Genomic DNA, 57,671 nt, shown 5'->3' with positions numbered 1-57,671 from the left:
CAAAGACCTTGTTATTGTGAATAACAATGCAGGCAATGGTGACTATGGTCTTGCCAAACTCCTAAAAACAGGTGCAGTCCGTAAAATCATATGTTCTTTCCCTCGTCAATCTGATTCATGGGTGTTCGATGAACTTTACCATGCAGGCAAGATTGAATTAGAACTCGTGCCACAAGGCAATCTCGCTTGCCGTATCCAAGCCGCAGGTATGGGCTTAGGTGCTGTATTTACGCCGACAGGCTTTGGAACATTATTGGCAGAAGGCAAAGAAACCCGTCATATCGAGGGGAAAGACTATGTGCTTGAATACCCAATTAAGGCTGACTTTGCCTTGATCAAAGCCTACAAAGGCGATCGTTGGGGCAATCTGGTTTTCAATAAATCGGCACGTAACTTTGGACCTATTATGGCGATGGCTGCTGATGTCACGATTGCTCAAGTTTCTGAAGTGGTTGAACTCGGTCAGCTTGATCCTGAACACATTATTACCCCAGGGATTTTTGTTCAGCATGTGGTTGCTGTTGAAGCAGCATCACCTGTCACTGCGCAATAAGGAGAATAACAATGAGCTATCAAAAACTCAGCCGTGACCAAATTGCAGAACGTGTTGCACAAGATATTCCTGATGGTGCCTATGTCAATTTAGGCATTGGTTTACCCACCAAGATTTCGAACTACTTACCTGCGGATAAAGATGTCTTTCTACATTCTGAAAATGGTTTATTGGCATTTGGCCCAGCACCAGCCAAAGGTGAAGAAGACCCTGAACTGATTAATGCAGGTAAAGAATATGTGACCATGCTCACAGGTGGAAGCTTTTTCCATCACGGTGATTCCTTTGCCATGATGCGTGGTGGTCATTTAGATATTGCAGTTTTAGGCGCTTTCCAAGTCGCAGCCAACGGTGACCTTGCCAATTGGCATACAGGTGCTGCCGATGCGATTCCTGCTGTGGGTGGTGCAATGGATTTGGCCGTGGGTGCAAAGAAAGTCTTTATCACCACCGACCATGTCACCAAACAAGGCGAACCAAAGATTGTTGAAGCGCTTTCTTATCCAGCAACCGGTTTGAAATGTGTCGATCGTATCTATACCGATCTGTGTGTGATTGATGTGACCAAAGACGGTTTAACAGTGATTGAGAAAGTAGATGGTCTGAGTTTTGAAGAACTACAGGCGTTGACGGGTGCTCAATTGATTGATGCGACACAAGGATAATGAATCTCCCCTAACCCCTCTTTAAAAAGAGGGGAACTCCTCCCTTTATTAAAGGGAGGTTGGGAGGGATTTTAGATAAAGGGAAAAATATGAAAAACGCTTATATCATTGATGCGATTCGCACTCCATTCGGACGTTATGCAGGTGGTTTAGCCCCTGTACGTGCGGATGACCTTGGGGCAGTTCCGATTCAAGCCTTAATACAACGAAATCCAACCGTGGATTGGCAACAAGTGGATGATGTGATCTATGGTTGTGCCAATCAAGCAGGTGAAGACAATCGTAATGTCGGTCGTATGTCCGCTCTACTCGCAGGCTTGCCATATCAAGTCCCTGCAACCACAGTGAACCGTCTTTGTGGTTCATCCTTAGATGCGATTGCGATGGCAGCGCGTGCGATTAAAGCAGGTGAAGCAAATCTGATCATTGCAGGTGGTGTCGAGAGTATGAGCCGTGCGCCCTATGTCATGGGTAAGTCTGACAGTGCTTTTGGTCGTAGCCAAAAAATTGAAGACACCACCATGGGTTGGCGTTTTATCAATCCAAAGCTGAAAGAACTGTATGGTGTAGAGACCATGCCACAGACTGCGGAGAACGTGGCAGAGCAATTTAATATCAATCGTATTGATCAAGACCAGTTTGCCTTGGTGAGCCAACAACGGACAGCAGCAGCGCAAGCCAAAGGCTTTTTTAAACACGAAATCGTTGCTGTCAGCATTCCACAACATAAAGGTGACGCGATCGTTGTAGATACGGATGAACATCCACGTGCATCCACCACCATTGAAGCATTAACGAAACTCAAAGGTGTTGTGAAGGCAGAAGGTACGGTCACAGCAGGCAATGCCTCAGGCATTAACGATGGTGCGGCAGCGCTATTGATCGCTTCAGATGAAGCAGTTGCTCAATACCAACTGAAGCCACGTGCCAAAATTATTGCGGCAACCACGGTGGGTGTTGAACCACGCATTATGGGTTTTGCACCTGCGCCTGCAATCAAAAAGTTACTGAAACAAGCCAATCTGACATTAGAACAAATGGATGTGATTGAGTTAAATGAAGCCTTTGCAGCTCAAGCTTTAGCGGTAACCCGTGATTTAGGTTTAGCGGATGATGATGCACGTATCAATCCAAATGGCGGTGCGATTGCTTTGGGTCATCCACTCGGTGCCTCAGGTGCAAGACTGGTCACTACTGCTTTGAATCAACTTGAACAGATTCAAGGGCAATATGCTTTGTGTTCGATGTGTATTGGTGTGGGGCAAGGCATCGCTCTCATTATTCAACGGGTGGGGTGAGGTCTATCATGAGCCAGTTATACGCCAGCTTATTTTATCAGCCTGATGTCACTGCCATTTTTAGTGATCGTGCTTTATTGGGTTATATGATCCAAGCCGAAGTTGCTTTGGCTAAAGCTCAAGGAAAAATAAATGTCATTCCTAGATCTGCTGCTACGATCATCGAACAGATTGGGCAGAATGCCTTAGCAGAAATTGATTTTGATGGTTTGGCTGTTGCAACTGGTTTCGCAGGAAATATCGCAATTCCATTTGTAAAACAGTTTACTGCCATTGTGCAGCAGCAAGATGAGGAGGCATCTCGATATGTACATTGGGGTGCAACTAGTCAAGATGTCATTGATACGGCAATGATTTTGCAGTGTCGTGATGCTTTGGGATTGATTGAACAGCAACTTCAATCTGCATATCAAATTTCACTGAAACAAGCTGAATGTTACCGTAACCAAGTGATGATTGGGCGAACATGGTTACAGCAGGCTTTGCCGATTACCTTAGGGCATAAATTTGCACGTTATGCAGCTGCATTGAAGCGTGATCTTGATCGTTTGCAAGCCATGAAAACACGTGTTTTGACTGCCCAACTCGGTGGTGCAGTGGGTTCATTGGCTTCTTTGCAAAATCAAGGTTCTGCTGTTGTTCAGGCTTTTGCAATTGAATTAAAACTGACTACACCTGAATGTACATGGCATGGAGAACGGGATCGTATTGTTGAGATTGCGAGTGTACTTGCAATTATTGTTGGCAACTTAGGCAAGATCGCACGTGATTGGTCATTGTTAATGCAAACAGAGATTGCTGAAGTTTTTGAGCCAACGGCAAAAGGTCGGGGTGGTTCATCGACCATGCCACATAAGCGAAATCCAGTGGCAGCTGCTTCAATTCTTGCAGCAGCAAATCGTGTACCTGCACTGATGGCAAGTGTCTATCAAAGCATGGTGCAAGAACATGAACGTGCTTTAGGTGCTTGGCATGCGGAATGGTTGGTGATTCCTGAGATTTTCCAGTTATGTGCAGGTGCATTAGAACGTGCAAATGATGTGCTAGAAAATATGCAAGTCAATCCTGAAGCAATGCAGCGCAATCTTGAAAGTACAGATGGTTTGATTATGGCTGAAGCGGTGATGATGGCGCTTGCAAGCAAAATTGGGCGCTTAAATGCACACCATGTGGTTGAGCAAGCGTGTCAGCAAGCAGTCGAACAACAAACTCATTTAAAAAATATTTTATCTCCATTAGATGAAGTGAAAAATCACTTTACCCCATCTGATTTAGATGCACTTTTTAAACCTGAATCCTATCTTGGTAATATCCAAGCGCAAATTGATGCAGTTTTGCAAGCAGCTCAAGGAGAGTCGAAATGATGATCAATATTCATAATCGTCAAGGACATCAACTTGCTGTGCAAGTGCAAGGTCTGAAAGATGCACCTGTCATTGTGTTTTCCAACTCACTTGGTACTGATCATGAGATGTGGCAAGCGCAAGTTGCAGCATTTACAGCACAGTATCAAGTTGTGACTTACGATACACGAGGTCATGGTGCAAGTGCTGTGATTGCAGCTACAACATTGGCAAACCTTGCTGAAGATGTGGTGGATGTTTTAGATGCCCTTAATATTGAAAAAGCCCATTTTTGCGGGATTTCAATGGGTGGGATCACAGGATTGTATCTTGCGATTCATCATGCAGACCGTTTTTTGAGTGTCACCATAGCAAACGCTGCTGCAAAAATTGGTACAGCTGAGGCGTGGAATAGTCGAGCGGAGAGTGTAGCGCAACAGGGTTTAGCAGAGCTTGTTAAAACCACTCATACACGTTGGTTTAGTGAGTATTTTGACTATGCCCATGATGTATTGGCGCAAAAAACGATTCAAAGTTTAGCTTTAACACCATCACAAGGTTATGCCAATGCTTGTCGAGCTTTGGCAGATGCCGATCTACGTGATCAACTGAATCAAATTCAAATTCCCACTTTAATTATCGCAGGTCAATTTGACCCTGTAACCACGGTTCAAGATGCAGAATTCATGCATCAGTCTATCGAAAACAGTCAGCTTGAAGTCTTGGCAGCTTCGCACTTATCGAATATTGAACAACCGCAAGTGTTCAACCAAACATTGTCCAAGTTTATTCAAAAGATATAACCGCACAGGGTTAGAAAGGAATTCGCCTACAAGGAGGCAACTATGGCACAGGAATTTGCTGCCCCAAAAAGCAGTATGGATGCTCAGGCACTCATTAATGATGCACCGATTAGTAAATATCAATGGATGATCGCAATTGTTTGTTTCCTGATTGTGTTTGTCGATGGGATTGATACGGCAGCAATGGGCTTTATTGCACCTGCGTTGGCACAAGATTGGGGCTTGGATCGTTCTCAACTTGGACCTGTGATGAGTGCTGCACTTGGCGGCATGATTATTGGTGCATTGGTATCAGGCCCTACAGCAGATCGTTTCGGACGGAAAATTGTTTTAACCATTTCGATGCTGGTTTTTGGTGGTTTCACTTTGGCATCTGCTTATGCAACTAACTTAGACAGTTTGGTTGTATTACGCTTTTTAACGGGCATTGGACTCGGTGCGGCAATGCCAAATGCCACCACGTTATTCTCTGAATATTGCCCAAATCGGATTCGTTCGCTACTAATCACTTGTATGTTTTGTGGCTATAACTTGGGTATGGCAACAGGTGGTTTTATTAGTAGTTGGTTGATCCCAACATTTGGATGGCACAGCTTGTTTTTATTAGGCGGTTGGTCACCACTCATTTTAATGCTTTTAGTGATTTTTTGCTTACCTGAGTCATATCGGTTTTTGATCGTAAAAGGTAAAAACCCAGAAAAGGTTCGCAAAATCCTCAGCCATATTGCACCTGAAAAAGTACACGGCATAACCGAGTTTCATATTCCAGAAGAACAATCGGCTGTGGCTGAAAAGAAAAATGTGTTTGGTATGTTGTTCTCAAAACAGTATGCAAAAGGCACGATTTTATTGTGGTCGACCTATTTCATGGGTTTGGTGGTGATTTATCTCTTGACCAGTTGGTTGCCAACCTTAATGCGTGAGACTGGCGCAACCATGGAGCGTGCAGCATTTATTGGTGGATTATTCCAATTTGGTGGTGTACTCAGCGCGTTATTTATTGGCTGGGCAATGGATCGTTTCAATCCAAATCGCATTATTTCAGCTTTCTATTTTGTTGCAGGTCTATTTGCAGTCGCCGTTGGTCAAAGCCTCAATAATCCAACCTTATTGGCATTGCTTGTGCTATGCGCAGGTATTGCCATCAACGGTGCTCAGTCTTCAATGCCAGCCTTAAGTGCTCGTTTTTATCCAACGCAATGTCGTGCAACAGGTATTTCTTGGATGACAGGAATTGGTCGATTTGGTGCAGTGTTTGGTGCATGGATTGGTGCAGTTTTATTGGGCAATGATTGGTCTTTCACGGCGATTCTCAGCTTACTGATGATTCCAGCAACGGCTGCTGCGATCGCAATTTTTGTTAAATCTTTAGTTGCGCACACAGATGCAACTTAACTTTCATAATCAGGGACAACGTCAATGAATGATGATCAACGTTATCAACAAGGGCTAAAAGTTCGGACTGAAGTGCTTGGTGAAAAACATGTCGGACGTTCTTTAGAGAACCTGAATGACTTTAACCAAGATTTTCAGAACTTTATCAGTCGATTTGCTTGGGGTGAAGTGTGGTCACGTGAAGGTTTACCACGTCATACCCGAAGCCTAGTCACGATTGCCATTTTATTGGCGTTGGGGCGAGAAGATGAACTCAGAATGCATTTACGTGCTTGTTTTAACAACGGCGTGACTAAAGAAGAATTGAAAGAGCTGATTTTACATAGCTCGTTGTATGCAGGTTTACCTGCTGCAAATGCCGCAATGCACATGGCAGAAGAGGTATTTAAAGAACTTGGAATAGATGTGCAACCCGTTTCGGCACAGGTACAGGATTAAGGAGACAGGCATGTTAATTCATACATTGGGTGCATATGCACAACGTAATACGGATGATCATCCGCCAGCATATACACCAGGCTATAAAACCAGTGTATTACGCTCGCCAAAAAATGCATTGATTTCGATCAACGAGACTTTAACGGAAGTAACTTCACCTCATTTCTCGCCCAATCTTTTTGGTGCAAAAGACAATGATTTGATTCTGAACTATGCCAAAGAGGGTTTACCTGTTGGTGAGCGAATCATTGTGCATGGTTATGTGCGTGATCAGTTTGGCCGTCCTGTTAAAAATGCACTATTAGAAGTATGGCAAGCCAATGCATCAGGGCGTTATCGTCATCCAAATGATAAGTTTATCGGTGCGATGGATCCTAACTTTGGTGGTTGTGGTCGTACGCTCACTGATGAAAATGGTTTCTTTATTTTCCGTACCATTAAACCGGGTCCATATCCGTGGCGTAACCGTATCAATGAATGGCGTCCAGCACATGTCCATTTTTCTTTGATCGCCGATGGTTGGGCACAGCGTTTGATTTCGCAGTTCTATTTTGAAGGCGATACCTTAATTGATTCTTGCCCAATTATAAAAACCATTCCATCTGAAGAGCAACGTCGTGCTTTGATTGCATTGGAAGATAAAAATAACTTCATTGAATCAGATAGCCGTTGTTACCGCTTTGATATTCATCTTCGTGGTCGTCGTGCGACTTATTTTGAAAATGATTTGACTTAAGGAACTCACACAATGAACGCATGGAATTTTCAGGAATTGAAAGAAACACCATCACAAACAGGTGGCCCTTATGTACATATTGGTTTGTTACCTCAGCAAGCCAATATTGAAGTATTTGAACACAATTTTAACAATCAGTTGGTTAGTGAAAAAACGCAAGGTCAACGTATTCGCCTTGAAGGACAAGTATTTGATGGTCTTGGTTTGCCATTAAGAGATGTGTTGTTAGAAATCTGGCAAGCCGATACCAACGGTGTTTACCCAAGCCATGCGGATAGTCAAGGCAAGAGCGTAGATCCAAGCTTCTGTGGTTGGGGGCGTACAGGCGCGAACTTTGAAACAGGTTTTTGGAGTTTCGATACGATAAAACCAGGTGCTGTTGCTGGACGTAAAGGCTCTACTCAAGCACCGCATATTGCAGTCGTACTTTTTGCTCGTGGGATCAACATCGGTTTAAACACGCGTATCTACTTTGATGATGAAATTGAAGCCAATGCTAATGATCCTGTTCTAAACAGTATTGAATGGGCGACACGTCGTCAAACCTTAATTGCCAAACGCACAGAAGTGGATGGTGAGGTGGTCTATCGCTTTGATATTCGCATTCAAGGTGAAGATGAAACAGTGTTTTTTGATATTTAAATTTTAAGTGCATAACGAATGATTGCTTGCTCTTGGGAAAGACAGGCAATCCATTAAGGAAGATGATGATGAAAATGAAAACACTGGCAGCATTGATGTTGCTTGTTAGCCCTTTATTTACGGTTCAAATGGTACACGCTCAAGAAAATGTTCAAAAACAGGTTGAACTTTCGGCACTGGCACAAATACCTGTTAAAACAATTGTACCGATTACTGCAAAAACTAAAGAGCAAGCGATCGCTCAAGCCAAAGTGATTGCAGCTAATCAAGATGCAGATTTAGCAGAGTTTCGGATTGATTTATTGGAGTTTGCTGCTGATAGCAAACAAGTGATTGCTTTAGGACATGAATTAAAAAAAGTTCTAGGCACTAAACCCATGATTGCAACCATACGCACTCACAACGAAGGTGGCAAACTCACCATCAGTGATGCGGATTATGGCAAGACCTATCAAGCGTATTTGAAACAACCTTTTATGGGTATGCTCGATGTGGAAATGTTCCGAGATCAGCAGGTGGTAAAAAATACAGTCAAATTGGCGCATGACAAAAAAGTGCTGATTGTCATGTCGAACCATGACTTTAAGCAAACGCCAAGTGAAGATGAAATCGTGAAGCGTCTACTCAAACAAGATGAGCTTGGTGCGGATATTTTAAAAATCGCAGTGATGCCACAAAGCAAACAAGATGTTTTCACTTTGATGAATGCAACGCTGAAAGTTAGTCAACAATCTAAAAAGCCACTGTTGACAATGTCGATGGGCAAACTGGGCACAATTTCGCGTATTGCAACAGCAAACATGGGCGGTAGTTTTAGCTTCGGCATGATTGGTGAAGCATCAGCACCGGGTCAAATTGATGTGACCCAACTCAAACAGTTCCTAAAAACAGTTCAACCAACACAATAATTGAAAAGGATTTTAAAAATGAATGTTATTTCTTTACGTTTAAGCGCGCTTGCAATCGGTTTAGCAGTATCAGGTTTGGCAGCAGCCGAGACTTATGTGGTTGATCGTTATCAGGATGATGCTGAAAAAGGTTCTCTTCGTTGGGCGATTGAACAAGCCAATACCAAACCAACGGAAGCTAGTGAAATTTTGATTCAAGCGGTTGGTCAAGCACCGTATGCGATTAAGGTGAATAGCCCACTTCCTGAAATTAAAGCACCTGTCAAAATCATCGGTACACAATGGGCAAAAACAGGTGAATTTATTGCAGTAGATGGTTCAAATTATATTAAAGGTACAGGAGTTGAAGCTTGTCCGGGAGCAGTAGAGGGACAATTTGGAACCAACGTGCGTACTACAACTTTACCAGGTATCGTGTTACGTGACATTAATGGTGTCACGATTCAGGGTCTAGAAATTCGTCATTTTTGTATCGGTATCTTGATGAATCGTGCAAGCAATAACTTGATTCAGCATAACCGCATTATGCACAACTATGGTGGCGCGGGTGTGATGTTGACGGGTGACGATGGCAAAGGTAATCCAACCGCAACGACCACCAATAACAACAAGGTTTTAGACAATTATTTCCAAGACAATGGCGATGGTTTGGAATTAACACGTGGTGCTGCATTTAATCTCGTTGCCAACAACCATTTTATTTCAACTTCCGCAAATCCAGAACCATCACAAGGCATTGAAATCCTATGGGGGAATGACAATGCCGTGGTTGGTAACAAATTTGAAAATTATTCAGATGGTTTACAGATCAACTGGGGCAAACGCAACTATATCGCTTATAACGAACTAACCAATAACTCGAATGGTTTTAACTTGACGGGTGATGGCAATATCTTGGATAGCAACAAAGTGCATGGCAATCGAGTAGGAATCGCCATTCGTTCTGAAAAAGATGCCAATGCACACATCACATTGACCAAAAACCAAATTTGGAATAACGGCAAAGACATTAAACGTTGTGAAGCAGGTGGCAGTTGTGTTCCAAATCAACGTGTAGGTGCGATTATTTTTGATATCCCAGGTTTGGAACACGCACATTTTGTGGGTTCTCGTGGACACGGTGTCAAGATTGATCCAGTCAAACTACAAAAAACTTGCCAACAACCGAATGAGCAAGGCTGTAATGCACAACCGAATCAGGGAGTACAAGCACCAAAATTAACTTTATCTAAAGGACACGTTGTCGCGCAAATTAAAGGGCAACCGAATCAACGCTATCAGATTGAATTGTTTGGAAACTCATCAGCAAATTCAAATGAAGCTGAATTGTATTTAGGTTCGGTTGTTGCTGTGACCAATGCAGAGGGCATTGCGATTGCATCATGGAAGCCAACAACAAAAGTGGCGGTGGTGACTGCGAATGTTACTGATCATTTAGGTGCGACCTCTGAACTCAGTTCAGCCGTAAAATTTAAATAAAAGCATGGAGGCTTTGACATGAATTCAAGTTCTTTATTGGTCAAAATGAGTTGTTTGGCAATTGCCATTTGTACAGCACAAAGCAGTTTTGCCGATCAGCCTTGGTCGCAAGATCGTCAATGGCTACTCGGAGATTGGAACGGGCAACGTCAACAACTGGAAAAAGACGGTTATAAATTTACCGCAGCCATTATGAGTCAATCAGCAACCAATTTGGATGGTGGTTATAACGACAATAATAGTTTTGAAAATGCAGCTCAACTGGCTCTAGGCGCAAATTTTGATTTAGGCAAAATTGCAGGTTGGGAAAATACTACAGCCAATATTTTAATTACCAAGCGCGATGGTAATTCTTTAACACTAGAGCGAATTAAAGATCCACGCTCTAGTGCTTTCGGCAACACGCAAGAGATTTATGGGCGAGGCAAAATTTGGCGTTTAACACAGGCATGGGTCAAAAAGGGTTCTGCTGACAATACGGTGCAATTCAAAATTGGTCGTATGGGCATGTCGGATGACTTTAATAGCTCACAATGTGAGTTTCAGAACTTATTGTTATGCGGTGGGCAGCTTGGAAAATCGATTGGTTCAATTTGGTATAACTTACCTGTAGGTCTGTGGGGCACCAATCTTAAATATCAATTTGCACCAGAATGGACATTGGGTGTCGGTGTCTACGAGGTGAATCCAGATAACGTTAAAACTGGGAAAAGTGATGGTTTTAACTTGGATATGGACAATGTCAAAGGGGCAACTATTCCCGTGGAACTGGCTTGGCGACCTAAGTTGGCAGCGTTCAATGGATTAGCAGGTGAATATAAGCTAGGTGCCTTGTACTCGACTGCTGAAGCGAATGATATCGCCACTGTCGGTAAAGTTCATGATAGCAAACATAGTTTTTGGTTGAATGCACAGCAACAACTCACCCAAAAAGGAGACAATCCGAAGCAGGGTTTATTTGTCAGCTTCAACGCAGTCGTAAATGATAAAGCCACCACAGCCGTACAAAGCACACAACAACTCGCACTTTGGTACAAAGGACCATTTGATAGTCGTCCAAACGATTCAATTGGTTTTGGTGTTGCAAACTATCTAGTCAATGATCGTTATACCGATCGTCAGATTGCAATCAATAACAGCCGTGGTTATGACGAATATGATGCGCTTGCGGCGGATTATGTTCCTGTACAACGTGATGAGCTCAATGTCGAGTTGAACTATACCTATCAATGGTCACCTGCGGTCATGTTAAGACCAAACCTACAATATATTCATCAGCCTGCGGGTGTAAAAGAAGTCGATGATGCGTGGGTTGCAGGTTTAAGTATGCGCGTGAATTTCTAATATAGGAGTATGACGTATGTCTGAATCTACAAACTCACATATCATACTGAAAATATGGTGTTTTATTTTAGGCTTGGCTTTGTTGCTGACAGGTTTATTTTTTACTGTCGGTGGAGCAAAGCTAGTCACGCTAGGGGGATCATGGTATTTTGTGATCTCTGGTTTATTAACATTGGTGTCTGCACTTTATATTTTTAAGAAAAAGGTATTGGGTGTTTGGTTATTTAGTCTTGTTTTTGCAGGAACGGTGCTTTGGGCATTGGTTGATGCTGGCTGGGAATTTTGGCCACTATTTTCAAGACTCATGTTTCCAGCAGGCTTATTTGCAGCCTTGATGTTTAGCTTGCCATCAATTCGCCGTTATCAATATCAACCGACGGCTGCTTTGCCTGCTTATGCTGTGGGTGGGTTAACCGTATTGGGTATGATCATTGGTTTCTATCAAATGTTTATTCCACATCCGACCGTTGCCGCTTCAGGTGAGCGTTTGCCATTGGTTCCAGTTAAAACAGACATGAAACAAACCAATTGGCAACATTACGGTCAAGATTCGGGAGGCAGTCGTTTTGCTGCATTAGACCAAATTACCCGTGATAATGTACATCAATTGAAAGAGGCTTGGCGCTTCCGTACAGGTGATTTCACCACAGGTACTGGCAATGGTGCAGAAGATCAAATGACCCCATTACAAGTCGGTAATAAACTGTTCTTATGTACACCCCATAATAATATTTTAGCTTTAGAGGCAGATTCAGGTAAACAACTCTGGAAAGCTGAAGTCAATTCTAAAGCGGATGCATGGGAGCGTTGCCGTGGTGTTGCATACTTTGATTCAACTCAGGTATTGCAACAACCCACCTTAGTCGGCGCAACTCCAGTCAAAGCTGTTGCAAATAACACCTCTTGTTTACGCCGTGTTTATACCAATACCCCTGATGGTCGTCTAATTGCAGTGAATGCGGATACGGGTGAGCGTTGTAAAGATTTTGGTGTGGATGGCACAGTTAATTTATTAAAAGGATTAGGTGAGGGAACTAAAGCTCCACGTTTTGAAGTGACTTCTGCACCAACGATAGCAGGTTCAGTGCTTGTGGTGGGTAGCCGTATTGCCGATAACTTCGCTGCGGATATGCCAGGTGGTGTGATTCGTGCATACGATGTCATTACAGGTGAATTGCGTTGGGCATTTGATCCACGTAATTCAAATCCAAACTATGTACTTAAAGACGGTGAAACCTATAAGCGTAGTTCAGCGAATTCATGGGCAGCCATGTCTTATGATCCGCAAATGAACACTGTATTTTTACCGATGGGAAGTTCATCTGTCGATGTTTGGGGCGGTAATCGTCAGCCACTCGATCACAAGTACAACTCATCCGTTTTGGCTTTAGATGCAACAACAGGTAAAGAAAAGTGGGCGTATCAAACTGTTCATAATGATTTATGGGATTTCGATTTACCAATGCAACCGAGCTTGGTTAATTTCCCAATGCAGGATGGAACAAATAAGCCTGCGGTGGTGATTGGAACGAAATCAGGTCAATTCTTTGTCTTAGATCGTTTGACGGGACAGCCACTGACAAAAGTGATTGAGCAACCTGTAAAACCTGCCGATATCAAAGGCGAACAATACAGTCCGACACAACCACGTTCAGTTGAAATGCCGCAAATTGGCAACCAAACCTTGACTGAATCAGATATGTGGGGTGCAACACCATTTGATCAATTGATGTGTCGCATTAACTTCAAATCAATGCGTTACGAAGGTTTATTTACTGCACCAGGTAAGGATGTTTCACTCAGTTTTCCTGGCTCTTTGGGTGGGATGAATTGGGGCAGTATTGCGTTTGATCCGAGTCATCAATACATGTTTGTCAATGATATGCGTTTGGGTTTATGGATTCAGTTGGTTGAGCAAACACCAGAAGATCTTGCACGAGAAGCAAATGGCGGCGAAAAGGTGAATACGGGTATGGGGGCTGTGCCAATGAAAGGCACGCCATATAAAGTAGATAAAAACCGTTTCTGGTCGAAATTGAATATTCCATGCCAAAAACCACCTTATGGCACAATGACAGCGATTGACATGAAAACACGTCAAATTGCATGGCAAGTGCCGATGGGAACAGTAGAAGATACTGGCCCAATGGGCATCAAAATGGGATTGAAAGCACCGATTGGTATGCCTACGATTGGTGGACCAATGGCGACGCAAGGTGGTTTAGTCTTCTTTGCCGCAACACAAGACTATTATTTACGTGCATTAGATTCTTCAACGGGTAAAGAGTTGTGGAAATCACGTTTACCTGTTGGTAGTCAAGCAACGCCGATCAGTTATGTTTCACCTAAAACAGGCAAACAGTATGTGATGATTACGGCAGGTGGCGCTCGTCAATCACCTGATCATGGTGACTACGTCATTGCATATAGTTTGCAATAACATAAATTGCTGTCATTCAAAAAACTGCAATCAAATGATTGCAGTTTTTTTTATTTGAGTTGAATTCTAAACAGCTGCAGTCAAAATAGGCATTTTGATTGCGTCGGAGATGACAACGAATTGTGGTTTTGCATTTTCTTGAAGTTGGTAATCTGAAAAATTGACTTGCCAAAAACCTAAACTGGCTGTGGTTGCGATATAAAAAACTTGATTTTCATGATCGCGTACAATTTCCCATTGAGTATAGTCTCCTTTCGGATTACCACTCTGGTCAATACACTGTCCACGTGTTACATAAATACCTTTAATGACATTCATGGTGTGGGCAATCGCAGCATTGTTGCTCGGTTTAGGATTTTGATTTAACCATAGCATTGAATAGTTCAATGTCATTGTAGTGCGTAGAAAACGGTCTGCGGGTAATGCTGATGAAGATAAACCAATGGAACCACCACCATTTCCGGCTTTATTAACATTCAAACCAATGATGGTTTTATTATCTGTTTCGACGTTTGTGACGCCTAAATAGTTTTCCAAATTTGTTCGATGCCAATCAATAAACGGATTATTTGTCATCACACCAATATCACTATTATCAGTAATCGATAAAGCACCATCACGGAATTCAAGAACTAAACTTGCTCCTGTTTTATCGTGGAATTGGAAATGAATAGGAATTAAATTTTTTACTTCATTACTTTGATTGAGTTCCGTATGTTCAGAAAATTGTAATGGGTCCCAGAAATATAGAATTTCACCTAAAGATGTAGTTTGACCCTGTTGAATAGCATATAAATCGTTTTTTAATGTTTCAACTGAAGAATAATTAGAAACAGCCCAACCACAAATATCAAGTGCAGAAATGAGCTTTGCATGTTGTGGAGCATCAGCTTTTTTAGGATAAATCGATGGTGGAAGCCACAGTGCTGCTGCTGAGAATCCTTCAGTATTCATAGCATCAGAAACTTTGGTATCCAATAGATTGAAAGGTAATTTAATACCAATACCCATAAATCCATATTTTGCTTGCCATTTATATGCAGGAGTATTGGGATTCAGACTATCAATCGCTTTTAAGCTGGTTGCAACGGGTATGGCAGCCAATTGCCAAGTAAATGTAGCTGCAAAATCCATTGTACGACCTGAAATTCGATAACCTGTTGATTTTGGTAAAATAAATTCAGTAAACATGTATTATTTTCTCTTTTGATTATTAATAAATATAATTATGTTTTTTAAGTTGTAATTTATTTTTAAGGTTATTATCTATACCATAAAAATAAATAAGCCTAGAAACTATCAGATGATATTTTTAAAGTCAATTTATCGAATTAAAATAATAGCTTTATATAAATAAATTAATTTTTCTTATGAGTTATTTAAATAATATTTGTTAGTTTTATATTTTCACGCGACTTATAAAATATAATTGATATTGTATAATGCTTTATTTGTATATGCTTGTATATACAAATTGTGTGGCTTTCATATACAATGACTTAGATTATTTTTGTATGAGTTTTAGTCAATGTCAAGAATGACAAAGCAAAACGATCTGGACTTATCTTTAGGTGAAGATAGTCCCGTTCCCTTGTATTTACGTGTAAAACAAATGATTTCACAAAAAATTTATGAAGGAACATGGTCTGTAAATAAAAAGATTCCTTCTGAAAGTGAATTAGTTAACTTACTGGGTTGTAGCCGTATGACGGTCAATCGTGCTTTACGCGAGTTGACGAGTGAAGGTTTATTAGTTCGTATACAAGGTGTCGGTTCTTTTGTTGCCGAAGGACAAGGGCGAACAGCTTTATTTCATGTCAATAACATTGCTGAAGAAATCATTGCCCGAAATCATAAACATCATGCAGAAGTATTGGTATTAGAACAAATTCAAGCCAATACAGAGCAAAGTGTACTTATGCAAATTCGAGAGGGACAAAAGTTATTCCACTCAATCATTGTGCATTATGAAAATGATGTACCTGTGCAGATTGAAGACCGTTTAGTTGATCCTGCTTTGATTCCAGATTATTTGGCACAGGATTTTAAATCAATTACGCCGAATGCTTATTTAATGTCTAAAGCTCCTGTAACCGAAGGTGAGCATGTCGTAACAGCAATTCTAGCTTCAGCGCAAGAGTGTAAATGGCTGAAAATTAATAAGACGGAACCATGTTTATTGATTCGCCGTCGAACTTGGTCGAATAAACAATTGATTTCTAGTGCTCGATTGATTTATCCGGGTAGTCGTTATTATTTGGAAGGTAAATTTACTCAATGATTGAGCTGTTAAAAGCTGTTAATTATAAGAAAATGCGCTGGAAAAATGGTGCTGGCTATACGGTTGAACTTGCGCGTAGTGAGGGTGATAGCCTAAAGCTGTTTGATTGGCGCATTTCAATGGCTGATGTCAAAACATCGGGTGATTTTTCTAAGTTTAATGGCATGCAGCGCATTCTGACGGTATTGGAAGGTCAAAGTATTCTGCTCAAGATTGATGATCACAATCAGTTTTTAAAAACCTTAGAATCTGCCCAATTCAGTGGTGACAGTAATACCAGTTGTGAGCTGATCGATGGATCTATTCGGGATTTTAACCTGATTTATGATCCACAAAAATATCACGCACGGTACCAGTGGATTGTTGAGCCCACAGCCTCAGCAATATTGAGTTCAGCCAATTTGATTTTTATTTTTAATCAAAGCCTTGAATCTTTAGAAATTGAAATTGATCAACAAATTTTTTATTTGGATCATCAAGATAGTCTCAAAATTGAGAACGAAAAGTTGTTGAAAAATATTGTTTTATCTAAACAGGTTTTAACGAAAACTTGTCTAATTGAGCTTGTAAAAGGCTAGTTTTATTTTCTTTATTTAAACCCATACGATTTGTAGTTGTATGGGTTTTTTATTGTCTTTTAAAAAATAAATCTTTTTATTTCATTTGTTTGTAATTTATTTTCATAAAAGAATTGAAATGCATCTTTTCAAGATAAAAGATTTGTGTAGTATATGGATGTATATACAAGTTAATACATTGCTATACAGTAAAAGCGATTTAATTTGCAGATTAAAACTCAATGGAAGGAGTCCGATTGTGACAACAACGACAACAAAATTTCGTGATGTAGAAATTCGCGCACCACGTGGTACAACGCTCAATGCAAAAAGCTGGTTAACAGAAGCGCCTTTACGCATGCTGATGAACAATCTTGACCCTGATGTTGCAGAAAATCCAAAAGAGCTTGTTGTTTACGGTGGCATCGGTCGTGCTGCACGTAACTGGGAATGTTTTGACAAGATCGTCGAAACGCTTAAAAACTTAGAAACTGATGAAACTCTGTTGGTTCAATCTGGTAAGCCAGTGGGTGTATTTAAAACGCATAAAGATGCGCCACGTGTCTTGATTGCGAACTCAAATCTAGTACCACATTGGGCGAATTGGGAGCATTTCAATGAATTGGATGCCAAAGGTCTCGCAATGTATGGGCAGATGACTGCTGGTTCTTGGATTTATATTGGTAGCCAAGGCATTGTACAAGGCACTTACGAAACGTTTGTAGAAGCAGGTCGCCAACACTATAACGGTAATTTAAAAGGTCGTTGGGTCTTGACCGCTGGTTTAGGCGGTATGGGCGGTGCACAACCTTTAGCTGCAACACTTGCAGGTGCATGTTCACTCAATATCGAATGCCAACAAACCAGTATCGATTTCCGTTTACGTACCCGTTATGTCGATGAACAAGCAACTGATTTAGATGATGCTTTGGCACGTATTGAAAAATATACCAAAGAAGGTAAAGCGGTTTCGATTGCACTACATGGCAATGCAGCAGAAATTTTACCTGAATTAGTTCGTCGCGGTGTACATCCAGATATGGTGACTGACCAAACCAGCGCACATGATCCATTGAATGGTTATTTGCCAATTGGCTGGACATGGGAAGAGTATCGTCAGCGCGCTAAAACTGAGCCAGAAGTTGTTGTTAAAGCAGCGAAACAATCGATGGCACAGCATGTTCAAGCGATGTTGGATTTCCAAAAAATGGGTGTTCCAACTTTTGACTACGGCAACAATATTCGTCAAATGGCACAAGATGAAGGCGTAGCAAATGCCTTTGATTTCCCAGGCTTTGTTCCTGCCTATATCCGTCCATTGTTCTGTCGTGGTATTGGTCCATTCCGTTGGGTAGCACTTTCGGGTGATCCAGAAGATATCTACAAAACAGATGCCAAAGTAAAAAAGTTAATCCCAGATGATGAACATTTACATCGTTGGTTAGATATGGCGCGTGAACGGATTAGCTTCCAAGGTTTACCAGCACGTATTTGCTGGGTGGGCTTAGGTTTACGTGCAAAACTCGGTTTGGCATTTAATGAAATGGTTCGTAGTGGTGAACTTTCAGCACCAATTGTGATTGGTCGTGATCACCTAGATTCAGGTTCAGTGTCTAGTCCAAACCGTGAAACAGAATCAATGCAAGATGGCTCTGATGCTGTATCTGACTGGCCATTACTCAATGCCTTGCTCAATACTGCAGGCGGTGCGACTTGGGTGTCATTACATCACGGTGGTGGTGTAGGTATGGGCTTCTCTCAACACTCAGGTGTGGTGATCGTGTGTGATGGTACAGATGAAGCAGCAGCACGTATTGCACGTGTACTGACCAATGACCCTGCAACAGGGGTGATGCGTCATGCTGATGCAGGTTATGACATCGCGATTGATTGTGCTAAAGAGCAAGGTTTGAACTTGCCGATGATCACGCAATAAACAGACAAGGAGATTACGATGCTTTTTGCAATTGTGTAAGCAGCATCGTAAGCGAACAATAGAGTGCAAAACAGGACGCCAATAATGGAACTTCTAATTCAACCGGGCAAACTTAGCTTAGCAGATCTGCGCCACGCTTATTTAAATCCAATTAAAGTGAAACTTGATGACAGCGCATCAGAAGCAATCAATGCGAGTGTTGCTTGTGTCGAACAAATCGTCAATGAAGGCCGTACCGCATACGGGATCAATACGGGTTTTGGTTTACTCGCTTCAACTAAAATTGCACCAGAAGACTTAGAACAATTACAACGTTCGTTGGTGTTGTCACACGCCGCTGGCGTGGGTGAGCCGCTTGATGATGCGATGGTGCGTCTGATTATGTTGCTGAAAGCAAATAGTTTAGCACGTGGTTTTTCTGGGATTCGCCGTAAAGTTATCGATGCCATTTTGGCGTTGATCAATGCAGAAGTTTATCCGCATATTCCATTAAAAGGCTCTGTTGGTGCTTCGGGTGACTTGGCACCATTAGCACATATGTCTTTGGTGTTATTGGGAGAAAGCAAAGCACGTTATAAAGGTGAATGGTTACCTGCGGTTGAAGCACTTAAAATTGCGGGTCTAGAGCCAATTTCTTTGGCTGCAAAAGAAGGTTTAGCACTTTTAAACGGGACACAAGTTTCTACAGCATATGCTTTACGTGGTTTGTTTGAAGCAGAAGATTTATTTGCTGCTGCAACCGTATGTGGTGGTTTAAGTGTTGAGGCAATGTTGGGTTCACGTGCACCATTCGATGCGCGTATTCATGAAGTTCGTGGTCAACGTGGTCAAATTGATGTTGCTGCTGCATATCGTGACTTATTAACTGAATCGAGTGAAATTTCACATTCACATGAAGACTGTAGCAAGGTTCAAGATCCATACTCACTTCGTTGCCAACCTCAGGTGATGGGTGCTTGCTTGACTCAAATTCGTCAAGCCGCAGAAGTACTGGAAATTGAATCAAATGCAGTGTCGGATAACCCATTGGTGTTTGCAGCAGAAGGTGATGTGATTTCAGGTGGTAACTTCCACGCTGAACCTGTGGCGATGGCTGCGGATAATCTTGCATTGGCGATTGCAGAAATTGGTTCACTGTCAGAACGTCGTATTTCGATGATGATGGATCGCCACATGTCACAGTTGCCGCCATTCTTGGTTGCCAATGGTGGGGTCAATTCAGGCTTCATGATTGCTCAAGTCACAGCCGCTGCGTTAGCAAGTGACAATAAAGCACTTGCACATCCTGCCAGTGTTGATAGTTTACCGACTTCTGCAAATCAGGAAGACCATGTTTCCATGGCACCGAATGCGGGTAAACGTTTGTGGTATATGGCTGACAACGTTCGCGGCATTCTTGCAGTTGAGTGGTTAGGGGCATGTCAGGGTCTTGATTTCCGTGAAGGTTTGAAGAGTTCTCCAAAACTTGAGCGTGCGCGTAAAATACTGCGTGACCAAGTACCTTATTACAGTGAAGATCGTTTCTTTGCGCCAGATATTGAGCAAGCGAGTGAATTGCTTGCAAGTGGTTGCTTAAACGAATTACTGATTCCAAAACTATTACCAAGCTTGTCTAACGTGTGATCAATAAAACGGCCACATGGAGTGGCCGAATCTAACTAAATTTCCTCAAGGATTGGAGATTATAATGTCACAACACTCCACACTACAGCGGGGGTTAAATGCCCGCCATATCCGATTTTTAGCACTTGGTTCTGCGATTGGAACTGGATTATTTTATGGTTCGGCTTCTGCGATTAAACTCGCAGGTCCATCAGTGTTATTGGCTTATATGATTGCTGGTATCGCGATTTATATCGTGATGCGTGCTTTAGGCGAAATGGCGGTACATAATCCTGTATCGGGTTCTTTTAGTCATTATGCATCTCATTATATTGGCCCATTAGCAGGTTTTGCGACAGGCTGGACTTACGTTTTTGAAATGGTCATTGTTGCCATTGCCGATGTCACCGCTTTCGGGATTTACATGGGCTTTTGGTATCCTGATGTCCCACGATGGATCTGGATTTTATCCGTAGTTTCATTCTTGGGCGCGATTAACCTGATTCACGTCAAAGTCTTTGGTGAATTAGAGTTCTTGTTCTCTCTGATTAAAGTTGTTGCCATTGTTGCTATGATTTTGGGTGGTTTTGGTTTACTTCTTTATGGTTTCCATGGCGATCATGGCAGTGTTGCTAGCATTCAAAACCTTTGGATTCACGATGGCTTTATGCCAAATGGGATTGCAGGTTTGGTTGCGTGTTTCTCTGTGGTGGTGTTTGCTTTTGGTGGTATTGAAATTATTGGTATCACTGCGGGCGAATCAGAAAATCCAAAAACGACGATTCCACGCGCAATTAATGCTGTTCCAGTACGGATTTTATTATTCTATATCTTAACGATTTTTGTTTTGATGGCAATTTTCCCATGGAACCAAATTGGTAGCCAAGGTAGTCCATTTGTACAAATTTTTGAAAATCTAGGTATTAAATCAGCTGCAACTGTATTGAACATTGTTGTAATTACTGCTGCGATCTCTGCGATCAATAGTGATGTATTTGGTGCTGGTCGTATGTTGTATGGTATGGCCAAAGAAGGTCAGGCACCAAAAGCATTTACCAAACTTTCTCGTAATGGCGTGCCATATATGACAGTGATGGTCATGGCCGGTGTTTTATTGGTTGGTGTGGTTTTAAACTACCTGATTCCAGAAAACGTTTTCATGATTATTGCATCAATTGCAACCTTTGCCACGGTTTGGGTTTGGTTGATGATTTTACTTTCTCAAGTTGCGATGCGTCGTAAGTTATCTAAGGCTGAAATTAAAGCCCTTGATTTTCCAGTGATTGGCTGGCCAATCGCACCTGCTTTTGCAATTGCATTCATGGTATTTATCTTTGGTGTGATCGCATATTTTCCTGACTCACGACCTGCAATTTATGTTGGCGCAACGTGGTTATTTTTACTTTGGATTGCTTATACCATTTGGGTGAAACCTAAACAAAACACAGTGAAAGAAAACTCGACGTTAAGACAAAATATTGAAATGGAAAGCTAATAATCAAGCTGCTCAGGTGTTGATCACACCTGAGCAGTAAGAGGAAATCCGAATGAAAAAGCTTTGGAAAAATTGTCATATTGCCACGATGCAAGATGGGCAATATTCTAGTATTGAACACGCTGCAATGGTTACTTCAGGGCAGCATATCCATTGGGTTGGCGCATTAAAAGACCTTCCTGCTGATGATTATTCCGAAATTACTGATTTGAATGGCGCTTGGGTGACACCGGGTTTGATTGATTGCCATACCCATAGTGTGTTTGGTGGCAACCGTAGCGTCGAGTTTGAAAAACGCTTGCAAGGTGTCAGTTATGCTGAAATCGCAGCCAGCGGTGGAGGGATTGCCAGCACGGTTAGAGCGACCCGTGAAGCCAGTGAAGAACAATTACTCGCATCGGCGTTAAAACGAATTCGTTGTTTGCTTAAAGATGGTGTAACGACCATTGAAATAAAGTCAGGTTATGGTCTGGATTATACGAATGAACGGAAAATGCTCCGTGTGATTCGGAAAATTGCAGATACATTACCAATGACAGTACGTGCTACTTGCTTGGCTGCGCATGCTTTACCACCTGAATATCAAGATCAAAGTGATGCTTATATTGAGCATATCTGCAATGAAATGCTGCCAAAACTCAATCAAGAAGGTTTGGTCGATGCAGTCGATGCTTTTTGTGAATATTTGGCATTTTCGCCTACTCAAGTCGAACGTCTATTTAAAACAGCCCAGTCTTTAAATCTCCCAATTAAACTTCATGCAGAACAACTGTCGTCACTGGGTGGCTCAAGTTTGGCGGCACGTTATCATGCCTTATCTGCTGATCATTTAGAGTTTATGAGCGAGGATGATGTCAAGGCGATGGCTGCTGCGGGCACAGTTGCCGTGTTATTGCCCGGTGCATTCTATTTCTTGAGAGAAACCAAATATCCACCATTAGACAGTTTGCATCAACATGGTGTACGTATCGCATTATCTAGTGATTTAAATCCGGGAACATCGCCAGCTCTATCTTTGCGTTTAATGATGAATATGGGGAGTACTTTATTTCGTTTAACGCCTGAACAAACATTGGCAGCGGTAACGATTCATGCAGCACATGCATTGGGTTTGCAAAGTACGCACGGTAGTTTAGAGCAAGGCAAAGTTGCTGATTTTATTGCGTGGGATATTGAACATCCATCCGAAATTGTCTACTGGTTAGGCGGCGATTTGCCAAAACGTATCATTCAGCACGGCACCGAAATTTCGATTTAGGCTCAAAACTAATTTTTAACGAGTTGTATTCATGATGAACCATTCATTTAAATGGCAAGGGCGACAAGATGGTGAAGGTGAACAACATCTTCGTATCCATCAGGTGGTCAATACCAGCCAACATGCTGATTTTGCTTTAATCGGTTTTAGTTCGGATGAAGGCGTGAAGCGTAATAAAGGCCGATTAGGAGCTGCGGATGCACCCGATATGATTCGTGCTCAATTGGCAAATTTACCTGTTCATCAACCGATTTCGATTGCTGATTTGGGTACAGTGGTTTGTGATCATGGAAAATTAGAACATGCTCAGGCTGAACTGGCAGAGCAGGTTGAACGCAGCTTAAAACAAGGCATGAAACCGATTGTTTTAGGTGGCGGGCATGAAGTCGCATTTGGTAGTTTTTCTGGGTTATTTCAATATATCCAAAACAGTGAGCCAAACCTTAAAATTGGCATCATTAATTTTGATGCGCATTTTGATCTTCGTGAAGCTGAACAGGTGACTTCAGGAACACCTTTTTTAAATGCAGCAAACTTGTCAGAACAGCATGATCAAGAATTTAATTATCTCTGTATCGGTGTTGCGAAGCATTCAAATACTAAAGTTTTGTTTGAAACAGCGGATCGTTTGAATTGTAGCTATATCTACGACCATGAATTACAACTGACCAATCTTGTAAATTTAATTTCGAAAATTAACGGTTTTATTGAAAAAGTTGACGACTTATACATCACAGTTGATTTGGATGTATTTAGCGCCAGCATCGCACCCGGTGTCAGTGCACCAGCAGTCAAAGGCATTGATTTATCCGTCTTTGACCCATTATTAGACGCCATTAAGAAAACTGGAAAAATTAAGGTTTTTGATGTGGCTGAATGCAATCCACGGTTCGATTTGGATAACAGAACTGCCAAATTAGCCGCTTATATCATTTTTAATTACCTATTTGATTGATGATTCAAACGAACGCATCAAGAGGATAAAACATGTCTAATTTATCTTATGTCTCTCAAAATGACGGTCCATGGGCAACTTATCTTAAACAGATCGAGCGTGTTGCTCCATATCTAGATGGTTTAGAAGACTATGTGGACACATTAAAGCGCCCAAAACGTGCTTTGATTGTCGACGTGCCAATTGTGATGGACGATGGCACAATTCGTCATTTTGAAGGTTATCGTGTACAACACAACTTGTCACGTGGTCCGGGTAAAGGCGGTATTCGCTATCACCCAGATGTAGATTTAAATGAAGTAATGGCACTTTCAGCATGGATGACCATTAAAACTGCGGTGGTAAATTTACCATTTGGTGGTGCAAAAGGGGGTATCCGTGTTGACCCGCGTCAACTTTCACCACGTGAATTAGAACGCTTAACTCGTCGTTACACCAGTGAGATCAGTCATATCATTGGCCCACAAAAAGATATCCCTGCACCAGACGTGGGTACCAATCCAAACGTGATGGGCTGGATCATGGATACTTACTCATCGGGTCAAGGTCATACTGTGACGGGTGTTGTCACGGGTAAACCTGTCCATCTCGGTGGTTCGCTTGGTCGTATCAAAGCGACAGGCCGTGGCGTATTTATCACAGGCCAACAAGTTGCTGAAAAAATCAAATTACCTTTAGATGGCGCAAAAATCGCAGTTCAAGGGTTTGGTAACGTAGGTAGCGAAGCTGCATATTTGTTTGCTGATTCGAAATCGATCATTGTGACGATTCAAGATCACACTGGTACGATTTTCAATCCAGAAGGGATTGATCTTGCTGCATTAAAAACACACATGGCAACTCACCAAGGTGTGGGTGGCTTTGCTGGTGCGCAAGTGATCAGTGATGAAGAGTTCTGGAATGTAGAGATGGATATTTTGATCCCTGCTGCATTGGAAAGCCAAATCACAGTTGAACGTGCTCAAAAGTTAACTGCGAAGTTAGTGCTTGAAGGTGCAAACGGACCAACTTTGCCAGAAGCGGATGATGTATTGGTTCAACGTGGTATTACGGTTGTGCCTGATGTCATCTGTAACGCTGGCGGTGTAACCGTATCTTACTTTGAATGGGTTCAAGATATGTCGAGCTACTTCTGGTCTGAAGAAGAAATTAACGAAAGACTGGATAAGTTGATGATTCAAGCTATCAATGATGTATGGCATAAATCAAGCGAGAAAGAATGTACTTTACGTACAGCAGCCTTCATTTTAGGTTGTGAGCGTATCTTAAAAGCACGTAAAGAGCGCGGTATTTTCCCGGGTTAATTTTCTTTGCTTTTGAAACGACCTTAATATCTATGTTTTAAGGTCGTTTTTTATGGTTGAATCAATCCAAAAAGAAATCTTTCTGTAAATTGGTATTTCCAGTGACACATGCATATTGAGAAAAGTCAGTGATACCGACTCTTACTAGAGCTTGCTGATCGGTTAGGCTTTGTCCCGTTAGTTCACCACGATTGGTCGTATAAATTGCATAAGCTGCATCTGCCATAATTTCAGGTTTACGACTGACCTGTAAGGTGCTTTCCTCACCTAAATTCTTAGACACGGCTGCGGTTGCGATATAGGTTTCAGGCCACAAGGTATTACATGAAATGCCATATTGGCGAAATTCTTCCGCCATGCCCAAAGTCAAAATCGTCATACCATATTTAGATAAAGCATAAGGTGAAAGCATCCCGAGCCATTTCGGTGACATATTTACAGGTGGCGATAAGCTTAAAATATGCGGATTTTCAGATTGCTTTAAAAAGGGCAATGCAGCTTGTGCGCAGATAAAAGTGGCACGATGGTTAATGGTTTGGATCAGGTCATATTGTTTTAATGAGGTGGATTCCACACCCATCAATGCGATTGCACCTGCGTTATTAATCAGCACATCAATTCCACCAAAGGCTTTGGCTGCCTGTTGAATAGCTGTATGGATTTGCTGCTCATCCCTCACATCAAGCAGTAAAGGCAGTGCTTTGCCGCCAGCAGCTTCAATTTCTTCAGCCACACTATAAATCGTACCTGTTAATTTAGTTGTCTCAACTTCAGTTTTTGCTGCAATCACGACATTAGCACCTGCCTGAGCTGCTTTTAAGGCAATGGCTCTGCCAATACCTCGACTGCCACCCGTAATAAAAACAGTTATTCCTTGCATATTATTCATTGAGATGTCCTAGATTTGAGTTGTTGTAAACGTTGAATTAGATCATGAAAGGGTGAGCAAATTTTTCAGGATCATAGAGTTGGCGTTGCTTGGCAATCTCTACAATTCGATGGCGGAGCTGACGTTTGATCACGGCATAGGTCATACGGTGCTTTTGTGCCATATCTTCCGCAAATTTAAACACTTCAAAGTTTAATGCTTCGATTGGTTCAATTTGGTGAACGAGTTGGGATTGTAGACATTCAGTGCCTGTCATGGTTTTGCCTGTCAAAGACATTTCCCAGATCGCATGTTGATTGGGAAGTAGTTGTACAATTTCAGCAATGGTATCTGTAAAAGGAATGCCCAGATGGACTTCTGGAAAGCAAAAATGTCCTCGATCCGATCGCATAAATCGGAAGTCACAAGCAGATGCGAGAATTGCACCGCCTGCATAAGCATTACCACCTATTTCAGCAATTACAGGTAAGTTGAGTAGTGCCAAACGGAGTAACATATTTTCAAGTTGCAGGGTAAAGGCTTTTTTATCTTCCAACGATTGTTGCATTAACCAAGCAAGGTCTAAGCCATTACAGAAGGTTTTAGGATGCTCACTTCGAATAATTAAACAGGCATTATTTTTATCACTTTCAATTTCATCAAAAATAGCAAAATATTCTTCTAATACCGCTTTATTTAAAGCATTTTCCTGATTGCCATTTGTTAAATTCAGCACATAGGTCGATTGCTTTTTATCGAGTGTCATGGTTGCCATTTCAGCAATTCCTCATTGTTTTAGTCATCAATCTTGAGGTTATTATTTCGAAGAAAATGCTCGCTCAATAGGGGAGACTATGCCATATTAATAATCATTTTAGGACATAGGATGTGTCATGCGAGATCCTTTTGGATTGTTTCAAGAAACCATCTCTGTTTCTTATGCTCATGTATTATTAGAAATCGTCTATGAATATGGTATTGATGCACACGTCGTTTTGCATGGAACAGGTCTGATCTTGACTGAAATGAAACAAGCCGATGCCAAGATGAGTGCGCATCAATGGTCAAAATTGGTGGTGAATGCGTTACGACTGACGAGGAATCCGCGTCTCGGGATTGAATATGGGTTTAGGTTACGTCCAACTTCGCATGGGGCTTTAGGGTTTGCATTTTTAAGTTGTGCGGATGTTGAAACGGCGTTAAGCCTTTGTCAGCAGTATTTTTGTACCCGAATCCAAAATTTTACCCCTGAATGGCATATTGATGAAACGTTTATCTATGTTTATCTAGATGATGTTCACCCAGTGAAATTAGGTGATGCAGAACAATCTGACCAGTTAAGACATTTTTTGATCGAGAGCTTATTATTTGGAGCGATCCATTTTCTCACGTTGTTTTCTGACAAAATTGCAGAAAGTTGTGAGGTTTTTGTGGATTGGGCAGATGCTCAGAATTATGAAAAAATTGATTTATCCCAGATAAAGATTCATTTTAATCAACCACGTAATGGTTTTCGATTTTCTAAAAAATATTTACATTCTAAGAATTTGAATGCAGATCAAGTCGCGTTCCAGCAGGCTATTTTGTATTGTGAAAATGACAAGCTTAAACTCGTAAAAGAAAGTACACGGGACTTACAAAAAAGTATTCGTTCCGAGTTGTTATATCATTCTAGTCATGGTTATCCGTCACTTCCATTGATTGCACAACGTTTAAATATGTCAGAACGAACGATTAAGCGGCATTTACAAGCACAGGGCACTACATTTTTGCAAATCTTGGCTGAGGTTCGTTTTAATCAAGCCAAGAAATTACTGCAACAACAGCAATATAGTATTCAGGATATTGCTGGCTTGGTAGGGTATGAAGAAGCCACCAATTTTATTCGTGCCTTTAAAAAGACGTTTGGGGAAACACCGAGTCAGTATCGCAAGAATAATCTGTCCAAGCTGAATTAATTGGGTATTTGACGTTGAATCGTCGTGATGAATAACTCTAGCGAATGCTGAATTTGTTCTGTCGATTCAAAAGAACAATTCATACGAATAAAATGTTGATGTGAGGGCAACACATTAAACAAGGGACTTGGCGCAACGCCCACCTGTTGTTGAATCAGCTGTTCATAGACTTGCATACTGCTGACTTTGTCTGGAAGTTGAATCCATAGAAAATAACCACTTGGATAGTTATATACCTTACAGTCTTTCGGTAGATGTTGTTTGAGATATTGAAAGAATTGTTTTTTATTCTTTTCTAAGGCGCGCCGTAGAGTTCTTAAATGCTTTTCATAATGATGATGGGAGAGGAATTCCACCAGTGCATTTTGAATCAGTGCGTTGGCAGAGATGGTACTCATCAATTGTAAATGTTGAATATGTTCAGAGAATTTACCTGCATAGACCCAGCCCATGCGGAAACTTGAACCTAATGTTTTAGAAAAAGAAGAGCAGTGTAATACTAGATTCTGTTGGTCAAAATATTTCATCGGTAATGGTTTTTGGCTGCCATAAAACATTTCTTCATAAACATCATCTTCGATTAAATGAATTTGATGTTCATGTAACAATTTAGCGATTTTATATTTGATGTCATCGCTGACAGTAAATCCAATTGGATTATGTGCATTTAGCATAAACCAACAGACTTTAATTGGATAATTTTTGATAACTTGTTCAAAAGCCTCGATATCAAAGCCATGCTGTGGATGTTCTGGGATGGTGATGACTTTTAAACCCAAACGTTCAGCAGCTTGCCAAGCACCATAAAAAATCGTTTGTTGTAATAAAATATAATCGCCAGGTTGCGTAATGGCTTGTAGTGAAAGATTTAATGCTTCTAGCCCACCTGATGTAATGACAATGTCATCCGCATCGGTTGGAATGCCTTGCATACAATAGCGTTGCGCAATCAGTTTTCGTAACGCTAAATTGCCGGGAGGTAAATTTGAAGTTTGGTCATAACTATGGCGATTGCGGGAAAGTTGTCCCATGATCTGAATCAGTTTTGGGGGATACAGCAACTGACTGTCTGGAAAGGCAGAACCTAAGGGGCTGACTTTGGGAGATTGAATTGATTTGAGATATTTAAAAACGAGTGAGTTAATTTCAATTTTCGGATTTAAAGATACCACTGAATAGGCTTGTGGAATCTGAATATGATTTTGCTCAGCCACAAAATAACCTGACTTTTCTTTTGAATAAATCAGCCCTTGTGCTTCCAGTTCTTGGTAAGCATTCATCACGGTAATAAGACTGAAACCTGATCGTTGTACTTGCTCACGTAAAGAGGGTAACTTGGTGTGTGGCTGCCAAGAACCATTTTCAATAAGCAGTTTCAAGTTATGTGCTAATTGTTCTGATTTATACATAAAATAAAGTAAATCCGTATTGATGGAATAGCCCTCATCTAAAAGCTATTCCACCCATTTTTTAATAAGCAAACATCAAGAGTAATCTAAATAGACCTGCAATGATGGCGAGTGCAAAAAATCCGACTAACCATAAGATTATAAACCATTGGGTTTGATTTAAATGCAGCGATTTTATTTTCATGTCAAGCTCCTAGTGATAACCTGCATCACCAATACGCACCTTATCTCTAAACACCCAATACGAGAGGATGGTGTAGGCAATAATCACAGGAATTAAAATTACAGCACCAATAAGGGCAAACTTTTGACTTGAGTAGGGTGCAGCTGCTTCCCAAATGGTAACGGAGGGTGGAATGATATTTGGCCAAAGGCTGATCACAAAACCTGTAAAAGCTAAAAACACTAAAGCTAAAGTATAGATAAAGGGTTTGAAATCTTGGCGTTGTTTACATGCCTTTAAAATAAGGAATGTAAATAATAAGACCAAGATGGGTACAGGACTAAAATAAAGCAGATTTGGCAAAGCAAACCAACGTGTTGCAATTTCAGGATGAGTGAGCGGCGTGTATAAACTGACACCCGTAAAGACCACAAATAAAACAATGATCAATTTAGGCATCAGCCCATACATTTGATCTCGTAGTTCATTATCTGTTTTCATAATCAACCAACCACAGCCGAGTGCTGCATACATCACAACTACGCCTAAACCTGTAAAAAGTGCGAAAGGTGTAAACCAATCCAAACCTGAACCTGAGAAAATACCATGAGTGGTTTGGATACCCTGAATATAAGCACCTAAAATCACGCCTTGCAGGAAGCTGGATAGAATTGAGCCCCAGATAAAGGCTTGATCCCATAGGTATTTGGTACGATTCGCCTTAAAACGAAATTCAAAGGCAACCCCACGGAAAATCAAGGCAATCACCATCAGGGTAATGGGCATATATAACGCAGACAGTACGGTTGAATAAACTAAAGGAAAGGCAGCAAATAACCCTGCGCCGCCCAATACCATCCATGTTTCATTACCATCCCAGACAGGTGCGACGGTATTCATCATCACATCACGTTCTTCGCTGTTTTTAATGAAGGGAAATAGAATCCCAATTCCCAAATCAAAGCCATCCAAAATGACATAGATCAATACACCGAGGCCAATAATGCCCACCCAAATCAGAGATAAATCAATCATGGTGCTTCTCCTTGTTTGCGGCTTGTTGATCAATGCTTTCATCGACTGCACTTAAAGGACGCATTGGGGTTTTGAAATGCCCATGACCTGCGGGCTCAAGATCAATCGCTTCAATAAATTCAGGGCCTTTTTTCAAGAGCTTCAACATATAGTAAATGCCGCTACCAAACACGATGGTATAGACCAGTACGAAGATAATTAAGCTGATTCCGACCTGATCGGCTGTCACTGCATGGGATAAACCATCTTTAGTCCGCATCACTCCATAAATTACCCACGGTTGACGACCGACTTCAGTCGTGACCCAACCCGCAAGTAAGGCGATATAGCCTGTAGGTCCCATGACAAAAGCGAATTTATGAAACCAAGATGAACCATAAAGCTTGCCTTTTTTACGCAGCCATAAAGCAAAGAAAGAGAGCAACACCATTAACATGCCAAGCCCAACCATGACACGGAAACTCCAAAACACAATGCTGGCATTTGGGCGATCTTCAGGCGCGAAATCTTTTAAGCCTGTCACTTTGCCATTCAGTGAATGAGTCAGAATCAAACTGCCAAGATGAGGAATTCCGACTTCATAGAGATTTTCTTCTTTATCCATGTTCGGAATGGCGAACAGCAGGAGTGGCATTGCTTCATTGTGATTGGTTTCCCAGTGACCTTCGATCGCTGCTAATTTTGCAGGTTGATGTTTCAAGGTATTCAAACCATGATGATCGCCAATCACCACTTGTAAACATGAAGTGGCGAGTACCATCCAAAGCCCCATCGAAAATGATTTTTTGATCAGTTCATCACGGCGACCTTGAATCAGATGCCACGCCGCAGTACCCACCACCAATAAGGATGAGACTAAAAATGCGGCAACCGCCATATGCGCAAAGCGATAAGGGAAAGAGGGATTAAACACGATCGCCCACCAATCGGTTGGGATGATAATGCCATTTTCTATGCTAAAGCCTTGCGGTGTTTGCATCCAACTGTTCGAAGATAGAATCCAGAACATGGAAATACAGGTGCCGATTGCAACCATGAGGGTAGCAAAAAAATGCGCTTTGGGGCTGACCCGTCCCCAACCAAAGAGCATGATGCCGAGGAAACCCGCTTCTAAAAAGAATGCACTTAAAACTTCATAGGTGAGTAATGGGCCTGTAACACTTCCTGCAACGCGGGAAAATTCGCTCCAGTTCGTGCCAAACTGGTAACTCATCACCACGCCAGACACGATACCCATTCCAAAGGCAACCGCAAAGATTTTGATCCAGAATTTGAACAGATCTTTATAAATGGGATTTTGAGAACGCAGCCATTTCCATTCTAGCAGAGCGAGGAAACAGGCTAAGCCGATTGAGGTGGCAGGAAAGATAATGTGAAATGAAACAGTAAATGCAAACTGTATTCGAGCTAATTCTAAAGCAGTGAGACCGAGATCCATAGATCCTCTCCTATAACAGACCAGCAAAAGCAGTCGCTAGGAAAATGTGAAAGAATGGACTTAAATATTTGAAAATAAAAAGAGTGGCATGGATTGCTCAATCCTTATTTAAAATCTATTTAAGTTTTATTTATCATCCAATCTTCTGTTGTATATAAGTAGGTACAATTTCTTCTTGTTTTTTTATAACAGATGAATGGGAATGAAATAATCTGTTATATTTTTTTAACTAAACTCTGTAGCTATGCAGTTCTATATGCTTCATCCAAAATGACAACATGAACTCAGCAGCCTATGCAATTTCAATAAGGCTTGTAGATTGTTCGAAACATAATGATTTTGACTGGATGGCATATGACAATGTTTGTGACCAAAGAACTTAATGCGATGACGCATCTGTTTCAATACAGAGAGCCATCGCAATCGGTACAGGAACAACTACGTCTTGAGTATGTCAATCTGGAAGCGACTTTATTAAGAGGCAAGGTTTTAAGAGATTTTTCCAAAGATCGTGTTGCTTATATTGCACAGTCTTCGATTGGTGAAAATGATAATAATCTGGGATATTTATTTGCACCATTTATTATTGCCAATTTAAATCAGTCGGTGATTTATACAACGCCTGTCGTGCCGTCAGTATTGTCGATTTTGAATCCCTATTTTCAGGCAGAAAAAAGTGTCAATTTCAAAATTGAACAGGTGCTGCATAGTCTAAAGCTGTATGTTGATCTCGTAGACTATCCGAAAAGTGAAGAGGATTTTCTTTTTCGGAGTCTTGTTAAAGCACTCTGTCGTACAGATGTTACCCATCTGTTTTTGATTACGCATTTGTCGATAAATCCAGAACAACTGCAAATTTTGCAAGATTATTTTGAAATTAAAATTGATGTGATTCATGCCGACACAGCACCGCAAATGGTTGATGATAAATTGCTGAATACTAAAAAATTGTTATTTAAAAACAAAGATGAATTACATAAAACGATCTGTACTTTGTTTTCGGATCTCAATGCCAAACTTATTGCACAAATTGGTCAATTTAGCCAAGCGCAAGCGGCGCATCTAATTGAAGATATGTTTTATTCAGAACATATTTTTGAGAAGTTATCGGTCTATGCCGAATACATGCAAACTCGCCTTCAAAATGGCGCGAGCTATAAGGTTTTGTCCACAATGTGATTGTATCGAATTGAATTTTAATATTTGAATAGGAGTGGATCTATGTCTCAGCAACAATCAAAATTCCCATACCTTGCAGTAGGAATCAGTATTTTATTAGGCTGCTTATTTTTAGGTTTCTTCTTCCTTGCTGTATCTCATCAGCCTGATTATATGCCATCACAACAGAAGCAAAATACAACTCAAATACCACAATCCATTCAGCTTAATCAGTCGTCTGAATAGTTAATTTAAGCACTAGGTTTTAGCTCTCTTACTGGCCATTTGAGCAATTGCCAGTAAGTTTTTTAATTTTAATCATTAGAATTAGACAAATCAAAAATAGAAAAGAATAAAAATTCATGTTAATTGTATCTTAGATTGAAACTTAAATAGCGCAATGATGTAGGCGATTAAATGGATAATTCAGAGCAAAGCAAATTTAAACAAGAAAATACAGGTTATGCCAGAATCGAGCCTTATACCCAACCCGCAGGAGGGTGGGGAGCATTACTGAGTGTTGCACGAAATCTCAAGCGCCAAGATATCTTAAAAAAAGGTTCAATTACTTTACTGAATATTAATCAACCGACAGGTTTTGACTGCCCAGGCTGTGCATGGCCTGAGAAAAAAGATACACATGCCTTTAACTTTTGTGAAAATGGTGCCAAAGCGGTGGCATTTGAAGCAACCAGTAAAACCGTAACACCTGAATTTTTTGCACAACATACGGTGAGCTGGTTGTCGGAACAGAGTGATTTTTATCTAGAAGATTTAGGGCGTTTAACTGACCCGATGCGATATGACCCTATTTCAGATAAATATGTACCGATTTCTTGGGATGAAGCCTTTCAACTGATTGCTAAACATTTACAAGCACTCGATCATCCAGATCAAGCTGCATTCTATACCTCAGGTCGTGCCAGCAATGAGGCGGCGTTTCTCTACCAACTTTTTGTCCGAAGTTTTGGAACCAACAATTTCCCAGATTGTTCCAATATGTGCCATGAAACCACGAGTGTTGGTTTAAAAGATGCGATTGGTTTGGGCAAAGGAACTGTTATTTTAGAGGATTTTGATCAAGCGGATGCCATTTTTAGCTTTGGGCATAATCCAGGGACCAATCATCCACGTATGTTGGCGACGCTCAGAGAAGTCTCTCGACGAGGAGGCAATATTGTTGCGATAAATCCAATTAAAGAACGTGGCTTAGAGCGTTTCCAAGACCCACAAGCAGCATTGGAAATGATGACCAATAGTAGTACGCCAATTAGTCGTTATTACTTCCAACCTAAAATTGGTGGGGATTATGCTTTACTGTTCGGTGTGTTAAAGCATTTATCAGAATGGGATAAAAAGGCACTCGCGAAAGGAAAACCAAGCGTTTTTGATCGTAGCTTCATTGAAATGAATACGATTGGTTTCGAGGAAATGTTATCTGAAATTGATCGAACAGATTGGGCTGAAATTCATCAATATACGGGGCTGTCAGCCGAACATTTAGAATCAATTGCGCAAATGTTCCTTGATGCCAAAAAGGCAATTTTCTGTTGGGGCATGGGCATTACCCAACATCGTCATGGGACTGCCAATATTCATATGTTGGCTAACTTGATGCTATCACGTGGGCATATTGGTCGTCCGGGTGCAGGTCTATGTCCAGTACGTGGTCATAGTAATGTACAAGGCGACCGAACTATGGGTATTAATGAACACCCAAGTGATAAACTACTGGATAGTATTGATCGGGTATTTGGGATTAAATCACCACGTAAACATGGATTTGGTGTGGTCGATACCATTAAAGCCATGTATGAACGAGAGGTAAAAGTTTTTATTGGTCTAGGAGGAAATTTTGCAGTCGCAACGCCTGATACTCCATATACCCAAGAAGGGTTACGCCGTTGTGATTTAACGGTACATATTACCACGAAATTGAATCGTAGCCATTTGGTCTGTGGTCAAGATGCTTTGATGCTACCTTGTTTGGGGCGCACTGAAGTTGATATGCAGATGCATGGTGCGCAAGCGATTTCAGTTGAAGATTCGATGAGTAATGTTCATCTTTCAGCAGGGCGTAATCCACCCATTTCAGACAATATTTTGTCCGAACCTGATATTGTCGCTCGTATGGCAGCAGCAGCTTTGCCAGAGAGCCAAGTGAAATGGCATTGGTATATCGAAAACTATGATCGTATCCGTGACTCAATTGCTGATGTCTTTGATGAATTTCATGATTTTAATCAACGTGTTTATCAATCAGGTGGTTTCCATCTAGAGCATCCAGCCAATCAACATGTGTGGAATACGCCAAGTGGCAAAGCTCAGTTTTTGATTACACCGTTGGCAGAGGTCTACCAAGATAAAGAAAATCAATACGCAGCAGCATATACTGAGCAGCAGGTGTATACCTTGATGACTACACGCTCGCATGACCAATACAACACCACTTTATATGGTTTAGATGATCGCTACCGTGGTGTATTCGGGCAACGCCGTGTCCTGTTTATGAACCAAACAGATATTGATGAGGCAGGGTTTGAAGTGGATCAATGGGTTGATATTGAAAGTGTGTTCTCGGATGGGGTTAAACGGGTTGTACACAGTTTCCGTATTGTCCCTTATAACATTCCGAAAGGCAGTTTGGCAGCTTATTATCCTGAAACCAATCCATTGGTTGCCTTAGGTAGTCATGACAAATATGCCAAAATCCCAGCATCAAAAAGTGTTCCTGTGATTCTGCATGCAGGGCAAGCACCTGAACATTTTAATCTTGCGGTTGCAGTCGATCCTGAACATGCCAATGAAAGGGTGAGTAGTACATAGCCTTTCGAAATTCAATTTTCGATTAGGCAATGTGAACGAGGTAAAGTGTGGATACAAAAATTCGAGGCTATGAAACGGTGCAAGTGCATCGTTTCCATCGGGATATTTCAGAAAATGAGATGGACTATATTGTGCAGGAATATCCTGTTGCACTGATTTATAATGGGATTTCACATGCAGTTATGATGGCAACGCCTTCAGATCTCGAAGTATTTGCCAAAGGTTTTAGTCTGTCTGAGGGGATTTTACATAGCTTAAATGAATTGTATTCGCTAGACATTAGTCAAACTGAACTCGGTATTCAAGTGGATATGACGGTCTCATCTCGTGCATTTATGGCGTTAAAAGAGCATCGGCGAATAATGGTTGGGCGAACAGGCTGTGGTTTATGTGGAGTTGAAAGCCTAAAACAACTCTATGCGAATTTACCTGTCGTAAATACAACCGTCTCTTCGATCTGGCTAAATCAAATTCCGAATGCGATTGCCCAACTCAAAGTTAGGCAAAAAATCAGTGAGTTAACAGGTGGTGCGCATGCTGCGGCATGGGTGGTGAAAGGGAAAATCGTGGCTTTGTTTGAGGATGTTGGACGTCATAATGCCTTGGATAAATTATTGGGCTATTTGGCTGAACAAAAATTGAATGTTGCTGATGGTTTTGTGGTGATGACCAGTCGAGCAAGTTATGAACTGATTCGTAAATGTGCGCAATACAATATTGGTCTACTGGCAACGATCTCTGCGCCGACCACTATGGCGATTGAAATGGCAAAGCAATTAAATTTAACCTTAGCCAGCTTTTGTCGTGGTGATAGCTTTGTTTTATATACAGAATAATCGTAAAAATTTATGATTTGGTTATTTGCACGCCATTACCAAAGACATGCTCGAAAATATATTCCTCAGCAAAGAAAATAAAAAGATAGATCAATAACTTGATTTTAGTATCGTCGTTTTAGGTCATTTATGCTTTGGCTAACCTCTAATTCTCTCGAAAATTTGACTGAGTAAATCTAAGCAACTGCAAATAAAGACGTCATTTGCGGTTGCTAGAATATTGAGCTTATTGAGCAACCAAGTACTGCTGTAACTGTACGCGGAATTGATCTGGAATCGAGCTTGATTTTTGTGTGCTGAAATCGAAATATACTTGAACCGCTTTGCCACGCGCAACACAGTGGTCATTTTGCCAAGCTTCATGTGCAACAACAAATGATGAATTTCCAATGCGTTCAATCCATGTTTTGATTTCAATCGTTGCACCGTAATAGATTTGGGCAACAAAGTCGACTTCAACGCGAGCGAGAATTAAAGGGAGATTTTTAATTTCCATATTTGGATTAAAGATACGGAAAATAGGCTCACGTGCAGTCTCAAACCAGCCTGTGATTACAGTATTGTTGATATGCCCAAAGGCATCAGTTTCGTAAAATCTTGGGGTAATCGAGAGTGTGAACATAGATAGATCAACTGTTATTTTCTCATTGAAAGTTTAATACTATAAATGTTGGTGCTTAAATAAGTCAGCCCTAATCTGAGACTTAGGCGACTAATCTATAGACTTTACTTTTTAAGTTTCAATACTTAAAAATTGGATACCGATTTCTAGTTAAAGCAATGTTTGCATTTCAGGTAAAGCGCAAGCAAGTGACTTCAACTAAAAACCGAGTTCTAAAATAAGTTAAAAGCTAAGAGATCGGTTTAGATAATCCACCGCCTAAAGCTTTATATAATTCGATTTGATTATTCAATTTAGTGTGTTCGAGCATCAGTAAGCTTTGCTGAGCAGCATAAGCAGAACGTTGTGCATCCAATACGGTTAAATAACTTTCTATGCCAGTTATAAAGCGAGCCGTGGATAATTTATAAGTGGTATCGGTCGCAGAAACCAAACGGCGTTGCGCATTTAAACGATCTTCAATATGGGCATGCGTAGCCAAAGCATCATTGACTTCACGGAAGGCGGATTGAATGGCTTTTTCATAATCTGCCAGTGCAATCTGTTGTTCAGTTTCAGCAATCTTAATGTTGGCTTTACGCGTCCCCCAATCGAAAATAGGTAGATCAATACTTGGGCCAACTGACCAAGAAAAGCCACCAGATTTAAATAAATCTTTTAGTTCAGTTGAGGCATAACCTGTAGAACCTGTCAGGCTAATGTTTGGATACATACGTGCTTTTGCTGCGCCAATATTTGCGCCTGCTGCTTTAAGTTGGTATTCAGCCGCTTTGAGATCGGGACGATGATTAAGTAAATCACTACTTAAACCTGTCGCAAAGCTGGTCTCAGAGCTAATGTTCTTAATCATATGATTGGGTAGCAGTTGCTGTGGAATATTTTGTCCAGCTAACAGATTCAGTAAATTCTGCGCTTGCGACATTTGGGTTTTATAAGCTGCGACATCATTTCGTGCCGTTTCTACGGAAATCTGTGCCTGACCTAAGGGAATTTCACTATCAATACCCACATCAAAACGTTTTTTGTTCAGATTGTATGCATCAAGTTGTGTCTTTAAGGTTTGTTGAGCGAACTCAAGATTTTCCTGAGCAAAGGCATAATCCAACCATGCTTGCGAAACTTGGCTGACTAAACTGATCTGCATGGCTTCTTGTGCGCTTTGCGTGGCAAAGTAATTATTCAACGCCACATCTTTTAAGCTTTTGACACGTCCCCAAAAATCCAGTTCATAGGCTGTCACACCAAGACCCACTTGAAAGGTCGAATAAGGATTGTTTGGGTTGACAGATGGATTGGCTTGTCGAACAGCACTGCCATTCGCACCAATGCTAGGTAACTGAGCATTTTTACTGATCTGATATTGCTGTTGTGCGCGTTGAATATTCAAGGTGGCTGTACGTAAATCACGATTGTTATTTAAACTGATCTCAATCACTTGTAATAATTGAGTATCGACAAAGAATTGTTTATAGCCCTGATGTGCAATCGAAATTCCTGTGTTTGTCTGTGCAAAATTCTGTGGAATATCTGACTTGATCATCGGCTGTGGTGCTTGCATATTCATACATGCCATCATCGTCATTGAAAGCGTAGAGATGAGTAGCCCACGAGATAAGACAGTCACTTTAGACATGGTCTTCTCCAAATAATATAAGGATAAATACAGAGGAGGAGTCAGAGGAAATCAGTTGATTCCCTCTGCTCAATGTCATTTAAGATGAATTTTTTTGTTTAGAAGAAAACAGCTTTTCAACTGCACCCAAAACAAAGATAAAGAAGACAGGTACAAAGAAAATCGCCAGAATGGTGGCGGAAATCATACCGCCAAATACACCTGTGCCTAAGACATGTTGGGTTTCTGAACTTGCACCAGAAGCAACCACCAATGGAATCACACCACAGGTAAAGGCAAGGGAAGTCATTAGAATCGGGCGTAACCGGAGTTTGGCAGCAGCAACAGTGGCTTCAATTAAGCTCATACCTTCTTCTTTCAACATCTTGGCAAATTCGACAATCAGAATCGCATTCTTAGCGGATAAGCCGATGATGGTAATCAGTCCAATTTTAAAGAATACATCGTTCATTATGCCTCTGGACATAATCGCCACAATCGCACCGAAAATACCTAATGGCACAACGAGCATCACTGACAGTGGAATCGCCCAACTTTCATAAAGTGCAGCCAATACGAGGAAAACCACCAACATTGATAAACCGAGTAAGAATGCCATTTGTGATTCAGACTGTTTTTCTTGTAGGGAAATTCCTGTCCATTCATAACCAATGCCTTTTGGTAATTTGGCAATCAACTGCTCCATTTCAAGCATGGCATCGCCTGATGAAGTATCGAAGTTTGGAATCCCTGCAATACTCAAGGATGGACGACCGTTATAGCGATTATATTGTTGTGGTGCTTTGCTCCATTGTGGGGTGACCACTTCAGAAAGAGAAACCAGTTGTCCGCTTGAACCCGCTACTTTGAGATTTAAAATGTCTTTTAATTGCATCCGTGATTTGGCATCAACCTGAACAATCACTTGTTGCATACGACCCTGATTCGGAAAGTCGTTGATATACATAGATCCCATTGAGGTCGAGATGATGTCAGAGACATCAGAGAACTTCACCCCTAAAACATTAAGTTTTTCACGATCAATTTTCAGAGAAATACTGTCGCCTTGAGGCAGTCCCTCATTATATACCATATAGAATTTTTTATTTTTGGTGGCCATCGCCATTAACTGATCTTGAGCAGCCAATAGTGCAGGCATACCCAAGTTGGCACGGTCTTGTAAACGTAAACTGAAACCAGAAAAAGTGCCCAATTCATCAATGGCAGGCGGAAGTACCGCCATGGTTGCACCTTCTTTACTGTTCGCCATAGTTGCATTGACGGCATTGGTCATTTCGGTTGCTGTCGATGTGCGGTCTTTAAAATCTGCAAGCGTCGTAAATGCGACCGCCACGTTTTGTCCCGAACCACTAAAACCCCAACCCAGAATAGTAGTGTTACTTTTCACATTTGGATTGCCTTTTAAGCTTTCTTCAAACTCATTCACTACATTTCGGGTGCGTTCGGTCGTTGCATCAGAAGGGAGTTGGAAGGAGGTCAGAAACCAGCCTTGATCTTCTTCTGGCATAAACGCCGTTGCCCAATACTTCATGCCTGCAAAGGTAATGCCTGTAATCACCACAAAGATCACCATCATCGGAATGCTATGTTTGATGACTTTAAGTAGTATTAATTCATATTTTTTGGTGACTTTGTCAAAGCTACGATCAAACCATGCAAAAAAGCCTTTCTTTTGATGATGAGCATCAATCGGTTTCAGAATGGTGGCACATAGTGCAGGGGTTAAAATCAGGGCGAGCAGGGCTGAGAATAAAATCGACACCGACATGGTCAGGGTAAATTGTTGATAGATAATACCGACTGAACCACTAGCAAAGGCCATCGGTAAAAACACCGCAGCCAGTACCAGTGTAATCCCGATAATTGGACTGGTAATCTCTTTCATAGCTTTAGAGGTCGCTTCTTTAGGAGACAAACCTTCTGTCGCCATGATTCGTTCAACATTTTCGACGACTACGATCGCATCATCGACAATGATCCCGATGGCCAGCACCATACCAAACATAGTCAGCACGTTAATGGAAAAGCCTGCCAATAGCATGACCGCAAAAGTACCTAGCAATGCAATCGGTGCGACAATTGCAGGAATTAGGGTATAACGGACATTATGTAAGAATAAATACATCACAATGAAAACCAAAATCATGGCTTCGAGTAAGGTATGAATCACTTTTTCAATCGAAATTTTAACAAAAGGTGCAGTGTCATAAGGAACACTGATTTGCATCCCTTCGGGTAAATTGAGCTTTAATTCTTCGATCTTGGCTTTAACGCCCTCCGCCGTTTTCACGGCATTCGCGCCTGGACTGAGTTGTATTGCAGCAGCTGTGGCAGGTTTACCATCTTCCAAAATGGCAAAGTTGTAGGCTTGTGAGCCGATTTCAATATTTGCAACATCAGACAGTTTGATCACACTGCCATTGGTTTTACTTTTTAAGCTGATATTTCTAAATTGTTCAACATTGCCCAATTGTCCTTGAGCAGACAGGGGTACAGTGATCAATTGACCTTTTTCAGCAGGCATATCTCCAAGACGACCGGGTGCAATTTCAACATTATTCTCACGAATTGCGGTATTTACATCACTAATTGACAGGCCATAAGACACCAGTTTATTGGGGTCGACCCAAATTCGCATGGCTTTTTCTGCACCGAAGGATTGAACTTTACCGACACCTTCAACTCGTTTCAGTTCTTCCACCACATTGCGGACAAGATAATCACTGAGATCGACTTCAGAATATTGACCATTGGGTGAATTGATCCCGACTAACATCAAAAAGCCTGAAGATGATGCTTCGACCTGTAAGCCTTGTTGACGTACAACTTGGGGCAAACGTGCTTCAACTGCTTTGATTTTGTTTTGCACATCGACCTGTGCCATTTCAACATCTGTACCCGGTTTAAAAGTCGCCGAGATTGTCGCCGTACCTGAAGTATCTGTGGTTGAACTGTAATAGAGTAAGTTTTTTACACCCGATAACTCGCGTTCAATCAAGGTGACCACGCTGTCATTGATGGTTTTTGCCGTTGCACCGGGATAAGTCGCACTAATATTAACTTGAGGCGGCGCAACACTTGGAAAGCGGGCAATCGGCAGTTTGGGAATACTGAGTAAGCCGAACAGAATAATGAAAATCGCAATCACCCATGCAAACACAGGGCGGCGAATGAAAAATTGTGACATCATCATTGAGCTCCTTGTGTTGCGGGCAACGTGCTATTGCTCGATGCAGGTGCTTTCCACGTGGCGAGTTCTAGTTTTTGATTCGGTTGGATACGTTCAACGCCTTCAACTACGACCTTGTCGCCCGCTTTTAGACCCTTACTGACAATATAAAACTGTTCATATTGCTGACCGAGTTCGATTGGGCGAATATCTGCCGCCCCTTTAGCATTGATGACATAGACTTGTGGTTCACCATTGATATTGCGTTGAATCGCTTGGGCAGGGACGAGTAAAGCTTGAGGCACTGAAGCACGGTCGATATTGACGCGGACATACATCCCCGGAAGGAGTTTTCGTTCAGGGTTTTGCACTTCAATTCGAATGGTGACATCGCCTGTTTCGGGATCGACATTAATATCTTCAAATAGCATCTTCGCACTGACTTTATAAGGCTGTCCGTGGCTGTTGGAAATCCGAACGGTTTTTTCATTATTTGCCGATAATTCACCGCTTTGTAGTGCAGCTTGTAAACGTTCATATTCACTAATAGATTGCTTTACATCGACATAGACTTTGTCGATCTGTTGTACAGTCGCCATGGTGTTCGTATCGCCTTGACTCACTAATGCACCTTCTGTCACGAACGATTGCCCGATACGACCTGAAATCGGTGCGCGTACAGTGGCATATTGCAGATTGAGATTTTGACGCGTCAATAAGGCTTTCATTTGTGCAACATCGGCTAAGGCTTGACGATATGCTGCTTGTGCATTACTGACCTCTTGTTTACTGATCGCATTACTAGGCAGCAATTGTTCATAACGTTCTAATTGAACTTTTAAACGTGCAACCTCCGCTTCTGCTTTATTGAGTGAAGCTTGATTACTATTCACATCCGCTTGAAAGGTTTCTGAGTTAATTTTATATAAAGCTTGTCCTGCTTTAACTTCACTGCCTTGAGTAAACAGAACTTTTTCAATAATGCCACCAACTTGCGGGCGAATTTCAGCTGTGCGAAATGCTTGCACACGTGCAGGCAGGTTTTCGCTAAAGTTAATCGATTGTGGCTGAAGATTGAGTATGCTTACTTTTGCAGGAGCAACTTTTGCAGGAGCAGCTTGCTCTGAGCCACACCCTTGTAGTATCAGTCCGATAGATAAAAATAATGGAAGTAAAAGATGCTTTGGCATACAGTCCAAACCTATGGAATTTTTGATGCTGCTATTATTTTCAGACTTTGTGTAACGATCATCGGGGAAGTGTGGAAAAAGTGTGGAGATAAACAGATAAATCAGCGTATTATTAAAGTTGATAGAAATTATTCGATAACTTATTCATGTTCGAAGCTTCATTTTCTTTTGATTGCCGTGAGAAACAGATTCTCGTTGTAGAAGATGAATATGAGATTGGTGATATTATCGAGCACTATTTAAAACGTGAAGGTATGCACGTGATTCGTGCGATGAATGGCAAGCAAGCAATAGAAATACACGCGGCACAAGTAATTGATTTAATTGTGCTTGATATTAAGTTGCCTGAGTTAAATGGCTGGGAGGTGTTGGGTAAAATCCGCCAAAAGGCGCAAACGCCTGTGATTATGCTCACTGCACTTGATCAAGATATTGATAAAGTAATGGCACTTAGAATTGGCGCTGATGACTTTGTGGTCAAACCTTTCAACCCAAATGAAGTGGTTGCACGAGTGCAAGCGGTATTAAGAAGAACCCAGCAAAGCATAAAAATTCAAAATAAAAATGTAGTTTATAAAAGTATTGAAATTAATACGGATATTCATAGTGTTTATGTGTGTCAGCATAATAAAAAAAGTATGCTGAATTTAACGTTGACAGAATATAAAATTCTTTTGTTAATGATTGATCATCCACATAAAGTATTTAGTCGTAGTGAGCTGATGAACCACTGCTTGCCAGATAGTGATGCGCTTGAACGTACAGTTGACAGTCATGTCAGTAAATTAAGAAAAAAACTAGAAGAACACGGGCAGCAGCAGATGTTGATCAATGTACGTGGGGTCGGTTACCGCTTGGATCATCCTTATGATAAATAAAGTTGGAATGAGTAAACAGCTTATTATTGCGCTGAGTATTGTGAATTTTAGCGTAACCGCAGGTTCCGTCTTTTTTGGATATTTTATTTATACCTATGCAATTGAAACAGGTTGGATTTCCCTAAAGACTTTGAATGAAGATTGGAGTGTGTTTCATTCGGTTGATTGGGTTTGGCTATTTTTTGTTTTGCTTTTTGGTTCAGTTCTATCCATCATTCTTGGGGTTAAATTAGCAAATCGTTTTATTATACCAATTAACTTTTTAGCAGATGCGGCTAAAAAAATTAGTCAGGGTGATCTCTCTGCACGAGTCGAAGATGCAGAAGGGCATTCAGCAGAAATTTTAGAACTTATGCATAATTTTAACAGCATGGCACAGCAACTCGAAACTTCCGTCAAAAATGCACAGGTTTGGAATGCAGCAATTGCACATGAATTAAGAACACCAATCACAATTTTACAAGGACGTTTACAAGGCATTCTGGATGGGGTGTTTCAACCTGATCCCGTATTATTCAAAAGCCTACTCAATCAAGCTGAAGGTTTATCTCACTTGGTGGAGGACTTACGAACATTGAGTTTAATTGAAAATCAGCAGTTGCGTCTAAACTTCGAATGGATTGATCTCGAATACCATGTTGAAAGAGTTCTACTTATTTTTAAAGAGCGACTTCATCAAACAGGTTTTAACATTCAAGTTGAACTCAGCGTTACTCAAGTATATTGCGATAGTCGTCGTATAGAGCAGGTCTTGATTGCTTTGATTGATAATGCCATCCGTTATGTAAATGCAGGGGTGCTTAAAATTTCATCAAACATGATTGAACAGTCTTGGGTATTGCAAGTCGAAGATGAGGGGCCAGGAATCCCAATAGAATATCAGCGAGATTTATTTAACCCTTTTTTTAGGTTAGAACAGTCTAGAAATAAAGAGTTGGGTGGAACTGGCTTGGGATTAGCCGTCGTTCATGCGATAGTTGTTGCACATAAAGGTTTGATTAAATATAGTAATTTTCAAAACAATAGTGTTTTTGTTATAATACTTCCTTTAAAAGTTAATTAATGATCAAAAAATGTCTTTTATAGTAAGTGTATTTTATTGATTATCTGTTTGAAATATATGATATTTATTGGATTGTATTTATTTTTGAATCAAAAAATAGTGATTAAATAAGAAATAAATTTTTAACGGGAATGTTTATTTAATGTCTTTAGATATAGCAATATTTGACTATTTTTTTACCATTTGGTAAAAGTGAGTGGAAAAATCACATTAATGTTGATTTATGTGTTCAAGTTTATATTTTTGTAGTATTCTTTTGTAAAAATCGTCAATAAAATTTTATCTTTAATATATTTCTGTGGGTTCATAAACATGATAAGCCGATTCAAGAAGAGTGCTGTTGCAAAAACTTCATTTATTACCTTGCTTGGCTTATTTATTGGATTTCATAGTTCCATTGCTTTTGCTCAACCTAAAGCTGGTAGTAGTATTACGAATATTGCCAGTGGTGACTTTTACGATGAGCAAGGTAATTTACAAGTCATTAACTCTAATGCAGTTGTTTTGACGGTTCAGCCCATTTATTCTTTAAACCTTCAAAGTAATCAGCAAAATATTGGCACTATTGGAAGCAAAGTCAATTTCCCACATGTATTAACAAATACGGGTAATATTGTTGACGATTATAAATTAAGCTTAACACAGTTAACCAACGATCAATTCAATTTAGACAATATTGCTGTTTATATTGATCGGGATCAAAATGGTGAGCCGGATGATAACAATAATTTACTTAGTGCAAGCACAAGCTTTCGATTGGAAGCAGGTGAGTTTGCCTCATTCGTCGTAGTTGGAAATATTCCAGTCAATGTATCAGCAAATAATGTTGCAAATTTCACTTTAACGGCGACCAGTCAGCATGATAATACTGTTGTTATGACAGTGAATGATACTGCAAAAGTTGTTGACGATGCCGTAATTCAAGTCACAAAAGCGCAAAGTATAAGTACAGGTAAAACAGGTACAGAAATTACTTATACATTTACTTATACAAATACAGGCACAGCAGCAGCAAGATTGGTTTTACGCGATATTTTAGCCACAGATGTAAGCTATAAGTCGGGTAGTGGTAGTTGGGGGAATGGTTCTGGTTCACTGACTGATGCTGATGATGTCGAAACTGGTGCAAATACTGCAATTAAGTATAAAGCAAGTAATGGTCAAATTGATGTTGAGTTAGCAAGTGTTGCGGCTTTGAGTAAAGGTACTGTAAGTTTTAAAGTTATTGTAAATTCAAATGCAGCAGAAAAAATTCCTAACACCGCAGACTATCAACAATATAATGCTTCAAATGCAATACTTAAGAATACATTAACCAATACTGTTATTTTTAATGTAGAGCAAACATTAGGCGTAGTGCTGAATTATAGTTCTATCAATGCAAATGATGATGGCGAGCCAAATACTGGACTGAATAATTTACAAACTCTTAATAACACATTCGGTGGAATTGCTAAGGAAGTTCAATTTGATAATTATGTGTGGAATACAGGGCAAGCAACGGATACTTATAATCTAAGTTTCCTAAAAAGCAATGTTCCAAGTTGCGCGGTTGTTCGTTTATATCATGCTGATGGTCGCACATTACTCACCGATACTAATGGCGATGGTATAATTGATACCGGTGGTTTAGCTGTTGGAATTCCGAAGAGAGTTAAGCTTGGTGTTTATTTTCCTGCTAATTGTACATCAACAAGTACAATGGATTTTGACATCACTGCGACATCTGTTACCGACACAACAATAAAAAATAGTACACGTGATCGATTGATTAATACCGTTGCTGTGGGTGAAAGTGATTTATATAACAGTAATAATTCAGGTGTTGGTGTTGGAAATGTTGCTGGGTCAGGTGGTCAGGCATTGTTGGTTAAGAATGGTGCAAAAGGTACTGATGTTGTTTTTCCCTTAGTGATTAAGAACAGTAGTACGGTTTCGAATAATTATAATTTATACGCTTCTAGTGCAAATATTGATATTAATAGTATAAGCACAACGTTACCAACAGATTGGAAAGTTAAATTTTATAATGGTGATACGACCTGCCAATCTCTACAAAGTGAAATAACAAGTAGCGGAAATTTAGCTGCTGGAGCAACGAAACAATATTGTGCTGTGGTTAGTGTTCCTGCTAATACAACGTTATCAAATTTACCAATTTGGTTCGCAATGAAATCTCCAATGAATGCTCAAGGAGATAGTATTAAGGATCAAGTGGATGTTGCTTTGCGCAAATTAACTTTGGCAAATGATCAACAAGGTCGAATCAATGTCGGCGGTACAGTTGTTTATCTACATACTTTAAAAAATATGGGGACATTTATTGAAGGGGATACGCTGGGTAAAGTCAGCCTAAATGTCGTACCGCAAAATATTAATGATGGATTTACTTATACTTTATATTATGACGCAAATAATAATGGTGTGTTAGATACAACAGACCCTATCGCAAATGATTTATTTATTACAGGCGGCTTGAGCCCTCAGAACTCCGTTCAGTTATTATTAAAAGTTCAATCTCCTTTAACAGCAACAAATGGTGTTTCGAGTACTGCAAATATTGTGGTATCGGCAACGAATACTATTCAAGGTTTAACGCTTACATCTATCCAAAATACAGATTTAACAACGGTCGATCCTACACAGCTTCGTTTAACCAAAGAACAGACCAAAGATGAAGCTTGTGTGTTGATGAATGTCGTTACAGCAACATATAGCAGTACACCATTAATGATTAAACCAAATCAATGTGTAACCTATCGCTTAACCATTAAAAATGATGGTTCAACCCCAGCCGCTAATGTTGTAATTAATGATGTTGTACCAGCTTATAGTGTTTTGCGTAGTAGTTTAGCACCATCTGTGAGCAAGGGCTCTGTTGTGGTGAGTGGAAATCAAATTTCAGGAAATATAGGGGCGCTTGCACCACAAGAGCAGGCAGCATTGTACTTTTCTATTCAAGTAACACCTTAATTGGGGCGGATAATAAAAGATGAATATAGTCAATACATTCGAAAATTTCCGCAACAAAATTATTTCTTTGGCGGTCTTGGTTGGTACAGTGCTTGTAATACAACAAGCCAGTTTTGCTGCTGTTCCTTCACGTCAAATTATTAGTAATATGGCAATTGGTGAATACACAGAGGAAGGGTCAACCGTAATACAGGTAAGCCGTTCTAATTTAGTCCAAACAACGATTTTGCCTGTTTATTCAGTCAACTTAACTGCGAATAATACAAAAACTGTTATTGCAGGACAAACTGCGTATTTCAATCATACATTGAGTAATACGGGTAATGAGGTAGACCAATATACTTTTGCTGTAACCAATAATACTGGCGATAGTTATGACTTGAGTAATTTATCTGTATTTTTGGATAAAGATAATGATGGAGTGCCAGATGGTGCCGCAATTACATCTTATTCATTAAATGCGGGCGAGTCAGTGGGTCTTATTGTGGCAGCGAATGTGCCGAGTGGGGCGACTGTCAGTCAAAGTGGTTTATTAACATTAAATGTAACATCCTTGAATAGTGCCTCTGGTACTAAAACTAATATAGATACAACTACTGTAACCAATCAATCTAGTCTGGTTGTGCGTAAAAAGTTTTCTCAAACTTCGGTAGCAAATGGTGATGTAATTACAGTCCGTTTGGATTATCAGAATTTAAGTACTGTGGCTACAGGTGTGGTTACGCTAACGGATACTCTTGATACTAGTTTGGTATATCAATCAAATAGTGGTGAAAACTGGAATGGTGTGACGGTTAATCCAAATACTGGAAGTAATGACCCTGTTGGTATTAATTACAGTGTTGCATCAAATGTTGTCAGTGCTGTATTGAATACAGTGGCAGCAAATAGTAGCGGTTATATTGAGTTTAAAGTCAAAGTTAATAAAACTAGTGCGGGTTCGATTAACAATACAGTTAATGTTCAATATGATCATGATAATAATAGTGCAACCGCAACGATCTCTGATCTGAGTAATATTGCTGTGGTTAGTGTTGCTCCAATTTATGCAGCCAAAATCAATGGTAGTGCTACCGATGTAACGAATAGTACTACGATTGTTGCTAACCCAACTGCACAAGGGGGTGAGCTAGTTTTCAATAACTATGTTTGGAATAATGGTAATAATATTGATCGCTTCAATGTCACCTTTACAAGTAGTACTTTTCCTACAGGAAGCCAAATTGAGTTCTATCGTGCTGATGGGGTGACGCCGCTATTAGACAGTAATGGTGATGGAATTCCAGATACAGGTTTGTTATCACCGAATACAAATTTACCAATCGTTGTTAAAGTGCGTTTACCAAGCAGCTATGCTGTAACAACGACCACGACATTTGAGGTTTCGCCTCAAGCACAGTCATTAGGTGATATAACAAAAACCAGTTTAATTAAAGATCAAGGAAATCTACTTGCAACCACCACAGCTCGTCTAGTTGATTTGACCAATAGTCCTGAAAATAATGGTTTGGGTAATGGAAGTCTTGATAATGCTGGCGCTGCTTGGAAAACGGTAACGACATCAACTAGTATTAACCCAGTTGCTGGCGGGCAAGCAATTTTCCCATTAAAAATAACTCATACTGGTATTGGAACAGAGTATTTGCTTAGCGCAAATGCGAGTAGTGATTTTACGAATTTGATTTTGCCCAATGGGGTAAATAGAGTCCGTTTCTATGTATCAGCAAATGGCTCCAATTGTAATGTTTTAGGTGCCGAGACAGGGAAAACATTATATTTAAATAATGGTGAAAGCCAATTAGTTTGTGCTGTTGTAGAGGTTGACCAACTTAATGCGAGCGTAACGACACCAATTTATTTCCGTGTTCTTTCTACAAGTTTTGTGAGTGGAAATAACAGTAGCAATCCAAGTCAAGATATAATTAAAAATGCGATTACGATTCAAAGTGTAAATGCTGCCGCTAAAGTCGAATTTATGCCTAATTCTCGTGGTCAGGTTGCACCTTTGGGGACGGTGATTTATAGCCATCTCTTAACAAATAATACTGACACCGATCTTACTGGAAATTATAGTTTTATTTTAAGTAATGATCAGGAAGCATTTAACAGCACACTTTTTTATGATGTGAATGGGAATAGTGTTTTCGATGCAGGTGATTTGGTTATGAGAAGTTTGGCTGATTTACCAGGTGGTAAGTTAGCTGCACATCAGCAAGTAAAGTTATTATTACAAGTGAAAAATATGGCTGCAAATAATATTGCTCAAGCCAATAACACAATTGTAAATCTAACCAATTCAGCGGATGGTCAAGTTTTAGCATCGATAACCGATGTTACAACAGTCAATCAAGCACAATTGAAGCTAAGTAAATTGCAAGCACGTGATTTTGACTGTAATGGTTCTGCAGATGAAGCTTATACAACGAATAGTTTGAATATTGGTAAACAGTCAAATGGTCAGGGACAGTGTGTATTGTACAAATTGATTTTGACTAATACGAGTGCAACGAGCCTAAATAATATATTTACTTTTAGAGATATGACGCCTGTTTATACTGTTTTATTCCAATCGCCAACTTGTACAGCATGTAGTGGTATGACTGCTCCAGTTGTAGGTAATGCAGGGGGTGTTTCAGGGACATTAAATAGTGTAGCTGCAAATCAAAGTTACGAATTTAATTTTGGGGTGCGCTATGTTGGACAGTAAGCCAAAAACACAACAACAAGCAGTCTTGAACCTTCATAGAGCAAGTGTGATGATGAATAAATTTTTTTCTTGGGTATTGATGTTATTTAGCTATTTGATACTGACAAATAGTAGCTTTGCAGCACCACCAACGATTGAAATTTTTGCTGGCTCAGGTTCGGGCCAAGGTCCAACGGCTAGTTCGGGGACACATACATTTTTACTCAACAGAAATAACCCTTCCGATAATACGGGTGAGACCTATGCGCCAACAACAACGGTTAGTTATACCATCACTAATTCAGTATTTAATGGGGCTGTTTATTCTGGTCAAGGTGCAGCAGCTAACAAGCCAGAGTTAACATTTGGTGGGAATGGTGATGCTAGTAGTGTTACAGGTGTTAATATTCTGAGACCATTAAATGCAATTGGTAGTGCACAAAGTAATATGTTCGCCGCATCATTGCAAAATGCAGCTTCAGGTTGTAGTAATGGAATGGATAAGGTTGCTTGTTTAAGTACCAATGGTGGTATAGATGCAACAGCGAATCAAGGCGTAAGTTTTTTAGCAATGACGAAGGGACTATCTGGCGTTTCAGGTGCTAGAAATGCTAGAACTAAAGTTGGGACTGTTAATATAGTATTTAATCGCCCAGTTAATAATCCAATTTTACAAGCAGCTGGAATGGGTGCGTACACTGGTAATCTTGGTTTTAGTGCTGAATTTACACTTACGAGTAGTAATACGTCGGTAACACTTAAAAGAATAGCAGGCAATAAGAATTTTGCGGTCAATGGAAGCAATATTGTAAATACAGCAACTGTATTGGGATCATCAAGCGCTGGTACTGGTAGTAGTGGCGGAGCTAGTGATGGTGGTTCTAGTGGTAGTGTTTATATACAAGGCAAAGGGGTGACTTCATTAACTTTTGATATTTATCTTCGTGGAGATAATGGTGGAGCTTTTACAACAGATGCAGGTGATGCATTTTATTTCGGTATATCTAGTATGGATGCCGATAGCGACATTGCTTTAGTTAAAGCTCAACGTATAGGCAATACAGGAACATTTGTACAGACACAATTAGATAATGTACCTGTTAATTCATTGATACAATATCAATTGACTGTGACAAATAATACACCATCAGGTGCATCGTTAGGGGGTACGGTTGCAAATTTACCTTTTAATGACACACTTCCAATTAGTTTAAAAAATGTTTCTCTTGTTGGAACACCTATTACGACACAGGGTACAGGCGGTAGTAGTCCTACAGCAACTTCTTGTACACCAAGCTTAACAGGTAATGATAATGTAGGCTGGACAGTCTCAGGATTATTCACGGGTGCTACTACAGCAACCTGTATAATCACGATTCAGGGTACAGCAACCACTGTAGGTACTTTAACCAATATTGCAACCATTGAGTCCACTTCATCAAATACACCAGTAAGTAAATCTGTTAATGCAATTATCGTAAATCCAACCCCAGTCACAGCGGATGCAACTATTCTTGAAGCACGTTTTAATATTACCCCGAATTTACCAACGATTGTTCGAGGGCGAGTAGGTACTCAATTAATTGATATTAAAAATGAAGGTCCTAATAATGCTACGAGCACAGTTGCAACTTATACTGCGGCACCTCAAACTGGTGTGACTGTTAGTTCAGTCAGTGTTGTTGGTGGTAGTGTTTGTAGTCTAAGTGGTTCTCAATGGTCATGTCCAATTGGAGGTTTAGCAAATGGTGCAACTGCGCAACTTTTGGTGACTTATAGTACAACGAGTGCTTCTTCTTTGGGTACAGCGCAACAAGCAACGGTTAAGGTCGGAAGTAATGAGTTTAACCCTGGTAGTGGTGTAGGTGAAACACTTTATAAGGTTTGGGGGACGAATGCACAAAATGAATATCGTAGAAATGGTGCCTTTTGGGTAGGTTATGAAGGTACTGGGGGTACTGCAAAAGTAGGAACTTATGCGGATGAAAACTCCTCAATACTAGTTCCATGGCCGATTAACCAAGCAAGTCCTACAGGTGGATATTTAGTTTCGGGTAATAATGGAACCAGTGATTCTACTTATGGTGCATCAAGTACGACATCTTCGGCAATGATTCAACGAGTTATTACTGCAATGAGTTCAGATGTCGATGCTACTGTTCAGCTCAATGTAATTAATACACCAGATATTGGTGATAACCGTAGAGCGTGGGAATTTACGACAGGTGTATATATTCCAACGTCACAGGCGGTTACTTTTTGTATTGGTAATACAGGCGTCGGTGTAGATGACGGTGCTTATATCATGGTTGATGGCACTGCTGTAACAAGTGTGAATGGTTATGTATCTGGGGGCGTGACAGCAACAACAGCTGCTGCACTGAGTGCGGGTTATCACCGTATTACCTATCGTATTGTTAACCGTAATACCTATTCTGGCTCAAGTGAGTTATCACCAGGTGGTTATGGGGCAATTGGATTATCACTTAGTGGTAGCTGTTCAACAGCAAATTATGATAATGCAACAAATAGTGGTGTTCCTGTAAGTATTAATATTATTGATGGTGCAAAAATTAAAATTGCTAAAAACTCAGTGAATGGTACTGGAACGTTTAATTACATTAATTTAACCAATTTAGTGAACAGTACAACTACTGTAACTACAGATTCAGTAACAACAACAGCTGCTGGAACGACCGTAATATCATCCCAGCAATTATGGGCTCAAACATTAAATTCAGATGTAACAGTGACTGAAAGCGCTTTGGCAGGATATGTTCTATCTGGAGTTAGTTGTATTGATGCGAATAGTGGTGTAACGGGTAACACAGGGACTTTTTGGACCTTGGTGAATAATATAGTAACGATCCCCGCCGCACGTATTAAAGAAGGTGCAAATATTACTTGTACTTTTACCAATACCAAACTTATTTATGTCGATATTACGGGAAGAGTCTTTGTTGATAATAGTGGTACAACCCTTGATGCAACGAAAGCATATAATGGTATTCAAGATACTGGTGAAGTTGGAATTGCAAATAGTACGATTCGTTTAAATAACTGTAGTACGACACAATTGGCGACCACTGTAACGAGTGCAAATGGCGATTATGCATTTTCGATTGAGCAAAGTTTATTGCCGTCCTCTTTCTGTATCGTTCAGCAAAATTTACCTGAATACATTTCAGTAAGTGGTACGAGTGGCTATACCCGTTCAACAGACACAATTACATTAACCAAAACTAGTGCGACCAGTTATACCGCAAATAACTTTGGTGATGTAGTTGTTAATATCATATTAAATGAAGATGGGCAACATACTGTTATTGCTGGCGATGTTACGGATTATCCTCACCGATTAACAACACAAATACCAGTTCAACTTACGCAGTTATTGCAAACTCAAACGCAACAACCTAATTTGAGTATTGATCAGCCATGGCAAGCGTTAATTTATCGAGATACGAATTGTAATGGTCAAGTAGATATAGGTGAAACTGTATTTAATCCAAGCCTATCAAGTTCTGTCTTGTTACAACCAAGTGTTGATATTTGTTTGGTGCAACGAGTGCATGTACCTACAAATGTTGTTGCTGGTGCTCAGCATATTGGAACGCTTCAAGCCAGCTATCAATTTGCTCTAACTAATCCAACACAGACGATTTCAGGGTTGACGAGTAAACGTCAGGATGTGACACTTATTGGTAGTGCTGGCTTAATGTTGACAAAAAAGGTCCGTGCTGTTGCAACTTGTCCTTCCACTTCATCTGATTTAAATGTTTTTACAACCACTAACCAAGCCAGAAAACAGGACAATCTAGAGTATGAAATTACGTATAAAAATAATAGTACGAAGAAGCTTCAGAATGTAAAAGTTAAAGATAGTTTACCAATTGGTACTAATTTTGGTAGTGTGAGTTGTACGACGACACCTACTGGAAATACTTGTAATTCAAGTCGTTCTGGTGATTATTTAGAATGGAATTTAACTGGGTTATTAAATCCCGCTGCTTCAGGAACATTAAGATTCTGCGTAGCACAATAATTGAGGGGTAAAAAAGCATTTCAAAAATAATAGTAACAGCAGATCTCGAAGTTAAAAATTGGTATGGATGTTGCTTTTATTTGAACTAGTAGATGTTTTTTTTACAAAAAAGTGATTTTTTTCAACAAAAATACATAAAAATAATGTATTTTTGTAACGTTAGAAAAATTATTTGACCGATGTATAAAAAACGGTTCAAAGAATTTAGGATATTGAGTTTGGGAACAATAAAGATGCATTTAAAAGCTAATTGGAAAAAAGGTTTACTTGGTGCGGCTAGTTTAATTTTAGCAGTTAATGTTTCTGCTGAAACTAAAGTTGCAAAAGATCCTGTTTCAGTAGAACTAAAAACTTATCTCATCAGCGCGAGTGCTGATGGGAAACCGACAGCTAAGTTAGTTACTAAAGTAAAACCAAATGATGTGATTGAGTATCGTGCGACTTATACAAACAACACTTCAGGGAAGATTAGAAACTTAGCTGCGACTTTACCAATACCAGTAGAAACTCAATTTTTGGCTAAATCTCAGCCAGAAAATGCACAAGCAAGTACAGACGGTACAAATTTTGCCCCAATGCCTTTAAAACGCAAAGAGGGTAATCAAATGGTGAACGTTCCATCTAAAGACTACCGTGCATTGCGTTGGACGATTGCAGAGCTTCCAGCAGGAAAATCTGTAACTGTTTCAGCTCAAACACGTATCAACAGTGACAAAGCCAGAAATTAAATAAACTGACATTGAATATCAACAGGGGTAAGTTCCGAATGTCAAATCAAACTCAACGTTTAAGACTCACGCAATTAGCAGCTTCTATTGCATTCGTTGCAGGTGGTGCAGCTTTTGTTCCTGCTGCACATGCTGCGGCACCTAGCGCGGGCACAAATATTAGTAACATTGCGTCTGCAAGCTATACGGACAGTAATGGTTCTAGTAAAACAGTTACATCTAACGTAGTAACAACTACCGTTTTACAAGTAGCAAGCTTTACTTTAATCACTGATCAAACTAAAACTGCTAACGCAAATGGTCAAGTTTCTTTATCTCATACATTAACAAACACGGGTAATGGTAGTGATACCTTTAACGTGGGTGTCGTGAATAATGATACACGTGATGGTACGACAGATAGTTATGACTTTACTGGTTTAAATGTTTATCTTGATGCAAATAAAGATGGCGTTCCAGACAGCCAAACTCCAGTTACTACGGTAACTTTAGCGGCAGGTGAATCTGTTAACTTAATCGTTCAAGCAACAACAGCAAATAATGCTATTGTCGATGCTTTAGGTAAATTAACAGTTTCTGCAATTAGTGCTTTCGATACAAGTGTTACTGCTAAAAACGTTGATACAGTTAAGATTACTAACGGTGCGGTTATTAGCTTAGTTAAATCTGCAAGTGTAAAAAATGTAGACGCGACTCTAGCAAGTGCAACAGCGCGTGAAGTTGAATACAGCTTAGCATATCAAAACACAGGTAATACGACGGCAACAAACGTTACTATTACAGACGTACTTCCTGCTGGTTTAACCTATGTTGCAGGTTCTGCAACCGTAAATGGTACGGCATTGAATGATAGTACTGCTGATGGAGATGGCTATGATTACACAACAGGTACTGTTAAGTTAGTTGTTCCTACTGTAGTTGCTAACAGCAGTGGTGTATTGAAATTTAAAGTTCGCGTGAATCAAAATACACCTGCTGGCACAATTACAAACATTGCAGAAGTAGATCCAGATGGTCCGGGCACAGAAGGTAAAACACCATCTAACCCGAATGATATTACAGTGTTAGGTGTTAAAAAGGGTACTATTAACGATAGTACTACAGATGCCTTTGCTGATGGAGAAACCCCTACCGCTACAGCACCAGTTGATGACGTAATTACTAAGTCTACAACTCAAGGTACTCCAGTTATCTTTGGTACTGGTGTTGGCGCAGAACCAATTGTTGTTCACAACACTGGTAATGTTACTGAAGCGTTTAATATTTCTATTAATAAGAATTCTTTACCAACGGGTAGTATCGTTGAACTATTTAAAGCTGATGGTGTAACACCATTAACTGATACAAATGGTGACGGTGTTGCTGATACTGGACCAGTAACAAGTGGTGCGACATATCAAGTTGTTGCGAAGGTAACTCTACCTTCTGGATATTCTACAGCGACACCTATTAGCACAATCTTAACATCTACACCTGTTACAAATTCAACAGCTCCGGATACGATTACTTTAGTGATTGATAAAGTAACAGCTTCTACTGTTGATTTACATAATGGTGATGC

The 57,671-nt window shown here is 40.4% G+C and carries 44 protein-coding genes (2 of these 44 cut by a window edge); 33 read left to right on the top strand and 11 right to left on the bottom strand.

Annotation, left to right across the window (positions count from 1 at the left end):
• From C502_RS0111560 to C502_RS0111500, 13 genes are all read left to right on the top strand, one after another.
• Positions 1-553 carry part of the coding region annotated (locus C502_RS0111560) for a 3-oxoacid CoA-transferase subunit A (RefSeq protein WP_018678979.1) on the top strand (this coding region is incomplete at its 5' end). 74 nt of the annotated region lie to the left of the window's left edge, so 553 of the 627 annotated nt are shown.
• 11 nt (positions 554-564) lie between these two features.
• On the top strand, positions 565-1,218 hold the full coding sequence (locus C502_RS0111555; RefSeq protein ID WP_018678162.1) for a 3-oxoacid CoA-transferase subunit B: 654 nt from the start codon (positions 565-567) through the stop codon (positions 1,216-1,218).
• A gap of 89 nt (positions 1,219-1,307) precedes the next feature.
• A complete protein-coding gene (gene pcaF, locus C502_RS0111550; protein WP_018678978.1) occupies positions 1,308-2,516 on the top strand; it encodes a 3-oxoadipyl-CoA thiolase in 1,209 nt (402 codons plus the stop codon).
• 8 nt (positions 2,517-2,524) lie between these two features.
• Positions 2,525-3,880, top strand: a complete 1,356-nt coding sequence (pcaB, locus tag C502_RS0111545) for a 3-carboxy-cis,cis-muconate cycloisomerase (RefSeq protein ID WP_018678977.1) — start codon at positions 2,525-2,527, stop codon at positions 3,878-3,880.
• Positions 3,877-4,662 carry a 3-oxoadipate enol-lactonase gene (gene pcaD, locus C502_RS0111540; protein WP_018678976.1) on the top strand — a complete coding sequence of 262 codons (786 nt, stop codon included), beginning with the start codon at positions 3,877-3,879 and terminating at the stop codon, positions 4,660-4,662. Before pcaB ends, pcaD begins: the two co-directional genes overlap by 4 nt.
• A gap of 42 nt (positions 4,663-4,704) precedes the next feature.
• Positions 4,705-6,057 carry an MFS transporter gene (locus C502_RS0111535; RefSeq protein WP_018678975.1) on the top strand — a complete coding sequence of 451 codons (1,353 nt, stop codon included), beginning with the start codon at positions 4,705-4,707 and terminating at the stop codon, positions 6,055-6,057.
• A gap of 24 nt (positions 6,058-6,081) precedes the next feature.
• The gene (gene pcaC / locus C502_RS0111530) at positions 6,082-6,495 is read left to right on the top strand and encodes a 4-carboxymuconolactone decarboxylase (RefSeq protein WP_018678974.1); all 414 of its coding nucleotides are present in this window, start codon (positions 6,082-6,084) and stop codon (positions 6,493-6,495) included.
• 10 nt (positions 6,496-6,505) lie between these two features.
• On the top strand, positions 6,506-7,231 hold the full coding sequence (gene pcaH / locus C502_RS0111525) for a protocatechuate 3,4-dioxygenase subunit beta (protein ID WP_018678973.1): 726 nt from the start codon (positions 6,506-6,508) through the stop codon (positions 7,229-7,231).
• A gap of 12 nt (positions 7,232-7,243) precedes the next feature.
• Positions 7,244-7,873 carry a protocatechuate 3,4-dioxygenase subunit alpha gene (gene pcaG / locus C502_RS0111520; RefSeq protein WP_018678972.1) on the top strand — a complete coding sequence of 210 codons (630 nt, stop codon included), beginning with the start codon at positions 7,244-7,246 and terminating at the stop codon, positions 7,871-7,873.
• A 68-nt stretch (positions 7,874-7,941) separates the two neighbouring features.
• Positions 7,942-8,781 carry a type I 3-dehydroquinate dehydratase gene (aroD, locus tag C502_RS0111515; RefSeq protein ID WP_018678971.1) on the top strand — a complete coding sequence of 280 codons (840 nt, stop codon included), beginning with the start codon at positions 7,942-7,944 and terminating at the stop codon, positions 8,779-8,781.
• 18 nt (positions 8,782-8,799) lie between these two features.
• Positions 8,800-10,260, top strand: coding sequence for a right-handed parallel beta-helix repeat-containing protein (locus tag C502_RS0111510; protein WP_018678970.1), 1,461 nt, complete (start codon positions 8,800-8,802; stop codon positions 10,258-10,260).
• A gap of 18 nt (positions 10,261-10,278) precedes the next feature.
• On the top strand, positions 10,279-11,604 hold the full coding sequence (locus C502_RS0111505; RefSeq protein ID WP_018678969.1) for a carbohydrate porin: 1,326 nt from the start codon (positions 10,279-10,281) through the stop codon (positions 11,602-11,604).
• A gap of 16 nt (positions 11,605-11,620) precedes the next feature.
• Complete coding sequence (locus C502_RS0111500; protein ID WP_018678968.1) at positions 11,621-14,044, top strand: glucose/quinate/shikimate family membrane-bound PQQ-dependent dehydrogenase; 2,424 nt, start codon at positions 11,621-11,623, stop codon at positions 14,042-14,044.
• 66 nt (positions 14,045-14,110) lie between these two features.
• Here C502_RS0111500 and C502_RS0111495 read toward each other — a convergent pair whose 3' ends face one another.
• Positions 14,111-15,235 (bottom strand): linear amide C-N hydrolase, encoded by a 1,125-nt coding sequence (locus C502_RS0111495; protein ID WP_018678967.1) that lies wholly within the window; start codon positions 15,233-15,235, stop codon positions 14,111-14,113.
• 337 nt (positions 15,236-15,572) lie between these two features.
• Between C502_RS0111495 and hutC the strand changes: the two genes are divergently transcribed.
• The 8 genes from hutC (at position 15,573) to C502_RS0111455 (ending at position 25,432) form a co-directional block, all read left to right on the top strand.
• Complete coding sequence (hutC, locus tag C502_RS0111490) at positions 15,573-16,325, top strand: histidine utilization repressor (RefSeq protein WP_018678966.1); 753 nt, start codon at positions 15,573-15,575, stop codon at positions 16,323-16,325.
• Positions 16,322-16,903, top strand: a complete 582-nt coding sequence (locus tag C502_RS0111485; protein WP_018678965.1) for a HutD/Ves family protein — start codon at positions 16,322-16,324, stop codon at positions 16,901-16,903. Before hutC ends, C502_RS0111485 begins: the two co-directional genes overlap by 4 nt.
• A 238-nt stretch (positions 16,904-17,141) precedes the next feature.
• Positions 17,142-18,818 carry a urocanate hydratase gene (gene hutU / locus C502_RS0111480; RefSeq protein ID WP_018678964.1) on the top strand — a complete coding sequence of 559 codons (1,677 nt, stop codon included), beginning with the start codon at positions 17,142-17,144 and terminating at the stop codon, positions 18,816-18,818.
• Positions 18,819-18,902: 84 nt separating this feature from the next.
• Complete coding sequence (gene hutH, locus C502_RS0111475; protein ID WP_018678963.1) at positions 18,903-20,441, top strand: histidine ammonia-lyase; 1,539 nt, start codon at positions 18,903-18,905, stop codon at positions 20,439-20,441.
• A gap of 64 nt (positions 20,442-20,505) precedes the next feature.
• Positions 20,506-21,915 (top strand): amino acid permease, encoded by a 1,410-nt coding sequence (locus C502_RS0111470; protein ID WP_018678962.1) that lies wholly within the window; start codon positions 20,506-20,508, stop codon positions 21,913-21,915.
• 52 nt (positions 21,916-21,967) lie between these two features.
• Positions 21,968-23,173, top strand: a complete 1,206-nt coding sequence (gene hutI / locus C502_RS0111465; protein WP_018678961.1) for an imidazolonepropionase — start codon at positions 21,968-21,970, stop codon at positions 23,171-23,173.
• 34 nt (positions 23,174-23,207) lie between these two features.
• Positions 23,208-24,128: a formimidoylglutamase gene (hutG, locus tag C502_RS0111460; protein WP_026315792.1), complete on the top strand. Its 921-nt coding sequence runs from the start codon at positions 23,208-23,210 to the stop codon at positions 24,126-24,128.
• A 32-nt stretch (positions 24,129-24,160) separates the two neighbouring features.
• Entirely contained in the window at positions 24,161-25,432 is a 1,272-nt protein-coding gene (locus tag C502_RS0111455) for a Glu/Leu/Phe/Val family dehydrogenase (RefSeq protein ID WP_018678959.1), read from the top strand.
• Positions 25,433-25,493: 61 nt separating this feature from the next.
• Here the strand turns inward: C502_RS0111455 and C502_RS0111450 are convergent, their stop codons facing one another.
• Both C502_RS0111450 and C502_RS0111445 read right to left on the bottom strand, forming a co-directional pair.
• Positions 25,494-26,321 carry an SDR family oxidoreductase gene (locus C502_RS0111450; protein WP_018678958.1) on the bottom strand — a complete coding sequence of 276 codons (828 nt, stop codon included), beginning with the start codon at positions 26,319-26,321 and terminating at the stop codon, positions 25,494-25,496.
• A 37-nt stretch (positions 26,322-26,358) separates the two neighbouring features.
• Complete coding sequence (locus C502_RS0111445) at positions 26,359-27,075, bottom strand: enoyl-CoA hydratase/isomerase family protein (protein ID WP_018678957.1); 717 nt, start codon at positions 27,073-27,075, stop codon at positions 26,359-26,361.
• 118 nt (positions 27,076-27,193) lie between these two features.
• Here C502_RS0111445 and C502_RS0111440 point away from each other — a divergent pair, with 118 nt between their 5' ends.
• Positions 27,194-28,258, top strand: coding sequence for an AraC family transcriptional regulator (locus tag C502_RS0111440; protein ID WP_018678956.1), 1,065 nt, complete (start codon positions 27,194-27,196; stop codon positions 28,256-28,258).
• On the opposite strand, the gene C502_RS0111435 is transcribed toward C502_RS0111440, so the two are convergent.
• The 4 genes from C502_RS0111435 to C502_RS0111420 form a co-directional block, all read right to left on the bottom strand.
• Positions 28,255-29,667 (bottom strand): aminotransferase-like domain-containing protein, encoded by a 1,413-nt coding sequence (locus tag C502_RS0111435; protein ID WP_018678955.1) that lies wholly within the window; start codon positions 29,665-29,667, stop codon positions 28,255-28,257. The two genes, C502_RS0111440 and C502_RS0111435, sit on opposite strands and share 4 nt — an antisense overlap.
• A gap of 61 nt (positions 29,668-29,728) precedes the next feature.
• Positions 29,729-29,851: a hypothetical protein gene (locus C502_RS19650; protein ID WP_004662679.1), complete on the bottom strand. Its 123-nt coding sequence runs from the start codon at positions 29,849-29,851 to the stop codon at positions 29,729-29,731.
• Between the two features lie 9 nt (positions 29,852-29,860).
• A complete protein-coding gene (gene cydB / locus C502_RS0111425) occupies positions 29,861-30,865 on the bottom strand; it encodes a cytochrome d ubiquinol oxidase subunit II (RefSeq protein WP_018678954.1) in 1,005 nt (334 codons plus the stop codon).
• Positions 30,858-32,303, bottom strand: a complete 1,446-nt coding sequence (locus tag C502_RS0111420) for a cytochrome ubiquinol oxidase subunit I (protein WP_018678953.1) — start codon at positions 32,301-32,303, stop codon at positions 30,858-30,860. The genes cydB and C502_RS0111420 overlap by 8 nt, the downstream gene beginning before the upstream one ends.
• A 360-nt stretch (positions 32,304-32,663) precedes the next feature.
• Between C502_RS0111420 and C502_RS0111415 the strand changes: the two genes are divergently transcribed.
• The 4 genes from C502_RS0111415 to fdhD all read left to right on the top strand — a co-directional run bounded on the left by C502_RS0111415 (position 32,664) and on the right by fdhD (position 37,123).
• Positions 32,664-33,482 (top strand): hypothetical protein, encoded by an 819-nt coding sequence (locus tag C502_RS0111415; RefSeq protein ID WP_018678952.1) that lies wholly within the window; start codon positions 32,664-32,666, stop codon positions 33,480-33,482.
• Between the two features lie 42 nt (positions 33,483-33,524).
• Positions 33,525-33,707: a cbb3-type cytochrome oxidase assembly protein gene (locus C502_RS0111410; RefSeq protein WP_018678951.1), complete on the top strand. Its 183-nt coding sequence runs from the start codon at positions 33,525-33,527 to the stop codon at positions 33,705-33,707.
• A gap of 171 nt (positions 33,708-33,878) precedes the next feature.
• Positions 33,879-36,287, top strand: a complete 2,409-nt coding sequence (locus tag C502_RS0111405) for an FdhF/YdeP family oxidoreductase (RefSeq protein WP_018678950.1) — start codon at positions 33,879-33,881, stop codon at positions 36,285-36,287.
• Positions 36,288-36,334: 47 nt separating this feature from the next.
• Positions 36,335-37,123 (top strand): formate dehydrogenase accessory sulfurtransferase FdhD, encoded by a 789-nt coding sequence (gene fdhD, locus C502_RS0111400; protein ID WP_018678949.1) that lies wholly within the window; start codon positions 36,335-36,337, stop codon positions 37,121-37,123.
• A 226-nt stretch (positions 37,124-37,349) separates the two neighbouring features.
• Here fdhD and C502_RS0111395 read toward each other — a convergent pair whose 3' ends face one another.
• The 4 genes from C502_RS0111395 to C502_RS0111380 form a co-directional block, all read right to left on the bottom strand.
• Positions 37,350-37,745: an acyl-CoA thioesterase gene (locus C502_RS0111395; protein WP_018678948.1), complete on the bottom strand. Its 396-nt coding sequence runs from the start codon at positions 37,743-37,745 to the stop codon at positions 37,350-37,352.
• A 229-nt stretch (positions 37,746-37,974) separates the two neighbouring features.
• Entirely contained in the window at positions 37,975-39,378 is a 1,404-nt protein-coding gene (adeC, locus tag C502_RS0111390) for an AdeC/AdeK/OprM family multidrug efflux complex outer membrane factor (RefSeq protein ID WP_018678947.1), read from the bottom strand.
• 79 nt (positions 39,379-39,457) lie between these two features.
• A complete protein-coding gene (locus C502_RS0111385; RefSeq protein ID WP_018678946.1) occupies positions 39,458-42,568 on the bottom strand; it encodes an efflux RND transporter permease subunit in 3,111 nt (1,036 codons plus the stop codon).
• Positions 42,568-43,737 (bottom strand): efflux RND transporter periplasmic adaptor subunit, encoded by a 1,170-nt coding sequence (locus C502_RS0111380; RefSeq protein ID WP_018678945.1) that lies wholly within the window; start codon positions 43,735-43,737, stop codon positions 42,568-42,570. The genes C502_RS0111385 and C502_RS0111380 overlap by 1 nt, the downstream gene beginning before the upstream one ends.
• Positions 43,738-43,883: 146 nt before the next feature.
• Between C502_RS0111380 and adeR the strand changes: the two genes are divergently transcribed.
• From adeR to C502_RS0111345, 7 genes are all read left to right on the top strand, one after another.
• On the top strand, positions 43,884-44,615 hold the full coding sequence (adeR, locus tag C502_RS0111375) for an efflux system response regulator transcription factor AdeR (protein ID WP_018678944.1): 732 nt from the start codon (positions 43,884-43,886) through the stop codon (positions 44,613-44,615).
• Positions 44,605-45,678, top strand: coding sequence for a two-component sensor histidine kinase AdeS (gene adeS, locus C502_RS0111370; protein ID WP_018678943.1), 1,074 nt, complete (start codon positions 44,605-44,607; stop codon positions 45,676-45,678). Before adeR ends, adeS begins: the two co-directional genes overlap by 11 nt.
• Before the next feature lie 312 nt (positions 45,679-45,990).
• A complete protein-coding gene (locus C502_RS0111365) occupies positions 45,991-48,651 on the top strand; it encodes a DUF11 domain-containing protein (RefSeq protein ID WP_018678942.1) in 2,661 nt (886 codons plus the stop codon).
• 19 nt (positions 48,652-48,670) lie between these two features.
• On the top strand, positions 48,671-51,358 hold the full coding sequence (locus tag C502_RS0111360; protein WP_018678941.1) for a hypothetical protein: 2,688 nt from the start codon (positions 48,671-48,673) through the stop codon (positions 51,356-51,358).
• On the top strand, positions 51,345-55,382 hold the full coding sequence (locus C502_RS0111355; RefSeq protein ID WP_018678940.1) for a beta strand repeat-containing protein: 4,038 nt from the start codon (positions 51,345-51,347) through the stop codon (positions 55,380-55,382). The genes C502_RS0111360 and C502_RS0111355 overlap by 14 nt, the downstream gene beginning before the upstream one ends.
• Positions 55,383-55,615: 233 nt before the next feature.
• A complete protein-coding gene (locus C502_RS0111350; RefSeq protein WP_018678939.1) occupies positions 55,616-56,110 on the top strand; it encodes a hypothetical protein in 495 nt (164 codons plus the stop codon).
• A 38-nt stretch (positions 56,111-56,148) separates the two neighbouring features.
• Positions 56,149-57,671 carry the 5' portion of a beta strand repeat-containing protein gene (locus C502_RS0111345; protein ID WP_018678938.1) on the top strand. The gene runs 1,165 nt beyond the window's last position, so the window shows 1,523 of its 2,688 coding nt (coding positions 1-1,523); its start codon is at positions 56,149-56,151; its stop codon lies beyond the right edge, outside the window.

It is taken from the genome of Acinetobacter tjernbergiae DSM 14971 = CIP 107465 (assembly GCF_000374425.1).
GTDB classification, from domain to species: domain Bacteria; phylum Pseudomonadota; class Gammaproteobacteria; order Pseudomonadales; family Moraxellaceae; genus Acinetobacter; species Acinetobacter tjernbergiae.
The sequence above is the reverse complement of the archived record's forward strand: the minus strand, read 5'-3'. Positions and strand labels throughout refer to the sequence as shown.

What these genes read in the sequence shown, in the direction of transcription:
- C502_RS0111410 (WP_018678951.1), top strand. Translation starts at nt 33,525, where the DNA reads ATGTCTCAGCAACAATCAAAATTCCCATACCTTGCAGTAGGAATCAGT.
- pcaC (WP_018678974.1), top strand. Translation starts at nt 6,082, where the DNA reads ATGAATGATGATCAACGTTATCAACAAGGGCTAAAAGTTCGGACTGAA.
- C502_RS0111505 (WP_018678969.1), top strand. Translation starts at nt 10,279, where the DNA reads ATGAATTCAAGTTCTTTATTGGTCAAAATGAGTTGTTTGGCAATTGCC.
- C502_RS0111450 (WP_018678958.1), bottom strand. Translation starts at nt 26,321, where the DNA reads ATGAATAATATGCAAGGAATAACTGTTTTTATTACGGGTGGCAGTCGA.
- C502_RS0111535 (WP_018678975.1), top strand. Translation starts at nt 4,705, where the DNA reads ATGGCACAGGAATTTGCTGCCCCAAAAAGCAGTATGGATGCTCAGGCA.
- C502_RS0111415 (WP_018678952.1), top strand. Translation starts at nt 32,664, where the DNA reads ATGTTTGTGACCAAAGAACTTAATGCGATGACGCATCTGTTTCAATAC.
- hutC (WP_018678966.1), top strand. Translation starts at nt 15,573, where the DNA reads ATGTCAAGAATGACAAAGCAAAACGATCTGGACTTATCTTTAGGTGAA.
- C502_RS0111380 (WP_018678945.1), bottom strand. Translation starts at nt 43,737, where the DNA reads ATGCCAAAGCATCTTTTACTTCCATTATTTTTATCTATCGGACTGATA.
- C502_RS0111485 (WP_018678965.1), top strand. Translation starts at nt 16,322, where the DNA reads ATGATTGAGCTGTTAAAAGCTGTTAATTATAAGAAAATGCGCTGGAAA.
- adeR (WP_018678944.1), top strand. Translation starts at nt 43,884, where the DNA reads ATGTTCGAAGCTTCATTTTCTTTTGATTGCCGTGAGAAACAGATTCTC.
- C502_RS0111405 (WP_018678950.1), top strand. Translation starts at nt 33,879, where the DNA reads ATGGATAATTCAGAGCAAAGCAAATTTAAACAAGAAAATACAGGTTAT.
- hutG (WP_026315792.1), top strand. Translation starts at nt 23,208, where the DNA reads ATGAACCATTCATTTAAATGGCAAGGGCGACAAGATGGTGAAGGTGAA.
- hutH (WP_018678963.1), top strand. Translation starts at nt 18,903, where the DNA reads ATGGAACTTCTAATTCAACCGGGCAAACTTAGCTTAGCAGATCTGCGC.
- C502_RS0111395 (WP_018678948.1), bottom strand. Translation starts at nt 37,745, where the DNA reads ATGTTCACACTCTCGATTACCCCAAGATTTTACGAAACTGATGCCTTT.
- pcaB (WP_018678977.1), top strand. Translation starts at nt 2,525, where the DNA reads ATGAGCCAGTTATACGCCAGCTTATTTTATCAGCCTGATGTCACTGCC.
- adeS (WP_018678943.1), top strand. Translation starts at nt 44,605, where the DNA reads ATGATAAATAAAGTTGGAATGAGTAAACAGCTTATTATTGCGCTGAGT.
- cydB (WP_018678954.1), bottom strand. Translation starts at nt 30,865, where the DNA reads ATGATTGATTTATCTCTGATTTGGGTGGGCATTATTGGCCTCGGTGTA.
- C502_RS0111440 (WP_018678956.1), top strand. Translation starts at nt 27,194, where the DNA reads ATGCGAGATCCTTTTGGATTGTTTCAAGAAACCATCTCTGTTTCTTAT.
- C502_RS0111470 (WP_018678962.1), top strand. Translation starts at nt 20,506, where the DNA reads ATGTCACAACACTCCACACTACAGCGGGGGTTAAATGCCCGCCATATC.
- C502_RS0111360 (WP_018678941.1), top strand. Translation starts at nt 48,671, where the DNA reads ATGAATATAGTCAATACATTCGAAAATTTCCGCAACAAAATTATTTCT.
- C502_RS0111555 (WP_018678162.1), top strand. Translation starts at nt 565, where the DNA reads ATGAGCTATCAAAAACTCAGCCGTGACCAAATTGCAGAACGTGTTGCA.
- C502_RS0111355 (WP_018678940.1), top strand. Translation starts at nt 51,345, where the DNA reads ATGTTGGACAGTAAGCCAAAAACACAACAACAAGCAGTCTTGAACCTT.
- C502_RS0111350 (WP_018678939.1), top strand. Translation starts at nt 55,616, where the DNA reads ATGCATTTAAAAGCTAATTGGAAAAAAGGTTTACTTGGTGCGGCTAGT.
- C502_RS0111495 (WP_018678967.1), bottom strand. Translation starts at nt 15,235, where the DNA reads ATGTTTACTGAATTTATTTTACCAAAATCAACAGGTTATCGAATTTCA.
- C502_RS0111435 (WP_018678955.1), bottom strand. Translation starts at nt 29,667, where the DNA reads ATGTATAAATCAGAACAATTAGCACATAACTTGAAACTGCTTATTGAA.
- pcaH (WP_018678973.1), top strand. Translation starts at nt 6,506, where the DNA reads ATGTTAATTCATACATTGGGTGCATATGCACAACGTAATACGGATGAT.
- hutI (WP_018678961.1), top strand. Translation starts at nt 21,968, where the DNA reads ATGAAAAAGCTTTGGAAAAATTGTCATATTGCCACGATGCAAGATGGG.
- C502_RS0111420 (WP_018678953.1), bottom strand. Translation starts at nt 32,303, where the DNA reads ATGGATCTCGGTCTCACTGCTTTAGAATTAGCTCGAATACAGTTTGCA.
- pcaF (WP_018678978.1), top strand. Translation starts at nt 1,308, where the DNA reads ATGAAAAACGCTTATATCATTGATGCGATTCGCACTCCATTCGGACGT.
- C502_RS0111365 (WP_018678942.1), top strand. Translation starts at nt 45,991, where the DNA reads ATGATAAGCCGATTCAAGAAGAGTGCTGTTGCAAAAACTTCATTTATT.
- C502_RS0111385 (WP_018678946.1), bottom strand. Translation starts at nt 42,568, where the DNA reads ATGATGTCACAATTTTTCATTCGCCGCCCTGTGTTTGCATGGGTGATT.
- C502_RS0111510 (WP_018678970.1), top strand. Translation starts at nt 8,800, where the DNA reads ATGAATGTTATTTCTTTACGTTTAAGCGCGCTTGCAATCGGTTTAGCA.
- pcaD (WP_018678976.1), top strand. Translation starts at nt 3,877, where the DNA reads ATGATGATCAATATTCATAATCGTCAAGGACATCAACTTGCTGTGCAA.
- C502_RS0111445 (WP_018678957.1), bottom strand. Translation starts at nt 27,075, where the DNA reads ATGGCAACCATGACACTCGATAAAAAGCAATCGACCTATGTGCTGAAT.
- C502_RS19650 (WP_004662679.1), bottom strand. Translation starts at nt 29,851, where the DNA reads ATGAAAATAAAATCGCTGCATTTAAATCAAACCCAATGGTTTATAATC.
- adeC (WP_018678947.1), bottom strand. Translation starts at nt 39,378, where the DNA reads ATGTCTAAAGTGACTGTCTTATCTCGTGGGCTACTCATCTCTACGCTT.
- pcaG (WP_018678972.1), top strand. Translation starts at nt 7,244, where the DNA reads ATGAACGCATGGAATTTTCAGGAATTGAAAGAAACACCATCACAAACA.
- aroD (WP_018678971.1), top strand. Translation starts at nt 7,942, where the DNA reads ATGAAAATGAAAACACTGGCAGCATTGATGTTGCTTGTTAGCCCTTTA.
- C502_RS0111500 (WP_018678968.1), top strand. Translation starts at nt 11,621, where the DNA reads ATGTCTGAATCTACAAACTCACATATCATACTGAAAATATGGTGTTTT.
- C502_RS0111455 (WP_018678959.1), top strand. Translation starts at nt 24,161, where the DNA reads ATGTCTAATTTATCTTATGTCTCTCAAAATGACGGTCCATGGGCAACT.